This window comes from Micromonospora musae (assembly GCF_003626635.1).
In the GTDB taxonomy this organism is placed as follows: Bacteria; Actinomycetota; Actinomycetes; order Mycobacteriales; family Micromonosporaceae; genus Micromonospora; species Micromonospora musae.
The window spans coordinates 339,132-396,802 of sequence record NZ_RAZT01000008.1 but is presented as its reverse complement, the minus strand read 5'-3'; the positions used below and the strand labels follow the sequence as shown (position 1 = coordinate 396,802).

The 57,671-nt window shown below is 70.7% G+C and carries 42 protein-coding genes and 1 pseudogene (2 of these 43 cut by a window edge); 21 read left to right on the top strand and 22 right to left on the bottom strand.

Annotation, left to right across the window (positions count from 1 at the left end; all coding sequences use genetic code 11):
• Positions 1 to 1,800, top strand: the 3' portion of a protein-coding gene (locus D7044_RS18360; protein WP_233565026.1) for a M28 family peptidase. The gene continues 615 nt to the left of window position 1, outside the view; only the last 1,800 of its 2,415 coding nucleotides appear in the window; the start codon falls outside the window, past its left edge; the stop codon is at positions 1,798 to 1,800.
• Positions 1,801 to 2,094: 294 nt separating this feature from the next.
• Here D7044_RS18360 and D7044_RS18350 read toward each other — a convergent pair whose 3' ends face one another.
• The 3 genes from D7044_RS18350 to D7044_RS18340 all read right to left on the bottom strand — a co-directional run bounded on the left by D7044_RS18350 (position 2,095) and on the right by D7044_RS18340 (position 7,499).
• Entirely contained in the window at positions 2,095 to 3,471 is a 1,377-nt protein-coding gene (locus D7044_RS18350; protein WP_120689626.1) for a PIN-like domain-containing protein, read from the bottom strand.
• A 228-nt stretch (positions 3,472 to 3,699) separates the two neighbouring features.
• Complete coding sequence (locus D7044_RS18345) at positions 3,700 to 5,070, bottom strand: restriction endonuclease subunit S (protein ID WP_147434685.1); 1,371 nt, start codon at positions 5,068 to 5,070, stop codon at positions 3,700 to 3,702.
• Positions 5,067 to 7,499, bottom strand: coding sequence for an N-6 DNA methylase (locus tag D7044_RS18340; RefSeq protein WP_120689624.1), 2,433 nt, complete (start codon positions 7,497 to 7,499; stop codon positions 5,067 to 5,069). The genes D7044_RS18345 and D7044_RS18340 overlap by 4 nt, the downstream gene beginning before the upstream one ends.
• Before the next feature lie 379 nt (positions 7,500 to 7,878).
• On the opposite strand from D7044_RS18340, the gene D7044_RS18335 reads away from it, so the two are divergent.
• Positions 7,879 to 9,951, top strand: coding sequence for an AIPR family protein (locus tag D7044_RS18335; RefSeq protein WP_199716669.1), 2,073 nt, complete (start codon positions 7,879 to 7,881; stop codon positions 9,949 to 9,951).
• 391 nt (positions 9,952 to 10,342) lie between these two features.
• Here the strand turns inward: D7044_RS18335 and D7044_RS18330 are convergent, their stop codons facing one another.
• The 5 genes from D7044_RS18330 to D7044_RS18310 form a co-directional block, all read right to left on the bottom strand.
• Complete coding sequence (locus D7044_RS18330; protein WP_147434684.1) at positions 10,343 to 12,097, bottom strand: ATP-binding protein; 1,755 nt, start codon at positions 12,095 to 12,097, stop codon at positions 10,343 to 10,345.
• A 677-nt stretch (positions 12,098 to 12,774) separates the two neighbouring features.
• Positions 12,775 to 13,266 (bottom strand): DUF4429 domain-containing protein, encoded by a 492-nt coding sequence (locus D7044_RS18325; RefSeq protein WP_199716668.1) that lies wholly within the window; start codon positions 13,264 to 13,266, stop codon positions 12,775 to 12,777.
• A 244-nt stretch (positions 13,267 to 13,510) separates the two neighbouring features.
• Positions 13,511 to 13,765 carry a Smr/MutS family protein gene (locus tag D7044_RS18320; protein ID WP_120680521.1) on the bottom strand — a complete coding sequence of 85 codons (255 nt, stop codon included), beginning with the start codon at positions 13,763 to 13,765 and terminating at the stop codon, positions 13,511 to 13,513.
• An 88-nt stretch (positions 13,766 to 13,853) separates the two neighbouring features.
• Positions 13,854 to 14,219, bottom strand: a complete 366-nt coding sequence (locus D7044_RS18315; protein WP_120689620.1) for a tetratricopeptide repeat protein — start codon at positions 14,217 to 14,219, stop codon at positions 13,854 to 13,856.
• A 109-nt stretch (positions 14,220 to 14,328) separates the two neighbouring features.
• Entirely contained in the window at positions 14,329 to 15,099 is a 771-nt protein-coding gene (locus D7044_RS18310) for an ROK family protein (RefSeq protein WP_120689619.1), read from the bottom strand.
• Positions 15,100 to 15,161: 62 nt separating this feature from the next.
• On the opposite strand from D7044_RS18310, the gene D7044_RS18305 reads away from it, so the two are divergent.
• The 3 genes and pseudogenes from D7044_RS18305 to D7044_RS18295 all read left to right on the top strand — a co-directional run bounded on the left by D7044_RS18305 (position 15,162) and on the right by D7044_RS18295 (position 18,159).
• Positions 15,162 to 16,799, top strand: coding sequence for an ABC-F family ATP-binding cassette domain-containing protein (locus tag D7044_RS18305; RefSeq protein WP_120689618.1), 1,638 nt, complete (start codon positions 15,162 to 15,164; stop codon positions 16,797 to 16,799).
• A gap of 39 nt (positions 16,800 to 16,838) precedes the next feature.
• Positions 16,839 to 17,084: pseudogene (locus tag D7044_RS18300) on the top strand (hypothetical protein); the annotation flags it as partial.
• 349 nt (positions 17,085 to 17,433) lie between these two features.
• Positions 17,434 to 18,159 (top strand): methyltransferase domain-containing protein, encoded by a 726-nt coding sequence (locus D7044_RS18295; RefSeq protein WP_120689655.1) that lies wholly within the window; start codon positions 17,434 to 17,436, stop codon positions 18,157 to 18,159.
• A gap of 167 nt (positions 18,160 to 18,326) precedes the next feature.
• On the opposite strand, the gene D7044_RS18290 is transcribed toward D7044_RS18295, so the two are convergent.
• Positions 18,327 to 19,334 carry a LacI family DNA-binding transcriptional regulator gene (locus D7044_RS18290; RefSeq protein ID WP_120680511.1) on the bottom strand — a complete coding sequence of 336 codons (1,008 nt, stop codon included), beginning with the start codon at positions 19,332 to 19,334 and terminating at the stop codon, positions 18,327 to 18,329.
• A 144-nt stretch (positions 19,335 to 19,478) separates the two neighbouring features.
• On the opposite strand from D7044_RS18290, the gene arfA reads away from it, so the two are divergent.
• Genes arfA through D7044_RS18265 form a run of 5 tightly spaced genes read left to right on the top strand, consistent with a single transcriptional unit; the run spans position 19,479 to position 25,220 of the window.
• Positions 19,479 to 20,990 (top strand): arabinosylfuranosidase ArfA, encoded by a 1,512-nt coding sequence (gene arfA, locus D7044_RS18285; RefSeq protein ID WP_120680509.1) that lies wholly within the window; start codon positions 19,479 to 19,481, stop codon positions 20,988 to 20,990.
• Positions 20,991 to 21,032: 42 nt separating this feature from the next.
• A complete protein-coding gene (locus D7044_RS18280) occupies positions 21,033 to 22,361 on the top strand; it encodes an ABC transporter substrate-binding protein (RefSeq protein ID WP_120689616.1) in 1,329 nt (442 codons plus the stop codon).
• Between the two features lie 6 nt (positions 22,362 to 22,367).
• Positions 22,368 to 23,336 (top strand): carbohydrate ABC transporter permease, encoded by a 969-nt coding sequence (locus D7044_RS18275; protein WP_120689615.1) that lies wholly within the window; start codon positions 22,368 to 22,370, stop codon positions 23,334 to 23,336.
• Between the two features lie 10 nt (positions 23,337 to 23,346).
• Positions 23,347 to 24,198 carry a carbohydrate ABC transporter permease gene (locus tag D7044_RS18270; RefSeq protein ID WP_120689614.1) on the top strand — a complete coding sequence of 284 codons (852 nt, stop codon included), beginning with the start codon at positions 23,347 to 23,349 and terminating at the stop codon, positions 24,196 to 24,198.
• Positions 24,195 to 25,220, top strand: coding sequence for a glycoside hydrolase family 43 protein (locus tag D7044_RS18265; RefSeq protein WP_120689613.1), 1,026 nt, complete (start codon positions 24,195 to 24,197; stop codon positions 25,218 to 25,220). Before D7044_RS18270 ends, D7044_RS18265 begins: the two co-directional genes overlap by 4 nt.
• Positions 25,221 to 25,498: 278 nt before the next feature.
• On the opposite strand, the gene D7044_RS18260 is transcribed toward D7044_RS18265, so the two are convergent.
• Positions 25,499 to 27,004, bottom strand: a complete 1,506-nt coding sequence (locus tag D7044_RS18260) for an amino acid permease (protein WP_233565025.1) — start codon at positions 27,002 to 27,004, stop codon at positions 25,499 to 25,501.
• Between the two features lie 317 nt (positions 27,005 to 27,321).
• Between D7044_RS18260 and D7044_RS18255 the strand changes: the two genes are divergently transcribed.
• Both D7044_RS18255 and D7044_RS18250 read left to right on the top strand, forming a co-directional pair.
• Positions 27,322 to 28,980 carry a glycoside hydrolase family 10 protein gene (locus tag D7044_RS18255; RefSeq protein WP_120689612.1) on the top strand — a complete coding sequence of 553 codons (1,659 nt, stop codon included), beginning with the start codon at positions 27,322 to 27,324 and terminating at the stop codon, positions 28,978 to 28,980.
• Positions 28,981 to 29,157: 177 nt separating this feature from the next.
• The gene (locus tag D7044_RS18250) at positions 29,158 to 29,700 is read left to right on the top strand and encodes a phospholipase (RefSeq protein ID WP_120680497.1); all 543 of its coding nucleotides are present in this window, start codon (positions 29,158 to 29,160) and stop codon (positions 29,698 to 29,700) included.
• Positions 29,701 to 30,208: 508 nt separating this feature from the next.
• On the opposite strand, the gene D7044_RS18245 is transcribed toward D7044_RS18250, so the two are convergent.
• Both D7044_RS18245 and D7044_RS18240 read right to left on the bottom strand, forming a co-directional pair.
• Complete coding sequence (locus D7044_RS18245) at positions 30,209 to 33,055, bottom strand: ATP-binding protein (protein WP_120689611.1); 2,847 nt, start codon at positions 33,053 to 33,055, stop codon at positions 30,209 to 30,211.
• Between the two features lie 253 nt (positions 33,056 to 33,308).
• Positions 33,309 to 37,742: a S8 family serine peptidase gene (locus tag D7044_RS18240; RefSeq protein WP_120689610.1), complete on the bottom strand. Its 4,434-nt coding sequence runs from the start codon at positions 37,740 to 37,742 to the stop codon at positions 33,309 to 33,311.
• Positions 37,743 to 38,078: 336 nt separating this feature from the next.
• On the opposite strand from D7044_RS18240, the gene D7044_RS18235 reads away from it, so the two are divergent.
• Both D7044_RS18235 and D7044_RS18230 read left to right on the top strand, forming a co-directional pair.
• Positions 38,079 to 39,074, top strand: a complete 996-nt coding sequence (locus tag D7044_RS18235; RefSeq protein WP_147434683.1) for a helix-turn-helix domain-containing protein — start codon at positions 38,079 to 38,081, stop codon at positions 39,072 to 39,074.
• A complete protein-coding gene (locus D7044_RS18230) occupies positions 39,071 to 40,066 on the top strand; it encodes a helix-turn-helix transcriptional regulator (protein ID WP_158610016.1) in 996 nt (331 codons plus the stop codon). The genes D7044_RS18235 and D7044_RS18230 overlap by 4 nt, the downstream gene beginning before the upstream one ends.
• 17 nt (positions 40,067 to 40,083) lie before the next feature.
• Here D7044_RS18230 and D7044_RS18225 read toward each other — a convergent pair whose 3' ends face one another.
• On the bottom strand, positions 40,084 to 40,299 hold the full coding sequence (locus D7044_RS18225; RefSeq protein WP_120680487.1) for an FmdB family zinc ribbon protein: 216 nt from the start codon (positions 40,297 to 40,299) through the stop codon (positions 40,084 to 40,086).
• Positions 40,300 to 40,355: 56 nt separating this feature from the next.
• Between D7044_RS18225 and D7044_RS18220 the strand changes: the two genes are divergently transcribed.
• Together D7044_RS18220 and D7044_RS18215 are read left to right on the top strand one after the other, a co-directional pair.
• The gene (locus D7044_RS18220; RefSeq protein WP_233565024.1) at positions 40,356 to 41,918 is read left to right on the top strand and encodes a lytic transglycosylase domain-containing protein; all 1,563 of its coding nucleotides are present in this window, start codon (positions 40,356 to 40,358) and stop codon (positions 41,916 to 41,918) included.
• A gap of 73 nt (positions 41,919 to 41,991) precedes the next feature.
• Complete coding sequence (locus D7044_RS18215) at positions 41,992 to 43,008, top strand: GNAT family N-acetyltransferase (RefSeq protein WP_120680483.1); 1,017 nt, start codon at positions 41,992 to 41,994, stop codon at positions 43,006 to 43,008.
• Positions 43,009 to 43,024: 16 nt separating this feature from the next.
• On the opposite strand, the gene D7044_RS18210 is transcribed toward D7044_RS18215, so the two are convergent.
• From D7044_RS18210 to D7044_RS18185, 6 genes are all read right to left on the bottom strand, one after another.
• A complete protein-coding gene (locus D7044_RS18210; protein ID WP_120689606.1) occupies positions 43,025 to 43,531 on the bottom strand; it encodes a helix-turn-helix transcriptional regulator in 507 nt (168 codons plus the stop codon).
• A 511-nt stretch (positions 43,532 to 44,042) separates the two neighbouring features.
• Positions 44,043 to 45,026, bottom strand: a complete 984-nt coding sequence (gene hemB / locus D7044_RS18205) for a porphobilinogen synthase (RefSeq protein WP_120689653.1) — start codon at positions 45,024 to 45,026, stop codon at positions 44,043 to 44,045.
• Positions 45,027 to 45,042: 16 nt separating this feature from the next.
• Entirely contained in the window at positions 45,043 to 46,623 is a 1,581-nt protein-coding gene (locus D7044_RS18200; protein ID WP_120689605.1) for a bifunctional uroporphyrinogen-III C-methyltransferase/uroporphyrinogen-III synthase, read from the bottom strand.
• Positions 46,620 to 47,588 carry a hydroxymethylbilane synthase gene (gene hemC / locus D7044_RS18195; protein ID WP_120680477.1) on the bottom strand — a complete coding sequence of 323 codons (969 nt, stop codon included), beginning with the start codon at positions 47,586 to 47,588 and terminating at the stop codon, positions 46,620 to 46,622. The genes D7044_RS18200 and hemC overlap by 4 nt, the downstream gene beginning before the upstream one ends.
• Positions 47,585 to 48,928, bottom strand: coding sequence for a glutamyl-tRNA reductase (locus D7044_RS18190; protein ID WP_120680475.1), 1,344 nt, complete (start codon positions 48,926 to 48,928; stop codon positions 47,585 to 47,587). Before D7044_RS18190 ends, hemC begins: the two co-directional genes overlap by 4 nt.
• On the bottom strand, positions 48,925 to 49,695 hold the full coding sequence (locus D7044_RS18185) for a redox-sensing transcriptional repressor Rex (protein WP_120680473.1): 771 nt from the start codon (positions 49,693 to 49,695) through the stop codon (positions 48,925 to 48,927). Before D7044_RS18185 ends, D7044_RS18190 begins: the two co-directional genes overlap by 4 nt.
• 427 nt (positions 49,696 to 50,122) lie before the next feature.
• Between D7044_RS18185 and D7044_RS18180 the strand changes: the two genes are divergently transcribed.
• Positions 50,123 to 51,421: a sensor histidine kinase gene (locus D7044_RS18180; protein WP_120680471.1), complete on the top strand. Its 1,299-nt coding sequence runs from the start codon at positions 50,123 to 50,125 to the stop codon at positions 51,419 to 51,421.
• 26 nt (positions 51,422 to 51,447) lie between these two features.
• Positions 51,448 to 52,104 (top strand): response regulator transcription factor, encoded by a 657-nt coding sequence (locus D7044_RS18175; protein WP_120680674.1) that lies wholly within the window; start codon positions 51,448 to 51,450, stop codon positions 52,102 to 52,104.
• 3 nt (positions 52,105 to 52,107) lie between these two features.
• On the opposite strand, the gene D7044_RS18170 is transcribed toward D7044_RS18175, so the two are convergent.
• From D7044_RS18170 to D7044_RS18160, 3 genes are read right to left on the bottom strand one after another with little or no spacing between them, the layout of a single operon-like run.
• Positions 52,108 to 52,758, bottom strand: a complete 651-nt coding sequence (locus D7044_RS18170; RefSeq protein ID WP_120689604.1) for an HAD family hydrolase — start codon at positions 52,756 to 52,758, stop codon at positions 52,108 to 52,110.
• A 25-nt stretch (positions 52,759 to 52,783) separates the two neighbouring features.
• A complete protein-coding gene (locus D7044_RS18165; RefSeq protein ID WP_120680467.1) occupies positions 52,784 to 53,038 on the bottom strand; it encodes a glutaredoxin family protein in 255 nt (84 codons plus the stop codon).
• Positions 53,028 to 54,761, bottom strand: coding sequence for an AMP-binding protein (locus D7044_RS18160; protein WP_120689603.1), 1,734 nt, complete (start codon positions 54,759 to 54,761; stop codon positions 53,028 to 53,030). The genes D7044_RS18165 and D7044_RS18160 overlap by 11 nt, the downstream gene beginning before the upstream one ends.
• 519 nt (positions 54,762 to 55,280) lie before the next feature.
• Here D7044_RS18160 and D7044_RS18155 point away from each other — a divergent pair.
• From D7044_RS18155 to D7044_RS18145, 3 genes are all read left to right on the top strand, one after another.
• Positions 55,281 to 56,240 carry an ECF subfamily RNA polymerase sigma factor, BldN family gene (locus tag D7044_RS18155; RefSeq protein WP_120689602.1) on the top strand — a complete coding sequence of 320 codons (960 nt, stop codon included), beginning with the start codon at positions 55,281 to 55,283 and terminating at the stop codon, positions 56,238 to 56,240.
• A 277-nt stretch (positions 56,241 to 56,517) separates the two neighbouring features.
• Complete coding sequence (locus D7044_RS18150) at positions 56,518 to 57,408, top strand: DUF5667 domain-containing protein (RefSeq protein ID WP_411710988.1); 891 nt, start codon at positions 56,518 to 56,520, stop codon at positions 57,406 to 57,408.
• Between the two features lie 85 nt (positions 57,409 to 57,493).
• Positions 57,494 to 57,671: the start of an HAD family hydrolase gene (locus D7044_RS18145; RefSeq protein WP_120689600.1), read on the top strand. The gene runs 695 nt beyond the window's last position; only the first 178 of its 873 coding nucleotides appear in the window; it begins with the start codon at positions 57,494 to 57,496; the stop codon falls past the right edge of the window.

Here is a 57,671-nt window from a genome sequence, read left to right as displayed (position 1 = left end):
CTCTGCGGGGCGTCCGGATTCGCCTCCGGCCACCCGCTCGCCGCCGACGGCGGGGTGGTGCTCAACCTGGAGGCGCGCGGCTCCACCGGCCCGGTGATCATGTTCGAGACCTCACGACGGAACGCGAAACTGGTGGAGGTCTTCGGCCGGGCCGCGCCGCACCCGGTCGGCACCTCGTTCGCCGTGGAGATTTACCGGGCGCTACCCAACGACACCGACTTCACCGCGTTCCTCGCGGAGAACTTCGTCGGCCTGAACTCGGCGTACATCGACGGCGCGGCGATCTACCACACCCCGCTGGACACCGCCGCCGCGCTGGACCGGGCCAGCCTCCAGCAGCACGGTGAGAACGCGCTCGGCATGGCCCGGGAGTTCGGCCGGATCGACCTGACCGAGCTGACCGCCGCCGGCGACGACACCTACTTCCCGGTGCCGGGCGGGCTCGCCCGCTACCCGGGCCAGCTGACTCTCCCGCTCGCGCTGCTCGCGCTGGTCGCGGTCGTCGCGCTGGGCTGGCTGACCCGGCGGCGCGGTCGCGCGAGCGGAGGCCGGTTGGCGGCCGGCTTCGGTCTGGCGCTCGTCCCGATCGTGGCCGCCCCGCTCGCCGCGCAGGGGCTCTGGGCGCTGATCACCGCGATCCGGCCGGGCTACGCCGCACTGCTCGACCCGTACCGGCCGATCTGGTACCGGCTCGCCGTGCTCGCGCTCGCCGCGACGGTCGTCCTCGCCTGGTACGCGCTGACCCGCCGCCGGATCGGCCCCGCCGCGCTGGCCGTCGGCGGGCTGGGCTGGCTGGCGGTGCTCGGGGTGGTGCTCGCGCTGCTGGTGCCGGGTGGGGCGTACCTCGCCTCCCTGCCGGCGCTGGCGGGCGCGCTCGCCGGCCTGGCCGCGCTCGGCACCCGGATCGACGGGCCCTGGCCGGTGGTCGCGGTCACCGTGGGCGCCGCGGTGGGCGTCGTCGTCCTGCTGCCCACGGTGGTGCTCCTCTTCCCGGCGCTCGGCATGGCGATGGGCGGGGTGGCCGCCCTGGTCACGGTGCTGCTCGGGTTGGCCGTACTGCCGGTGCTGGACCTGCTGCACCCGCGGGCCGGCGGGCAGCGCGGCCTGGTGGCGCTCCGGGCCCGGCGGCTCGGCGCGGTGCCGGCGCTCGCCGCCGCGGTGGCGGCGGTGGTCTGCGCCGGGGTCGGGCTCCGCGTCGACCGGTTCGACGCCGCGCATCCCGCGCCGACCCACCTGATGTACGCGCTGGACGCGGGCACCGGCTCGGCCCGATGGCTCACCGACGAGACCGATCCCCAGCCGTGGACCAGCCGGTACGTCAAGGGTCCGGCGTCCCTGGACGACTTCCCCGCGCTGGGCGACCAGACCCTGCGCGGCGGCCCGGCGGAGCCGACGAACCTGCCCGCCCCGAAGCTCGAGGTGCTGGCCGACAGCACCACCGGCGGCGAGCGCACCGTGCGACTGCGGCTCACCCCGCAGCGTCCGGCGCGCCTGGCCAGCCTGCACGTCGACACGACCACGGCCACCGTGCTGCGGGCCGAGGTCGCCGGCCGGCCGGTACCCGTCGAGCCCCGGTCCGGCCGCTGGGGCTTCGGGGTGGTCTTCCACGCCCCGCCGGCGGAGGGCTTCGAGGTGACGCTCACCGTCACGCCGAAGGCCGACTGGCTGGGTCTGCGGGCGATGGACGCCAGCGACGGCCTCGACGGTCTGCCCGGCTTCCAGCCCCGCCCGCCGGACGTCGGGATCGTCGGCTCGCACAGCTCGGAGATGCTCGCGGTGGCCCGCACCTACCCGGTCTGACCGCCGACCTTGCCCTGCACCCGTCGGCCGGACGTGCGGCCGGCGGGTTCAGTTCGGGCGGGTGGCCAGGTCGCCGGGGTCGGTGTTGCCACCGCAGACGATGATCGCCACCCGCTCGCCCTGGCGCGGCACGTACGCCCCGCCGATCAGCGCGGCCAGCGCCGCGGCCCCACCCAGCTCGGCGGCGACCCGCAGCTCCGACCAGAGCAGCCGGCGGGATGGCGCAACAGCCGGGTTGCGTCTGGTGGAGAAGGCATCAGGATGCGGGTTGGATCGAGCGGTGGCAAATGCGCACTACTCGTCTTCGTTAAGGCCGACGTACTTCTCTAACAAGAGAGCGAGTTGCTCGCCATTGATTAGAGTTATCCCGCCGATCTCTTGCGACCTTTCGATCGCCGTCCGAGTGAATCGCCCAGTTGTTACAATGATGGCTTTAGGTGAATCCGTCTGCACCATCAAGCTGTGAACCTGAAAGATCACCGCGGCGGGAACGTCCATCAGCTTCTTCACCTCGACGACAGACTCTTCCCCGTGTCGCTCGACCAGAAGGTCGACCTCCGGCAGCGGGGGAAGCGACTTGAGAACGTAGCCCATTGCCTCCAGCACCTGGGCTACGATCCCGGCCAATTCATTGTGACTGGCTCTGTTGAGTCTTACCTGGAACGGCGAGACGTGAAGGAAATCTAGGCCGTCTGCATCTTGTTCCTCCGAAAGCACCTCTCGCGCCTCCTCGAGCGTCGAAGGGGATACATCCTTTTGCAGGTAGCTTCTCGATCCTTCAAGAAATCCGTCAAGGGTGAGAAGCAGGAGTCGGGCGCCCGCCTGGTCGTACATCTCTTGCACTAACTCAGGTCGGGCCTTCTCGGGCCTGCTTTTTGCATCAATTTGCCACCAGTCAGCCTTGGCGTCGGCCGTGACCAGGATTACGAGCTTGCGGTCACCCCGGTTTGATTGCAGCATTTCGAGGAGTTGGGCCCACAGGATGTAGTCACCCGCCGCTCTTGCCGGTAGCTTACTTTTCAGGTCAAGATATCCTGGAGGGATTTCGTTCGGGTATCGATATTCTAGGGCCTCTTGAACCAGTTGCCTGTACTTGTCGCTGTCGTAGGCTACGCCCACACGCCCTGAAAGGATTTCCTGCAACACTCGGAGGACTGGGTCCTGGTCGCCATTCACGTCCGAGTGTGTTAGATCCTGGTCTGCCTTTACTCGCTCGAACTCTTCCACAGCGGGCTGGAGTAAGGCTACGAGCAATTTCCTGATCTCCTCAAAGGCGAGACCGTGGTCGGATTCATTCCAATCTTCCGACGACACAACAGACGCTCTAAGGTCCTTCAGATCATCAATCGCTGCGGCGATGTCGGCCGCCGCCTTATCTGATGCTGTTTGGAGCGCCCGACGAACAGTTGTGAAGCGAGCGTTCCTATCTGCTATGACCTTCTCTCTGCTTCGCATGAACTCAAGGGCCACCTGGTGAGGCACCCATAGCCGATCCGTGACGTCTTTGAGGACGGCGAGAAGCTGACCTCTCGCCTGTGGTGTAATCCGGTAAAGAGCGAGGAGAACGTTTGCATCGGGGACGATAGTGGCGCCATCGAAGAATTCCTTCTCCTCTGGATGCGGCAGCCAGCCTGGGAAGTCGCGAAGGCCGTCCTGACTGTCATCGTGCATAGTGAGGTTCCATCCATCATCCGAGGGCCGGCACCTGCGACGCTAGGTGGCGAGTTGCGAGGAACTCTTCGCATCTTCCTCTGCCCGAATCGCAAGCGCCACCCTGGTTGACGATGGGTTGAGCTGCCGGCTAGTTAGTCAGGCACCTTCCAAACCGACCGTGCTACGGCGCCACGTACGTCAGCGCCACGCCGGCGGTAGGCCGGAGGTATCGTCGCTCCGGCCTCGTCACAGGGACGAGGTCAGTGCCGAAATGAGGTCGGTCTCGGCCTGCTCCCGCAGTCGTCCCGCTTCAACCAGGACCGAACGAGCCTCAGCGAGGCCCTCCTGCAGTCCCGCGATGAGTCGAGTTTGGTCCTCGACAGGCGGAACGGGGACGGGTGCGGTCGCGAGGACACTAACGGGAATCGTGTAGAGCGTCCCGCTGGTCGTGCGAGCACGGCCGCGGACGTGAGATCCGCCTGGTGGGGAGTTGAACCAAGCTTCCACGAACTCAGGCAACAGGTCAGCTGTGCCCAGACGAGCCCGGATCACGTGGTTCTGGTGAATGCACAAGGGAATCTGTCCGTCCCAGCGTGCGCAACGCCCGACTTCCTCGAGCGAGTTGGCTTCGAGGAACAGCAAGTCGTGGCGCTTCAGCGCGAGTCGGGCGACGGTGTCGGAACTGACGTTCATCGTCTTCACGTCGGTAAGGTCGAGATAGCCGCGCTGGACGTTGGCGACCCGGAGGTAGGGCACCTCCTGCCCTCCGGTGTTCGATCGCTGCAGCTGGACGCCAAGCCGTACGTCGGCGACCGCGTCGAGGCGAACCAGTGGGTACCGACTGGTAGTCCCGATGGGAGTGACGTCAGTATCCCAGCGATCGAGCGCGGAGAACCTGGTCACGGTCACCATGCCCGCAACTGCGACCGTTTCCGGTGCGTCGATCAGTTGAGAGCCGAAGCGGCCCCAAGCGGCATTGGTAAGGACGGCGGACCTGCGCTTGGCTTCCTCAGCGCGCTGCAGCGTCTCCCGGTAGGTAGCAACGATCTGCCGCTGGACGTCGATCGGCGGAACGGGGATCGGAGCGCCTACGAGCTTGCCGGCGCCGATGTGGTAGAGCCCGCTCGTTGTGGTGGCCTGCTCACGAATGTAGGCGTTGCCCGCACGCGAATTGAACCAGGTGATGACGTACTCGGGGTCGAGGCGACCGTCATGCAGGCGGGCGCGGACCACGCTGTTCTGGTAGACCGCTTCGGGAATGCTGCCATCCCATAGCGCGGCGCGTCCGACCTCGGTCACCGATCCGGAACCCTCGACGAAGAGCAGGTCGCCGGACTGGAGTGTCAACTCGATGGCCTGGGCCTCGGCCAGGTGCATGGTCTTGACGTCTGTCAAATTAAAATCGGCTCGGCGAACGTTCATTGCCCTTAGGTAGGGCCGAGCCACTCCATTGAACTTCGATCCCTTCCGCGGCACTTGTACGCCAAGCCGGACCCGAGCCACTTCACCGAGTGTCGCCATCGGCCATGCGTACGATGCTGCAGCGCCAGAGATCTGCGGAAGGTCCCAGCGATCGAGCGCGGCGAAGCGCACGACGCTTGTCATCGTGACAGTCACCAGACGCCCTCAGGGAGGTTCTCCACCTTGAACTCCTGCCAGGCAGCGAGGACGGCTGGAAGGTCGTTGGGCACCTTCTCCCCTGTATCTCCTGTGGCGGTGATCCCGACCGCCTTCGGCGTCGCCATGAATACCGGGTAGTCGAACGCCTCGCGGACGTGCTTCCACATGGCGGCAGTCTGCTGCTCGTCGATGTCCTTCAGCGCAGCCTTGACGGACGCGAGTGCCTGCTTCAGGCCGGGGACCTTCGCAGCACGCTCGGTGTACATCCTTTTCAGGTCTCGTGCGGCGGCTGCGGTTGCACTGCCCTGCCAGGTGAAGCCCCGCAGTGTGGTGGTGGGAGCTCCTCGCACGAGGCCATCCTTCCGCACCCGTGTGGGCGTCGAAAGAACTCGGGTGACGCCGAGCGCGGCGAGCCGATCGAGCAGGTCGCGAAGCTCGGTGTCGTCGCTCTGCAGCAGTGCGTCACTAGCGCTGTTAAGCAGAGCGTCGCGTCGCGGCCCGAACTCCAGCTCGGTGGCCTCCAAAGCGTCACCCCAGCACTGTTCCCACCGCTGCGCGTCATCCTCGGTGAATTTCTGCATGAACAAGACCGACGCCGTGACAGAGGCACCCGAGAACCTGAACGTCTCCGGCGGCAACGCGACGACGGCCCGGAGAAGCGCCTTTCCTTCGGCCCAGCGGCGCAGCCACGCTTGCGAAGAGGCGTTCAGGTTGCCATTGGGCAGGACGATGCCCAGCCGCCCTCCCGGCTCGAGCAGGCGAAGGCATCGTTCGAGGAACATCTGCTCCGTCTTGCGGGACGAAGCGACCTTGCCGATCTCGAAATGGTCGAGGATCTTTTGTCCGCGCGCGTTGAGCACACGATTGTGCGCGTCTAGCCAATCCTTTCCGTATAGCTGTTGCTGGCGCCGGCGGTAGTCATAGCCGTTCGGCACATCCGCTTCGGGGCTAGAGCCTATGCGCTGTGACGAGGTGACGGTGGCACCGAAGGGCGGGTTGGTGACAACGACGCGGAACCGGCCCTCGAAGATGCCGTTGATGTCGACGAGGCCGTCGTGCCAGTGGATCCCGCCATGCCCGTCGCCATGCATGATCATGTTCATCTTGGCGGTGCGAGCGGCACGCGGTTCCTTGTCGGTGCCGTAGATACATCGCCAGGCCAGTCGTCCGACGCGGGTATTCGTCGGGGTGCCGTCCGAGGCGCTCGGAGCGAGCTGCTTGTTCAGCTCCTCGACGGCGGATTCGATTCGCTTGTCACGTTCGTCGAGAGCCGCGTCAGCGGCATCGTCGGGGTACTCGGCGATGATCGTGTCGATGAGCTGCTGTCGTTTGGCGGCGATGTCCGCGGCGATTTGATCACGTACGTGGTCGAACACGCGGATGAGGAACCCGCCCGAACCAGCGGCGGGGTCGCAGACGACCTCATCCTCCTTAGGATTGAGGACATTGACGATGAAGTCCACGACGGGACGGGGTGTGAAGAACTGGCCGAGCTCGCCACGGAATGTGCGTCCGAGGAACTTCTCGAACGCGATACCTTTGATATCCTCGCCGGTTTTGGACAAATTGAACCGCTCGAGCTTGCCAACCAGCTCTCGGAAGGTGTCCGCCGAGATGTCTAGGCGATCGTCCTCCGCGAAGAGGTCGTCGGCTGAATAGGCAGCCTTCGTCTGGTCGAACATCTGCTCGTGTAGAGCGAGCTTGGGATTGTTCAGGAACCGGGCAGCGTCGTCCAGGTACTTCGTCGTGAACGTCTCGTGCGTTCGGGTCCGTTCGACGTGAAGCTTAATGAACAGCACCTTTGAGATCGTGTCAAAGGCGCGGTCTGGTGTCATCGCGTGGTTGTCCCGCAGCAGGCTGTGGCACTCGAACAGCACCCGCTGAAACTGCTCGCGGTCGAACACCTCGAGCCGGTTTACTAGTGCCTCGAGACGCTTTTCGTCTCCGATGTCGGCGGCCTTCGGCCAATCGTTGATCTGACGAGCACGCCCGGGTATGCCCCTGGTCAGCTCGAAGACGATTTGATTGCTGGCATTAGCGAGCACAAGGAAACGTGCTCCGGCCGACCGTGCGTACGACTCGCCCTGCCAGAAGTCCACGGGCCGGACGACCCCCTCGTCGGCCTTGGTCTCCACCACCAACACTGGCTCGCGCCCAGCCTGCTTATCGGCCGCGTTTCGCCACACGACGATGTCGGCACGCGGAGAGCGCCGGCCGGAGTGCGTGCGACGCTCCTGATCCATCTGCTCCAGCGAGAATCCGCCGTCGAGGTGGAGGCGCCGAACCCAGTGCTGCCGTACGACTTCCTCTGGCTTGTGTGTCACATCCACCCAACCGCGCAAAGGGGCCCACGCCAAACTTCCGTGTCGATGAAGCCCTTCGACGGGGAACGGCGTGGACGGAGTGCTGGGGAGGGGGCCTGCCATGCCAAGAAGGCTAACGGCCAGTCAATGCTGCATTGCTGCACCCCTCACCGGGCGAAGCGCTCAAGCTCCTCATGCAAGACGGCTGGCAGTGTAAGCCCCTCGCTGGCCGCTAGGGTGCTCTGCATGACAGCGGCCCCGGCCTGGCAGCCACTGACGGTTCGAACGGGGCGTCAGGCAGCGGCGACGCAGCAAGTCTACGGCGCGAACCTCGAGCCGAGTCGATGTTCGGCTCCGTCCCCATGAGACAATCCCATACGCCGCTGGCTGTGCCGCAATCCGCGATGGTCCTAGGGGGTAACAGTTGAGGCCAACGAGCCCACGAGCCGCTCACGACGACGCGGCCCTCCAGGTACGTCAGGTAGAAGCGGTCCTTCGAGCGGTGTACGTGGACGGCGGATTGCTGGACCTTAGTGACCTTGACGGCAAACCAGACGAAGAGCGCGAGCCCCGGGTGTTGTCGAGGGCCCTGGCCGCCCAAGCGGTCCGGATCGTCACCGGATGGACTCCGCAGGAGGCCTCGTTAGTCGTCATCGATGGGGTGGCGGACCAGGGCATAGACGCGATCGCGGTCGTGGATGGGGCGGACCCGCATGTCTACCTAGTGCAAGCAAAGTGGAGCAAGACAGGAAGGGCTAACTGCGATCGTGCAGCGATAATGGAACTCCTCACCGGATTGCGCCTTATCGACGACGAGGACTTTGCGCCATTCAATCCCCGGGGCCAGCAACTGGCTGAGCGGGCTAAGAGTGTCATGGCTCGAGGACCAGTGCCGGTCACACAAGTCATTGCACTGATGCGCGCCGAGGAGGTCACCCCTGGCTTCCGTCTAGCGATTGAGAACGGCGAGAACGAGTTCAACCGCCACGGCGACGTGCTGGGCCACCGGATCATAGTGGCTTCCGAGGTGTGGACTTCGGTTCGGGAGGATATAGCGCCGAAGCCAGTTAAGCTCGCGGCTGACTTGTTTCCGTGGTTTTCAATCAGCACCCCATACGAGTCGTACCAAGGTGTTGTTGAGGCAGAGCAGGTGTTGGAGTGGGTCGGTCATGGCTCAAACCTGTTCAGCCTCAATATTCGCAATCCCTTGGGCAGGACACCGATCAACAATGAGATCATCGATACCCTCAGTCGGGAGCCGGCCCACTTCTGGTACTTCAATAATGGGGTGACGATCCTTTGTGAATCAGTTGAACGGGTTCAGCAGTCCATGCGCTTCCCGCAATCACGTCCGCTAAGCTTGACGTTGCACAATGCCAGCGTAGTGAACGGGGCTCAAACGGTTCGTTCGGTCGCTGAAGCCGTTGCTACTGATGAGGTTGCTGCCTCGGCCAAAGTCGGCGTGCGCATCATCGTTACGGGTAAGGCGGTCGACTTCGCCAAGCAGGCTACCCAGGCCACCAATCGCCAGAACCGCGTCGAGGCAAGGGACTTCATCGCGCTCGATCCGATTCAAGCCGCCATTCTCGAGGAAATGCGAGCCGAGTTGGGACTCGAGTACAGCGTGCGCCGCAGCGAACTGGAGCCGCAACCGGATACTGGCTGCTCCGTAGTTGAGGCTGCATGCGCACTGGCTTGCGCTCATCCCGACAGCCAGTACGCTGCCCGCATCGCGACCACTCTTGACGTGCTGTGGGAACGGGGTTCGCAAGGCATCTACGACGCCCTGTTCCGGCCGCAGCCAGGTGCCTATCTGCTTTGGAATGCGGTGCAGGTCCTGAGGCAGGTTCGGCGGACTCTCCACGAGCTGCGCCCACGCTATGCAGGGCGCGGTGCTGCCTTGACCGAGCACGGCGTATATCTCCTAGCGCACCTCGTATTCGGTCGTCTCGATACAGATGCGATTGACGAACCCGATACGAAGCTCGAATGGGCCGAGCATGCTGTCGAAGAAACCAAACAGTTGGTCCAGGAACTGTTGCCCATGGTTGCCGGTGTAATCGATGAGCTCTACACGGAGCGTTCGCAGATCCGGTCGGTCTGCTCGGACATATCCCGCTGCCGGGAGATAGCAGAGCGATTGCTCGGCGGCGCGGGCACTGAACGCATCCCGGACCCAAACAAGTACCGTCGCGTGCCAGCTCAACGGAAGCGCCGCCCGAATGCGGTTTCCGTTCTCATAGATCAAGCCGTTCTTGCCGAGGGGGAAGCGCTAGTGCTCTCGCCCGGCAACCGAGTTGAAGCCGAGGCATTGAACGATTGGGTCGCCGAGGACCGGACGCGGGCACGGGCTACTTGGATCCCACATCGCACCAAACCGATCCTTTGGGCAGCGGATGGCCTGCAATACTCACCGTCCGGCCTGATCTCTCATATATGGGAGCTGGCTCGATGGGAAGACCGGCCTGTGGCTAACCAAGGAACCGCCCGATGGGCTATCAAGACGGGTGAGACTCTTGCGGACCTGGCATGGCGTGCCCTTGGCGAGCTTGAGTTGTCCGAGGAGAGTGCCTGACTGCGGCACGCCGAGCATCTCGTGCCGATCTAAGCGACGAGCGGTCGCCGCGGCAGTCGGATTTTGGACGGGTGCGGGGACCCGAACGCGCGAGAGAGCGACCCTGGCTGGCACCTGGTCGAGACGGACGCGGAGTGCAACTGGACGGGCCGCGCACACAGCTTGTAAACGAGATGTCGTGGAGAACGGCCCGGTCAGGTCGTTTGCAGTCGACGCGCGATGTCGAGCAGAGCGGTGAAGGTGTCTCGGTCTGCATCGGTTGGCACTGGAAGCGGGGTGGCGGCGTGACGGACATGGTCCGCTGCAGCGCCGAAAGTTCCTAAGGCAAGTATCCGGCTGAGCCGGCCAAGTCGGTAGCCCCGAGCATAACGGGCGCTGTCCCCAGATTGACTCATCTTCGCGGTGAATACATTGCCGCGAGTTTCCTGAAGCGTTCAGTGAAAGTTCTATTGCGGTCGAGGAGTTCGAGCGCTTGAAGTGCCTGAGGCAAGGATGCCCCCGCTCGTCCGTACAAATTATTCGGCGAAATCTTGCTTCTGACTTGCGTCATATCGATCGGAGCCAACGGTCGACCATTGGCTGTAAGGGAGTCGAGCGCTCTGACCAAGTCGACTAGGTCTCTTTCGCAGTCAATAGGACGGCGAATTGCGAACCGCGGGACACTTCTAACTGGTACCTTAGTGCGCCTCGCCCTGGCAGACGCTGTCGCTTTCGGAACCTGCGTCAGCACTAGCCCCTTCAGCTGAAGGTTCGAGAGCAATGCGCGGTACTGCTCAGTGTCAACCAATCCGAGCGCATCGAAGACCTGCTGGGTGCTAAACAATGCACCATCCCGCCCGAGGAGCAAGACCTTCATCTCGTCGACGGGCAGGTTGAATCCATCAAAGGCTGCGAGCCAGCGCTGGTCCGTCTCGGAGAAAACCGATTCGTGATGGAGTGTGATGGCAAAGTTGTCATTTTCAGCCCGAAGCTCCGGGTCCACCAAATCATTAGCTTTCATAAGCGCAAAGATTCGTCGCATTCCTTCGCCAACCTCGCGCATGAAGCGCGCCTCGCGCAAAGTTCGGGCAACAAACGGGTTTCGCGACTCATGGGCCCCGGAGAGCCGAAGCAGGTCTTGCACGGATACCGTCGACAGCAGGGAGCCTGGGCTCCTTACTTCCATCCGATCGTCGTAAACGAACACCTCGACGCCGCGCCCTTCGTCGCTATAGTCGCGGTGCGCAACAGCGTTAATCAGGGCTTCCCGGCAGGCATCCTCTGGATACATTACCCGCTCCTCGAACAGGCCACTACGCTCGAGCCTCACCTGCACAAGATGGTTCCGGATGGCGTCCCAAGCGCGCACCAGGAGAGTAAGGATATTGCCGCGAACGATCTCGTCGCTCGAAACATTGTATTCTTTGCCCGATCGCATTTCGGTGCCCACAACTCTGAGGATTCGAACTTGGCACCGAGGATGCCACCGCTGAACGTCGTTGGCGAAAAGGAGCAGCGCTGCTCGGCGAAGCCGCACATGGAAGCCGTCGTAGTCTGCTAGGTCAAGAAGCTGAAGAACCTTTTCTTCCGACATTCCGGGGGCGACTTGCTCGCCGAGGCTGCGTATGAGTGGAATATCCAAGGAGTCCAAGTCAGCGCCGTCAACGTACTGTCGATCGTAGGAGCGAGAACGCTGCTCTTGACGCTCAAAATGTACGATCTCGGTCGCGATTGGGATAGATTCCCGGTCGCTCCTCTGGAGACATCTTCCATCGCTCGTTTGATGGATGGCCACGGTACTCTTAGTGACCGCAAATAGCAGGACCAGCTTGCCGTCATGATATATTCGTGACTTCAGCGGCGACGGCAGTGGTGTTTGCGCTAGGACGTTTGTTTGCGGGGCGGCAAGAAGGCCTTCGATGGCATTTGCCGAGTGCGGTACACCAGTTACCGTCCCGTCGTCCTCGACGCCTACGAATAGCTGCCCCCCCTCGCTATTCGCGAATGCCACTAAGGTTTCAGCAATATCTCGTTTAATATCCCGAACATCTCGCAGCCTTTTCTGTCCCGGAGGACCCTCTAGCGCCGTCTTAAATTCGCGGAACTGGCTCTCTCCCTTACGTATTGCGCTTTCCAGGCGCTCCTTCGGAAGTAGTTCCTCATTCATCTCCACCTCCGCGGCGTCCTCTGGTCCGGCATCGACCCAGCCTAGTACCGCTGTCCAGCTAGGACGAGACCTAGAGAGCCGCCTGTAGAGCCCTTCGCGCCTGAAGGACCTGCTGCTGCCTGGTTGTAGTTGCCACGCGGGACGTACTGCCCGCCCCTAGACGTGTGCAGGAAAGGCCGGGGCCTTGCAGATTCGCCGAGCAGCCAACCGAGCAGCCAAGCCGGCGAGCAAGGGCGGACGATCGCGGACTGAGGCACCGGAGGGAGTAGAAGGACCAGGCGGCGGACCAGCGCCCGGGGACCGACTCGTGATGCGCAGATCACGGGTGCGAGTAGCCGTGGCGGCCCGCCAGCAGGGCCGAGCTGCACCTCTGCGAACCGACTGAGCAACGGCCGACGCGCGTTAGGCGAGTCAGGCCCTGCAACATCGTGGCCGGGGTCGCCCTCGTCCCAGCGGAAATGTTCGTCGTGTACGGCGGTCGTCGACCGGCTGATGTCCCGGCGAAGGCAGCAGCGGTGGGCCACTGCCGCGGCCGAACTCGCGCAAGCCATCGGCAAGAAGTGGTCCGATCTCCGTGACCTGCTTCTGTACATGCAGTGCTTCGACTATTACCCCGACGGCGTCATGGTCCTCCGTTGATTCGTCGCCCCGCTGGTGTCCTGACCGCAACATCACTTTCAACCGAGGAGGCGGGCCTTCTGCTGCTCGAACTCCTGTGGAGACAGCAGTCCGTGATCCCGCAGCGCGGCGAGCTTAGCCAGCTCGTCGGCGACGGACACTGGCGCGCGGACTTGTGTCGGCGCGTTGTGACGGAGAGCGGTTGCCTGGCCGATCACCCATCGCACCCGCTCGAACTCGGGCATCTGCCTCGCCGTGGAAACCACAGAGTTCTCGTCCCGCGCCGCATCGCTCGTCTGCCTGCCAAACGCCGAGCGGGTCCCGCCCTGCCCAGGGATCTCGAACTGAATGAATCCGTTGACGAGGCCGGCAGGTTTCCACTGCACGCTGGCGACCGAGCCGAGTGGGATGCGCTTCTCGCCCTTGCCTACGAAGTGGCGCGCCATGAAGCCCTTGCGAGTGATGGTGATGTACGTGCCGTCGAAATGAACCTGCCCGGTGTAGCCGTTGGCAGACACCACGGCTGGCGTCGCATGTGGCCCGTATGCCACGGTTAGGATTCTCGCTCCAAATGTCCCAGCTGTCCGGGACACCGGAGGATTACGTGGGGCTGACCGAAACTCCTAAGGCCAACGAGGCGCGACCGCCATGGCGAGTCAGCAAACCGCTCGCCGGCACAGATCCGGCACAACCGAGTGCGAGTGACGACGGAAGACGCCGGAAACCAACGGAAGGCGTTCTAGCAGGTCAGACGCTGTCCAGAGGGTTGCGTGTGAAGTCGGAAGACCGAGACTCTTACTTCCAGCGGAAGTGCACGAAGAGCCGGCCGAAGTTCTTGGAGTCCTTCTCCACCCGGTGGTAGAGCTGCTTGACGTCCTTCTGGTCGAGGAAGCGCAGCACCTTCTTCTTGAGCTGGCCGGAGCCCTTACCCGGAATGATCTCCACGAGGGTGGCCTTCTTCGCGACCGCCTCGTCCATGATCCCTCGGAGCGCGCGGTCGATGTCGTGGCCCTTGTTGTAGATGTCGTGGAGATCGAGCTTGAGCTTCACCAGTTCATCCTAGGTCCGGCGGGACGGGGTCCGGGAACGGCGAAGGGCAGCCACCCGGGCTGCCCTTCGCGTTCTGTCTGCTCCGACGTCAGCGACCGCTGACCCGGGTCTCGACCCGGCGCAGCGCGGTGCGGTAGTCGTCGTTGCCGCTGTGCATGGCGGCGGCGATCCGCAGGTGCCGCAGCGCGTCCGGGTACCGGTTCAGCCGCTCGAGCGTACGGCCCAGCACGTGGTGCGCGTAGTGGTCGCTCGGGTCCCGGTCGACCAGCTCCCGCAGGTGCTCCTCGGCCCGGTTGAGCTGGGCGGACTGAAAGTACGCCCGGGCGAGCAGCTGCCGCACCGAGGCGTTGTTCGGCTCGGCCTCGACGATCGGCTCGAGCAGTCGGACGGCCTCGGTCGGGTCACCGATCTCGAAGAACATGGTCGCCCGCCGGTAGTCGGCCAGAAGATCCATTGCCCACTCCCTCGTCTCGCGCCGGTCACACTCCTGACGCTGGCACAACGCCGCGCCGGCGTCGACTGTTCCCGGGGTGATCGGGACGCAGCTGCCCTGCCCGCGCCCCTCAGGCGGGTCGGGCGGGTCGGGCGGCGGCCAGGTCCCAGGCCCGGACACCACCGACGATTCCGGCCGTGTTCGGGACAACCACCACGTCGTCGCCCATCCGGGCCAACTGCTCCGGCCGGATCAACCGGGAGTTCCCGCCACCCAGGTAGAGCCGGTCCCAGCGGAACACCGGCCGGAGCCCGTCGACCACCCCTCGGACCCGGCGTGACCAGAACGCGTCGCCCAGCCGTCGCCGTTCCGGCTCGCCGATGTACGTGTCGTACGTCATGCCCCAGCGCACCGGCGCGTGCGAGAGCTCCAGGTGCGGCGCGAGCACACCCCCGTCGAAGAGGGCGCTGCCCAGCCCGGTACCGAGGGTGAGCACCAGCTCCAGCCCGGTGCCCGCCACCACCCCGGCGCCGTGCACCTCGGCGTCGTTGAGCACGAGCGCCGGCGTTCCGAACGCGTCGGAGAGCGCCGAGCGGGCATCCCAGCCGGACCACTCGGCGAGCAGGTCGGGATCGACCCTGGTGCGCGGCCCGGCCCGGGTGACGTAGTGCGGAGTGGCCACCACCACGCCGTGCCGCAGCATGCCGGGCATCCCGACGGTCACCCGGTCCGCCGGGGGCAGCTGAGCCCCCAGGTCGAGCAGCGTCTTGACGAAGAGCGAGGTCGACAGCGGGTACGGCGTGGGCACGCGCAGCGGGCGGGTCCGCATCGTGCCGGCCTCGTCGAGGACGGAGGCCTTGATGCCCCCGCCTCCGCAGTCGATCGCCAGTGTGGTCACCACTCCGCCGAGTCTGCACCTTCCGGGCGGGTCGCGTGCACTCAGCCGGATAGGCTCGCCTCCTCATGAGCGCCACGTTGATCGTCAAGAACCTCTCCGCCGGGCACGGCGACACTCCGCTCTTCACCGGCCTGGACCTGGTCGTCGCGCCGGGCGACGTCGTCGGATTGGTCGGGCCTAACGGGGCCGGGAAGTCGACGCTGCTGCGTACGCTCGCCGGTCTGCTGCCGGTGGAGGCCGGCAGCGTCACGCTCAACCCGCCCACGGCGAGCGTCGGGCACCTGCCGCAGGAGCCGGAGCGGCGGCCGGGCGAGACGGTCCGCGCCTTCCTGGCCCGCCGCACCGGGGTGACCGCGGCGCAGCTCGCCCTGGACGCCGCCACCGAGGGGCTCACCGCCGGCCGGGCCGGCGCCGACGACGCGTACGCCGAGGCGCTGGAGCGGTGGTTGGCGCTCGGCGGCGCGGACCTGGACGAACGGGCCGAGCAGGTCGCCGCCGAGCTGGGCCTCGCGGTGGACCTGGAGCAGTTGATGACGGGGCTCTCCGGCGGCCAGGCGGCCCGCGCGGGGCTGGCCTCGCTGCTGCTGAGCCGGTACGACGTCTTCCTGCTCGACGAGCCCACCAACGACCTGGACCTGGCCGGGCTGGAGCGGCTGGAGGAGTTCGTGACGGGGCTGCGCGCCGGCACGGTGCTGGTCAGCCACGACCGGGAGTTCCTGACCCGGACGGTGACCCGGGTGCTGGAGCTGGACCTGCCGCAGCAGCAGGTCAACCACTACGGCGGCGGCTACGCGGCCTACCTGGAGGAGCGCGAGGTGGCGCGCCGGCACGCCCGGGCCGACTACGAGGAGTACGCCGACACCCGCGCGACGCTGGAGAACCGGGCGCGGGCCCAGCGCGCGTGGATGGAGAAGGGCGTCAAGAACGCCCGGCGCAAGGCCACCGACAACGACAAGATCGGCCGGAAGTTCCGCACCGAGGCGACGGAGAAGCAGGCCGCGAAGGCTCGCCAGACCGACCGGCTGATCGAGCGGCTGGAGGTGGTCGAGGAGCCGCGCAAGGAGTGGGAGCTGCGGATGGAGATCGCCGCCGCGCCCCGCGCCGGGGCCGTGGTGGCCTCGCTCCGCGACGCCGTGGTACGCCGGGGCGGCTTCACCCTCGGGCCGGTGAACCTCCAGGTCGACTGGGCCGACCGGGTGGCGGTGACCGGCGCGAACGGGGCCGGCAAGTCCACCCTCCTCGCCGCCCTGCTCGGGCGGCTCCCACTCGACACCGGTCACGCCGCGCTCGGCCCGGGAGTGGTGGTCGGCGAGGTGGACCAGGCCCGAGGGTTCTTCCTCGGCGACGCCCCGCTCATCGACGCGTTCCGCGCCGCCGTACCGGAGATGTCGCCGGCGGACGCGCGGACGCTGCTCGCCAAGTTCGGCCTGCGCGCCGGGCACGTGCTGCGCCCGGCCGCGACGCTCTCCCCCGGCGAGCGGACGCGGGCCGCGTTGGCGCTGCTGCAGGGGCGCGGGGTGAACCTGCTGGTGCTCGACGAGCCCACGAACCATCTGGACCTGCCCGCGATCGAACAGCTCGAAGCGGCGCTGGCCAACTACCCGGGAACGCTGCTGCTGGTCACCCACGACCGGCGGATGCTCGCCGCGGTGGCGACGAACCGGCGGCTGCGGGTGGACGCGGGGCGGATCGCCGAGGATTGATGCCGTGCCGACGGCGTCACCCGGGGTGAGAATGACCCCATGCTCAAGTGGGAGTACGCGCTGCTGGTCCGCCGGCGCCAGGCGGCCACGAACGACCTCGGCTGGGAGGTCACCTTCGTCTGGTACGGCCCGGACGGCTCGATGGTCGACGTCACCCCGTACGGGGACACCGCGCTGGCCCATCTGAACCGGGCCGGCGACCAGGGGTGGGAGTTGGTCGCGATGAGCGAGGACCCCTCCCTGCCCGGCAACAGCGAACTGCACCGCTACCACCTCAAACGGCCGAAGTCGGCTGCTCCGCCGCCCCGGCAGCGGATGCGGATCGGCAGCCGCCCCCGCCGCAGCACGACCGGCTGACCGTTTCGGTCGCCGCGTCGGCGGCCGTGCGCGGCGGCCCGGTCCGCCGTGATCCTCCTCGGCCGCCGGGCCGGATCCGGGCGGCGCTGGCCGCAGGGCCGGATGCGCGGCGCGCAGCGGTGCCGGTCGGGGGCCGGATGCGCGCGAGCGGCGGCGGCCGGTCGGAGGGGCGTGGCAACGCCCGGCCGCGGCGGTCGCCGGAGGGCGAATCCACGCGGCGACGGTGGCGGCAGGCATACCGGACGGCGATGAGGGTAACGGGCGGCCGGAGGTGGACATGGTCGCGTTGGCACAGACCCCGCCGTCGGGCGATCGGCTGCGGGCGATCGACGGCTTCCTCGCGGAGGCGTGGACCGATCAGAAGGCGCACGACGACCGGCTGCGCGATCTCACCGTGGAGGTGCGCTTCGACCGGGGGGTCGCCCACGTGACCGGCGAGGTCGCCGATCCGGGGCAGCTACGGCTGGCCCGGGACCGGATCGGGCGGCTCGCCGGGGTGCTCGGCGTCTGGTGCCGGGTACGGGTGGCCGGGCACGATCCGGTGGTGGTGGACCTCGGCTGCGGGCCGAACAAGCAGTGGCCGGGCAACCTGGGGCTGGACATCTTCCCGGCCAGCGGGGTGGACGCGGTGGCGGACCTGTCGGGCTCCCTGCCGCTGGCCGACGACTCGGTCGACGTCTTCTTCACCGTGCACATCCTGGAGCACCTGATCGATTTCCTGCCGCTGCTCGACGAGTGTCACCGGGTGCTCCGACCGGGAGGCGTACTGCACGTGATGAGCCCGTGGTGGGGGCACGTGAACGCGGTGGCCGACCCGACCCACGTACGGCTGCTCGACGTGCAGACCTTCAAGGGGATCTGCCTTCAGCGTCCGCCGGGCACCCCGCGCTGGTACCCGCTGCACGCGGGCTGTGACGGTGCCTCGATCTTCGCCGACCTCACTCCCGTACCGCCCGACGCCGACCCGCCCAGCAAGTCCCACCTGGCCCGCTTCTTCGACTGACCCGCCCCCACCCCCAGCCCGCCGGTGGGCGCCGGTGGCCGGCGCGGCCCGATGATCATGAAGTTATTGCCCCGACACGCCGCCGCGTTGGGCAATAACTTCATGATCACTGGGGCCAGGCCCCCGGGCGGCCGGGAAGCGGCGGGGGGACCCGGGGTCGGGGGGGGTTAGCGGCCTTGGGTGGATTCGCGGGATTCCAGGCGGTAGGGGGCGGCGAGTTCGCGGGGTTCGGCGGTGCGGTCGCCGTCGATCCGGTTGGCCAGCAGTTCGACCGCGAGCCGCGCGATCCGTTCCTTGTCCGGGGCGATGGTGGTCAGCGTCGGCACGGAGAAGCGTCCGTCCTCGATGCCGTCGAAGCCGGCCACCGCGACGTCCTCGGGTACGCGTAGCCCCGCCTCGTGCAGGGCCCGCAGCGCACCGAGGGCGAGGGTGTCGTTGAAGCAGAAGACGGCGTCGGGGCGTACGCCCGAGGAGAGCAGGTTGCGCATGGCGGCCGCACCGTCCGCGCGGTGCCAGACCGGCGCGGGCGCGACCAGGGCCTCGTCGTAGCCGAGGCCGGCCTCCTCCAGCGCGCTCCGGTAGCCGTCGAGGCGGAGCCGGGCGCTGGCGCCTTCGGGGGTGCGCTGGGAGCCGATGGCGGCGATCCGGCGGCGGCCGAGACCGACCAGATGGTTGGTGATCTCCCGGGCGGCGGCCACGTTGTCGATCACGACGTGGTCGGCCGGGCCGTGTGCGACGCGTTCGCCGAGCAGCACCATCGGGGTGCCGTCCAGGTTGATCAGGTCGTCGGCGGTGAGCGCGAGCGGGCTGAAGATCAGCCCGTCGATGAGGTGGTCGGTGATGCCGGAGGCGACGACCCGTTCCTGCTCGCGGCCGCCACCGGTCTGGTCGATCAGCACCGTCCAGCCGAGATCGGCGGCGGCGGTCACCACGTGCCGGGCGAGTTCGGCGAAGTACGGGATGTCGAGTTCGGGTACGGCGAGCGCGATCACGCCCGTGCGCCCCTTGCGGAGGTTGCGGGCGGAGAGGTTCGGCCGGTAGTTGAGTACGGCGATGGCCTCCTCGACCCGGGCCCGGGTGTCGGGTCGGACGTGCGCGTAGCCGTTCACCACGTTGGAGACGGTCTTCACCGACACCCCGGCCCGTTCGGCGACGTCCTTGAGCCTGTGCCGCATTCGCCCCCCTCCCGACGTAACAACCGGCACTTTACCTCGTAGTCAGCTCTTTACAACGTTGCCTACAACGTTGTAGAAACCAGGGACACCGGGTGGGCGGTGACTGCGGTCACCCGGCATCAGAAATGACGAAAGGTGACATTCGTGCGGACCGCGAAGCTCACGATCGACCCCGCGTTCGCGATCGGCCCGGCCGACCGACGACTCTTCGGCTCCTTCGTCGAGCACATGGGGCGCTGCGTCTACGGCGGGATCTACGAGCCCGGCCACCCCGACGCGGACGAGCGCGGGCTGCGACGTGACGTGCTGGAACTGACCCGGGAGCTGGGCGTCTCGGTGGTCCGCTACCCCGGCGGCAACTTCGTCTCCGGCTACCGCTGGGAGGACGGCGTCGGCCCGGTCGGCGACCGGCCGCGCCGCCTCGACCTGGCCTGGAAGACCATCGAGACCAACGCCTTCGGCCTGCACGAGTTCATGACCTGGGCCGACGAAGCCGGGGTCGAGCCGATGATGGCGGTCAACCTCGGCACCCGGGGCGTGCAAGAGGCGCTGGACCTGCTGGAGTACACGAACCACCCGGGTGGCACGCGCCTCTCCGACCAGCGGCGCAAGAACGGCGCCGAGGAGCCGTTCGGCGTACGCCTCTGGTGCCTCGGCAACGAGCTGGACGGCCCCTGGCAGGTCGGGCACAAGACCGCCGACGAGTACGGCCGGCTCGCCGCCGAGGCCGCCCGCGCCATGAAGATGGTCGACCCGTCGATCAGCCTCGTCGCGTGCGGCAGCTCCAACCGGCGGATGCCCACCTTCGCCTCCTGGGAGGCGACGGTGCTCGAGCACACCTACGAGCACGTCGACTACATCTCCGCGCACACCTACTACGACCCCTCCGACGGGGACCGCGCCAGCATCCTGGCCTCCGCCGTCGACATGGACAACTTCATCTCCGAGGTCGTCGCCACCGCCGACCACGTGGCCGCCAAGCAGCGCCAGAAGCGGAAGCTGAAGATCTCCTTCGACGAGTGGAACGTCTGGTACGAGTCCCGCCTCCAGGCCGACCTGGACCGGCGGGGCTGGGTCGAGGCGCCGGCGCTGATCGAGGACGACTTCACGGCGGTCGACGCGGTGGTGGTCGGCGATCTGCTGATCACCCTGCTCCGGCACGCGGACCGGGTCGGCGTGGCCGCCCAGGCGCAGCTGGCGAACGTGATCGCCCCGATCCGCACCCGCAACGGCGGGCCGGCCTGGCGGCAGAGCATCTTCCACCCGTTCGCCCTGACCGCCCGGTACGCGCGCGGCACCGTGCTGCGCACCGAGCCGGTCTCGCCGACGTACGAGACGAAGAAGCACGGCGAGGTTCCGGTGCTGGACACCGTCGCCGTGCACGACGAGGAGACCGGCGAGGTGACCGTCTTCGCCGTCAACCGGGGCGAGGCCGACCTCGAGCTGCAGCTCGACCTGCGCGGCGTGCCCGGGCTGTCCGCCACGTCACACCTGACCCTCGCCGCCGGCGACGACCCGGAGGCGACGAACACCGAGGCCGAACCGGAGAAGGTGACGCCCCGGGAGTTGACCACCCCCACCATCGACGGCGGCCGGTGCTCGGTGCGCCTGCCCGCCGTCTCCTGGAACGTGCTGCGCTTCGGTAACCCGCGCTGACCAGGGCACACTTCATACCGTCCCCCCAAGGAGAGATACGGCATGATCCACAACGAAATGAGCCGGCGGCGGCTCCTCGGGCTCGGCGTCGGGCTCGGCGCCGCGGCCACGCTCACGCTGGCGGGCTGCGGCGGCGGCGACTCGTCCGGGCCGGCCGCCGGCGGAGACGGTGGGAAGGACTACACCGGGCCGAAGGTGGACCTGAAGCTGTGGAACGGTTTCACCGGCGGCGACGGTGAGATCTTCAAGACGCTGGTGAACCAGTTCAACTCCGAGCACCAGAACATCGCGGTCTCGGTCGCCACGTACCAGTGGGAGGACTACTACAACAAGCTCCCCAGCGCGGCCTCCAGCGGGAACGGACCCGACATCGCGGTCATGCACATGGACCAGCTCGCCACCTTCGCCGCCCGCGGCGTCATCAGCGAGCTGGACGACGTGGCCAAGACGCTGGAGCTGACCGAGGCGGACTTCGCGCCGACGGTCTGGCAGGGCGGGCTCTACAACAACAAGCGGTACGGCATCCCGCTGGACATGCACCCGCTCGGCTTCTACTACAACAAGTCGGTCATGGAGAAGGCCGGGCTGGACCCGAACAAGCCGCCGACCACCCGCGACGACTTCACCGCCGCCCTCACCGAGCTGAAGAAGTCGGGCGTCCAGGGCTTCTGGATCAGCCCGTTCCAGTTCACCGGCGGGATGTCCTTCTACTCGCTGATCTACCAGTTCGGCGGCAGCCTCTTCGACGCCGAGGTCAAGAAGGCCACCTTCAACGCCGACCCGGCGGTCGAGGCGTGCACCTGGATGGTCGACATGATCAAGCAGGGGCACTCACCGGCGAACGTCGGCCAGGACGCCGAGTACCTGGCCCTGAAGAGCGGCAAGAACGCCTTCACCTTCAACGGCATCTGGCAGATCAACGATCTGAAGAAGAGCCCCGACGTCCAGTGGGGCGTGGCGCCCCTGCCGCAGATCGGCAGCAAGCCGGCCGCCTGGGCCAACTCGCACAACTTCACCATCGTCAAGCAGCGCGCCAACAACGCCAACAAGGTCCAGGCGTCGAAGGTCTTCATCAACTGGCTCAGCCAGCACTCCCTCGACTGGGCGAAGGGCGGCCAGGTGCCGGCCCGCAAGAGCGTCCGGGAGAGCGCCGAGTTCAAGGCGCTGGCCGAGGTGAGCGCGCTCGCCCCCGAGCTGGACTACGCGGCCTTCCCGCCGGCCACCCCGGGCCTCGGCGAGGTCATCACCACCTTCTACAACTCGTTCAACGAGGCGGCGCTGGGCAAGAAGTCGCCCAAGCAGGCGCTCGACGACGGGGTGGCGAAGGCGAACCGGCAGCTCGAGGACAACCGCAAGAAGTACGGGAGCTGATTCTCCGTGGCGGACGTGATCGAGGTCGGGGCGGCGCGCGGTGACGCGCCGCCCCCGGCGGCCAGTGCTGCCCGCCGGGGCGCCAAGTCGGCGAACCGGGTCGGTCGGGCGACGCCGTATCTGTTCCTCGCGCCGTATCTGGTCCTGTTCACGGTCTTCGGCCTGCTGCCGATCGTGCTCGGGCTCTATCTCAGCGTGCACCAGTGGGACTTCCAGCTGCCCAACCGGCCGTTCGTCGGGTTGGACAACTACAAGGAGCTCTTCTCCAGCGACTCAGCGGTCTTCGGGGACTGGTGGCAGAGCGTCCGGGCGACCGCGATCTTCACGGTCGTCTCGGTGCCGCTGCTGGTGGTCGTCCCGCTCGGGCTGGCGCTGCTGCTGAACCGCTCGTTCCCCGGCCGCACCTTCTTCCGGGCGGTCTACTTCGCGCCGTACGTGCTCGGCGTGGCGGTCATCGGCCTGCTCTGGCGCTTCCTGCTCGACGCGAACCTGGGCCTGGTCAACCGGGTGCTCGGCGCCGTCGGCCTGCCGTCGGACACCCCCTGGGTGACCGACGTGCCGTGGGCGTGGATCTCGCTGGTCGGTGTGACCGTCTGGTGGACCTCGGGCTTCAACGCGGTGATCTACCTGGCCGGGCTGCAGGACATCGCGCCCGAGCTGTACGAGGCGGCGAAGGTGGACGGCGCGAGCACCTGGGAACGGTTCCGCCACGTCACGCTCCCCGGGCTGCGCCCGGTGCTGCTCTTCGTCATGACCACCACCGTGCTCGCCTCGGCGAACGTCTTCGGTCAGTCGTTCCTGATCACCCAGGGCGCGCCGGGCACGGAGACCCGCACCGTGGTCTGGTACATCGTCGAGCAGGGGCTCCGCAACAACGACGCCGGCCGCGCCGCCGCGATGAGCATCGTCTTCGCGCTGATGCTGGCCGTGGTGAGCCTCGCCAACTTCCGCCTCTTCCGCTACCGGGAAGACTGAGGGAACCGCCATGACGACGCCCACGCGCACCGCACCCGCGCACACGCTGCGCCGGGTCGGGCTCTACGCCATCCTCGTAGCGCTGGCCCTGGTCTTCCTGATCCCGCTGGCGTGGATGGTCATCACCTCGCTGAAGACCTACGACGGCGCCCAGCGAATCCCGCCGGACTGGCTGCCCGACCCGCTCTCCGGGTACGGCTACCAGCAGATCCTCACCAACTCCGCCAATCCGGTGCTGCGTTGGTTCCTCAACAGCATGCTGGCGGCCACGCTGCACTCGCTGCTGGTGCTGGCGACCGCCTCGATGGCCGCGTACGCCCTGGCCCGGATGCGGTTCCGTGGTCGCGGGGTCTCCTTCGCGCTGATCGTCGGGACGCTCTTCATCCCGCCGACCTCGCTGATCATCCCGAATTTCCTGATCGTCGACTCGCTGAACTGGATCGACACCCTCGCCGTGGTGATCGTGCCGGGCGCGGCGAGCGCGTTCGGCGTCTTCTTCCTGCGGCAGTTCTTCCTCTCCCTGCCGAAGGAGTTGGAGGAGGCGGCCGTGCTCGACGGCGCGAACCAGTGGCAGATCTTCTACCGGGTGGTGCTGCCGCTGTCGAAGCCCGCCCTGGCCACCCTGGCGGTGCTCTCCTTCCTGACCAACTGGAACGACTTCCTCTGGCCGATCTTCGTGCTCTTCAGCCCGGAGAAGCTGACCCTGCCGCCCGGCCTGGGCCTGCTCCAGGGCTCGTACGTGACCGACTATCCGGTGATCATGGCGGGTGCGGTGCTGGCCAGCGTGCCGGTGCTGATCCTCTTCGTGCTCGCCCAGCGGCACATCATCCAGGGCGTGTCGCGCAGCGGCCTGAAGGGATGACGGCCGGAAGGCTCCGGCGACGCGGTGCGGCGGCGGTTCTCGCCGCCGCACTGCTCGTCTCCGGCTGCGGCGACGACACCGACCGACCCACACCCACGAGTACGGGGAGTGACCCGAGCATGTTCACCAACCCGGTCATCCGGACCGACGCCCCCGATCCGCAGGCCATCCGGGTCGGCGACACCTGGTACCTGTTCCACACCAACGCCGACGGCCGGAACGTGCCGGTGCACACCTCCGCGAACCTGACCGACTGGACGCCGGTAGGGGATGCCCTGCCGGAGCTGCCGGCGTGGGCGGACGCGGGGAAGACCTGGGCCCCGGAGGCGATCCAGCTCGGGCCGGAGTCGTTCGTGCTCTACTACACCGTGGCCGGCAGGGAGGCGGGACGGCAGTGCGTGGGGCGGGCGGTGGCGACCTCGCCGCAGGGTCCGTACCGGGACGACTCCGCCGGCCCGCTGATCTGCCAGCCCGAGCTGGGCGGGTCGATCGACGCGAGCCCGTTCCGGGACACCGACGGCAGCCTGTGGCTGCTGTGGAAGAACGACGGCAACGCCATCGGAGTGGACACCTGGATCTTCTCCCAGCGCCTCTCCGACGACGGTCTGAGCCTCGTCGGTGAGCCGACGAAGCTGCTGAAGCAGACCGAGCCGTGGGAGGGAACCCTGATCGAGGGGCCGTTCCTGCACCGCCAGGAGGGCCGGCTCTACCTCTTCTTCGCGGCGAACGCGTACGACCGGGCCGAGTACGCCGAGGGGTACGCGATCTGCGAGTCGCCGAGCGGCCCGTGCGTGAAGGCTCCGGAGAACCCGATCCTGAGGAGCAACGAGGTGGCGTCCGGGCCGGGGCACGCGTCGATGGTCGTCAAGGACGGGCGTACCTGGCTGCTCTACCACGCCTGGCCGCCCGGCCAGGAGGGCAGCGTCGACCCGGGGCGGCAGACCTGGCTGGACGAGGTCGTCTGGGAAGACGGCAAACCCGTCGTGAAGGGCCCCACCAAAACCCCCCAACCCCGCCCCTAACCCCCGCCACCCGCACCGCGCACGCCCCCACCGTCCCGAACCCCCGCACCCGCGTACCCGCGTACCCGCGCACCCGCGCACCCGCGCACCCGCGCACCCGCGCACCCGCAGCGTCCCGCACTTTCACGGAAAGAGTGGCCATCCAGCGTCGGATGGCCACTCTTTCCGTGAACGAGGCCGCGCCGCGGGCGGGGCGGCGCGGGCGCGGGGCGGCGCGGGGTTGGCGCGGGGCGGGGCGGGCGCGGAGCGGGGCGGGTGGGGGCTGGTGGGTGGTGGGGTCAGGGGGTGGAGGAACGGGGTGCGGGGACGGGGCTCGCCTCGCGGCGGGCCAGGCGGTTCTTCCGGTAGCCGTAGCCGAAGTAGATCAGCGCGCCGAGGAGCATCCAGGCCAGGAAGCGCAGCCAGGTCTCGACCGAGAGGTTGAGCATCAGGTAGACGCAGGCGAGCGCGGAGACGATCGGGAGCACCGGCGAGAAGGGCACCCGGAACGGCCGCTCCAGCTCCGGGCGGGTCCGCCGCAGGATGGGCACCGCCAGCGACACCAGCACGAACGCGCAGAGCGCGCCGATGCTCACCAGGTCGGCCAGCGCGGAGAGCGGCAGGAAGCCGGCCAGCACAGCCACCCCGACCGTCATGATCGCCGAGATCCGGTACGGGGTGCCCCAGCGCGGGTGCACCTTGGCGATCGACGGCGGGATCAGCCCGTCCCGGGAGATGGCGAAGCCGATCCGGCCCATGGCCACCAGGTCGACCAGGATCACGCTGGTCAGGCCGGCGACCGCGGCGATCGAGACGAGGATCGCCGCCCAGCCGGCCCCGACCGACTCGAAGGCCGAGGCGATCGGGGCGCCCCGGTCGATCTCGGTGTACGGCACCATGCCGACGACCACCAGCGAGACGCCGATGTAGAGCACGGTCGAGATCAGCAGCGTGCCGAGCAGCCCCAGCGGCAGGTCCCGGCGCGGCTTGCGGGTCTCCTCGCCGAGGTTCGCCACCGCCTCGAAGCCGGTGTAGGCGAAGAAGACCACCGCTGCCGCGCTGAGCACCCCGACGAAGCCGAAGACCGACGGCTCCAGGCCGAAGATGGCCTGGGTGACGGGCTGCTTCAGGCCGCCCTCCCCGTCGGCGGCCGGTTCGGCCGGCGGAATGAACGGGGTCAGGTTCGCGGCCTTGACGAAGAAGAGGCCGGCGACGGCCACGAAGACGCAGATCGCCACCTTGACGACGACCAGCAGGTTGGTCACCCGGGCGGACTCCCGGATGCCGACGATGCCGATCACGCCGAGGACCAGCACGACGGCGAGGGCGCCGATGTTGACGACGCTCCCCTCCTCACCGAACCAGGTGGTGGGGAGGTCGAAGAGCTCGGCGAGGTAGCCGGACCAGCCGCGGGCCACCACTGCCGCGCCGAGGGCGAACTCCAGCAGCAGGTCCCAGCCGATGATCCAGGCGACGATCTCGCCCATGGTCGCGTACGCGTAGGTGTAGGCGCTGCCGGCGGTCGGGACGCTGGAGGCGAGCTCGGCGTAGCAGAAGGCGGCGAGCAGGGCGACCACGCCGGCGATGCCGAAGGAGACCACCACGCCGGGACCGGCGCTGTCCCGTGCCTCGATGCCGGTGAGCGTGAAGATGCCGGTGCCGATCACGATGCCGATGCCGAAGCCGGTGAGGTCGAGCGCGCCGAGGCGTCGCTTCAGCCCGGGTCGGCCGTCGGTGCCGTCGGCGTCGCCCTGCGCGAGCACGTCCTTGATCGGTTTCGTACGCAGCACGGACACCGCGCTCACCCCTCCCACCGTCCGACCACCCGCGTGGCGGTCGGTGACCGCCGTTGCTACCCAGCACGCATCACCGTCAATCACCGCGCTTCGGACGCCGCCCACCTCCCGGACCGGCGTGCGCGCCTCCCGGGCCGGCGGCACGCGGGAACGTGGCGATCACCGCAGAGACGGCGGATCGGACGTACGGGCAGATCCAGGGCAGGCCCTTGCGCGGACGTACGTCGATATGAAAATTTCCTACCAGCGGCATATAGCCGACGGCGGATGTTGCCGAGGTCGCCGCGACGAATCCGGCACGGGAGCCCCAACGAAGGGACACACCCATGAAGGCAACTCGGCTCGGCGTCGCCGGGCTGGCCGCGGTCCTGCTCGGCGCGCTGGTCGCCGGCACCCCCGCGGCCGCCGCGCCCGACGCGGCGAGCACCACCACCGTCAGCTGCGACACCGATCCGGCGACGCCCAAGCGGCAGTTCCGGGCCCTGTGGATCGCCTCCGTCACCAACATCGACTGGCCGAGCAAGGCCTCCCAGACCGCGCCGGAGCAGGTCGCTCGGCAGCAGGCCGAGTACCTGGAGTGGCTCGACCTGGCCGAGCGGCTCCACCACAACGCCGTCGTCGTCCAGGTCCGGCCCACCGCGGACGCGTTCTGGCCGTCGCCGTACGAGCCCTGGTCGGAGTACCTGACCGGGGTCCGGGGGCAGGACCCGGGCTGGGACCCGCTCGCCTTCCTGGTCAGCGAGTCGCACAAGCGCAACCTCGAGTTCCACGCCTGGTTCAACCCGTACCGGGTCTCCATGCCGGCTCCCGGCGGCGCCGGTGCCGACCTCGACCAGCTCGCCCCCGGTCATCCCGCGCGCCAGCACCCGGACTGGACGTTCGCCTACCCGCCCGCCGGGGTGGCCGGCAGCCGGCTCTACTACGACCCGGGCGTCCCCGAGGTCCGCGAGTTCGTCCAGACCGCCATGATGGACGCCGTCAAGCGGTACGACATCGACGGCGTGCACTTCGACGACTACTTCTACCCGTACCCGAGCGGCACCCACCAGGTGCCCGACGACGACACGTTCGCGGCGTACAACCGGGGCTTCACCGACAAGGCGGACTGGCGGCGGGACAACATCAACCTGCTGATCCAGGAGATGAACGCCAAGATCAAGGCGGTCAAGCCCTGGGTCAAGTTCGGGGTCAGCCCGTTCGGCATCTGGCGCAACGCCTCCGCCGACCCGCTCGGCTCGGACACCACCGGCAGCCAGTCGTACGACATCATCTCCGCCGACACCCGTAAGTGGGTCAAGCAGGAGTGGATCGATTACGTCGTGCCGCAGCTCTACTGGTACATCGGCCAGTACCCGGCCGCCGACTACGCGCGACTGGTGCCGTGGTGGGCGGAGACCGTCCGGGGCACCCGGGTGCAGCTCTACATCGGGCAGGCCGACTACAAGAGCGGCGACCCGGCGTACGGGGCGTTCTGGATGAACCCCCGCGAACTCTCGGACCACCTGACGCTCAACCGGTCGTACCCGGAGGTGCAGGGCAACGTGCACTTCTCGGCCGTGCAGGTGCGGGCGAACCGGCTCGGCGCCACCGACATCTACGCGTCCGAGCACTACTCCCGCCCGGCGTTGATCCCGACCATGTCGCACCTGCCGTCGAAGCCGTTGCTGATGCCGGTGGTGACCCGGTCGGCCCGACAGGACGACGGGGTCCGGCTGACGTGGCGGCAGCCCGCCGACGGGGTCGGCCCGTTCGGTACGGCGACCTCGTACGCGATCTACCGGTTCGATGGAGTCAAGGTGGCGGGTGCCTGCGACCGCGCCGACGCCGCGCATCTGGTGCAGACCGTCCGGGCCACCGGCGGCGGAACGCAGTCCTGGGTGGACAGCACCGCCCAGCCCGGCAAGCGGTACACCTACTACCTGACCGCCCTCGACCGGCTGGCGAACGAGAGCCCGGCCAGCCCTCCGGCCTTCGTCCTGCGCTGACCGGAAGTCGACCGCCCCGGGCGCCCCGCGCGCCCGGGGTATTGGTCTGTTTCAACGGATGTCACCAATAGTCGGGGGCGATGCAATATCCGCGCCCATCTATTGATCGAGACTGATCGGCACCCGGTAACTCGCCGGTAACATCCGTCGCACCCGCACACCCCCGCGGAGGTACCAGTGCCCAGACGACTCACCACCCTCCTCGCCTCGGGCGCGCTCGCGCTGCTCGTCGCGCTGGGAGTCGCCGCCCCCGCCAGCGCCGCCGTCACCCCGGCGCAGAAGCTCTCCGTCCTCTCCAGCTGGACGCAGACCAGCGCCGGCAGCTACAGCTCGTGGAACTCGGCCCGGCTGAACAAGGCCCCCTGGGCCGAGTACGCCTTCGACTGGTCCACCGACTACTGCTCGTCCAGCCCGGACAACCCGCTCGGGTTCAGCTTCGAGCTCTCCTGCTACCGGCACGACTTCGGTTATCGCAACTACAAGGCGATGGGCCAGTTCCCGGCGAACAAGTCCCGCCTGGACAACGCCTTCTACTCCGACCTGAAGCGGGTGTGCGCCACCTACAACGCGGTCGTCCGCCCGGCCTGCCTCAGCCTGGCCTGGACCTACTACCAGGCGGTCAGCATCTTCGGCTCCCCCGCCGCCGTGAACCCGGCCGACATCGACCGGGCCGCCAAGATGAAGGCCGACGCCGAGCGCCGCGCCGGGCTGCGCGCCTGACCCGATCCGATCCGCCGGGATCACCGGTGCCGCAGGCCAGGGTCCGTGCCACCGGAAGACCGGCGGCACGGGCCCGCCCCGGCACGCCCCGGCACGCCCCGGAACCACCGCCGGCGCGCCGCGTGCGGAACGCCGCGCAACCGCCGCGCGGGACGCCGCGCAACCCCCGTGCGGGACGCCGCGCAACCCCCGTGCGGGACGCCGCGATTTCCCCGAAACTGCTGCCTCCGGAACGGCCGAGGCCGCAGCTTCCCCGAAGTTGCCGCCTCGGCGTGAGCCACCGGACGCCGGATGGCCGGGCATGCCCGGCACGCGCGGAGCTCCGATGGTCGCCACCTCAGCGCGCGGCCTCAGCGCGCGCCCCTCAGCGCGCGCCCCTCAGCGCGCGCCCCTCAGCGCGCCCCCTCAGCGCGCGAACGTCGGCAGGCCACCTCAGTGCGCGCCCTTCAGTGCGCTCCTCGGCGCAACACCTCAGTGCGCGGCCCGACGGGCGGTCAGGCCCGTTCGTTCAGGCCCGTTCGCTCTGGCCGGCCGGGCGGCGGTCCGGCTCCGGGGCGGCCGCCTGGCGCGGCGCGGGACGTACCGGCGTCGCGCTGAACCGGGTCGAGTCGGCCGCCAGGTCGGGGTGCTCCACGTCGAGCGCGAGCGCCGCCGCCTCCTCCAGGCTCAGCTCGGCCCCCTCGCCGTAGGCGTCGTCGAAGGCCGCGTCGCCCAACCGCTCACGCAGCGCGGCCTGCTGCTCCGCCCAGTAGCCGGCGTAGATGCCGGACGCGCAGCGCAGGTCGGCCCCGGTCGCCTGGGCGGCGCCGAAGAGCCGCGCGGCGACGACCAGGTCACCGCCGGCCGCGCAGCGCACCGCCACCGCGTTCAACGTGTCGCAGGCCCGGCCGTGGAAGCCGTGGCTCATCCGCGACCGGAGCGCGACCAGCAGGTGCTCGTGCGCCGCGATGAGGTCGCCGCGCGCCAGCGCGACCATGCCGAGCAGCATGTCCACCGACCGCCGGCCACGCTCCAGCGGGCGGGCCGCCTCCACCGGTCGGGCCGCGCCGAGCAGCTCCGCCGCCTCGTCGAGGGCACCGCGCCGCCAGAGCAGCTCGGCCAGGCTGTAGACCGCGAGCAGCGCGTCACCGAGCACCTCCTGGCTCTGCGCCCAGTCGATGACCTCCCGGCAGACCCGCTCCGCCTCGGCGAGCTGTCCCATGTCGACGAGCGGGGCGGCTCGACCGGCCAGCACCCGGGCCAGCAGCCCGGCGTCGCCGGCCTGCCGGGCCGCCGCTTCGGCCCGCTGGGAGTAACGCAGCTCCTCGGCGAACTCACCGTCCGCGCCCGCGTGCAGCGAATGCATGTGGTACGCGGCGGCCAGCTCGGCCTCGGCGATCCGCTCACCGGTCTCGGCGATCCGCCCGTAGAGCCGGAACAGCCAGAGCCGCCCCTCCCGGGCCAGCCCCCGCTCTCGCCACCACTGGTCGAGGCCCCCCGCGAGCCGCAGCCCGGCCGCCGCGCTGCCGCCCGTGGCGCACCAGCGCAGCGCGGCCCGCAGCTCACCGGCGAGCGGGTCGAGCGCGTACAGGGAGAGGGTGACCGGGCGGGTGTCCGGGCCCAGGTGCGCCTGCTCCAGCGCGTGCGCCGACCAGGCCACGTGCCGGTCCCGGGCGGCCTGCTCCTCACCGGCCTCGGCGAGCCGACGTGCCGCGTACGCCCGGATCGGGTCGAGCATCCGGTAGGTGCACCCGGAGGCGTGCGGCTCGGCCAGCACCATCGACTTGTCCACCAGCACGGAGAGCGGGTCGAGTGGATCGTCGCCGAGCAGCCACTCCACGGTCGCCAGGTCCACCGGGCCGGTGAAGACGGCCAACCACCGCAGCAGCCGGGCGGCGCGCGGGCCGAGCGTCCGGTACGACCACGTGACGGTGGCCTGCATGGTGAGGTGCCGCTCGGTCGCCGAGCGCTGCACGGCCCGCGTCGCCGGAGTCGGCGGGGAGGCCCCGGCCGCGGCGGCCACCAGGTCGACGGTGTCCTGCTGGTTCCCCATCCAACTGCGGTCCACCGGTGGCGGCTCCGGGTTCTCCCGGCCGGCGTCCAGGGTGCCGAGCACGTCGTCGAGGCGTTCGGCGAGCTGGCCGACCGAGAGCACCCGCAGCCGGGCGGCGGCGAGTTCGATGGCGAGCGGCAACCCGTCCAGCCGCTGCACCACCCGGCGCAGGTCGGCCGACTCCGCCTGCTCCGGCGACCGGCCGCCGCGCGCCGCGGCCGTCCGGTCCAGCAGCAGAGCCACGGCGTCGCTCTCCGCCCCGTCCGTGCGGGGCTCCACCGAGAGCGGCGGGATCCGCCACACCACCTCGCCGGGCAGGCCGAACGACTCGCGGCTGGTGGCCAGCACCCGCACTCCACGCCCACCGGCGAGCAGCCGCGAGATCACCTCGGCGGAGGCGGCGGGCTGCGCGTCGCAGGTGTCCAGCAGCACCAGCATCCGCCGGGCGGCGGCGTACTCCACCAGGGTGTCCACCATCGGGCGGCCCGGCTCCGGGCGCAGCCCGAGCACGGCGGCGATCTCGAACGCCACCAGCCCCGGATCGGTCACCGCGGCGATGTCGACGAACCAGACGCCGTCCGGGTACGCCTCGACGACACCGGCGGCCAGCTCGACCGCGAGCCGGGTCTTCCCGGCACCCCCCGCGCCGAGCACGGTGACGAGGCGGTGCCCCTGCACCAGCCCGCGAAGCTCGGCCCGCTCCGTCTCGCGGCCCACGAACGAGGTGACCTGGGTCGGCAGGTTGTGCGCCACCGCGTCGGCGGTCCGCGGGCGCGGGAACTGCCGCTCCAGACCCGGGGCGACCAGCTGGAAGAGGCGTTCCCGGTCGTCGAAGCCGCGTAGCCGGTGCAGGCCGAGGTCGAGCAGGGAGGCGCCGGCGGGCAGCGGGTCGGCCCGGCGGGCGGTTGAAGCCGAGCAGAGCACCTGTCCGCCGTGCGCGGCAGCGGCGATCCGGGCCGCCCGGTGCACCTCGGGACTGGCGTACTCGCCGTCGCGTGGCTCGGCGTAGCCGGTGTGCAGGCCCATCCGCACGCGCGGCGCGGCCTCCGGAGTGGGCCAGTCGTGGCTGGTCAGGGCGCGCTGGGCGGTGAGGCAGGCGGTCAACGCGGCGGTCGCGTCCGCGAACGCCAGGAAGAACGAGTCACCCTCGGTCAGCAGCTCCGCGCCGCCGGTCCCGGCCAGGGTCCGGCGCAGTAGCCGCCGGTGTTCGCGCAACACCGGGCGGTACTCCGGGCCGAGCAGCTGGGCGAGCCGGGTCGAGCCCTCGATGTCGGTGAACACGAAGGTCACCCACCCGGTCGGGAGCTGGATCCGTTCCGCCATGCGTCGAACCTCCGCCCGTGACGTCGGCTTCATGCTGCCCGAAGCCGAGCGATCACGCATCGTGAGAACGGCCCGGCCGGGCTCGGACTCAAGGTGCCACTCGGCCTCGCCCAGGGCAAGGCCGCCCTCCGCTCGGCGCAGCTCCGATGGAGTTCCGGTCGCGGGGGGACGGCCCACGAACGGGCCGGGCCAGCCCCGCCGGAGACCGGGTCACCGGTTCCGACGAAGCTGGCCCGGGAAAGGGCGGCGGTCCTCAGCCGGTACGCAGGGCGACGTTCACGGTGTTCTTCGCCCCCCGGATCGTCGTCACCGTCGTCGCCGGCTGGTATCCCGGGGCGACCACGGTGACCTGGACCTGCTGGTTCTTCGCCAGCCGCAGCTCGTAGCGGCCGTCGGCGTCGGTCACGGCCGTGTAGCTGACCGGCCCGCAGCCCGGCTGCCCGGGACGGTCCGCCGGAGCGGCCCGGTGCTCGCCGCAGACCGTCACCGTCGCACCGGCCACCGGGTGACCGGTGCCGGCGTCGGTCACCGTGCCCCGCAGCGTCGCCCAGTTCGGCGGCGCCTCGAAGTGCCCGGTGACCGCGACGTCGCCCGCCGGGTACGGCGAGTCGGTGAGCACGACCAGCCGCGCGGCCTGCTTCCCCGGCTGGGTGACCTCGTCGCCGTCGACCCGGACGGTCACCCGGACCGACCGGCCCGGCGCCACGTCGAACTCCCGCCTGTCCACCGAGAGCCACGGCACGTCCGCCGTACCGCCGCAGTAGTCGTACCCGGGCAGCATCTCGGCGCTGAGCTGCGGGTTCCACAGGCCCACCGAGCCACCGACCCGGTAGACGCCGCAGGCCGTGGCGGCGTCGGAGGTCGGAAGGTTCACGTTGGGCAGGTGACCCCAGCTGTCCGAGACCGGGTCGTACTCGATCGCCTCGTTGGTCAACGTGGACCCGTCCTGCAGGCCGCTGAAGAGCTGCAACTTGTCGTACGCGCCGCTGGCGCCCATGGTGAAGACGGCGTAGGGCGCGTCCGCGCCCCGCTTCCAGGCCCCGGTGGCCGGGTCGAAGAGGAAGGTGGACGCGACCACGTTGTCACCGTCGTACCCGCCGGCGCAGACGACCCGGCCGGCGACCCCGGCGCAGCCGGGAGCGTTCACCCCGATCGGGTAGTCGGCGAGACGGGTCCACGAGTCCCGGCTCGGGTCGTAGCGGTAGACCGTCGCGGCGTGCGCCGGGCAGGACTCACCGCAGCCCCCGACGACGTAGAGCCGCCCGTCGAGCGTCGCGATCGCGGCGTCGCTGACGGGTTGCGGCAGGTCCGCCGCCCGTCCCCAGGAGTCGTCGGCGGGATCGTAGACGTAGACCGTCTTGAGCACCGTGCCCTGCATGCTGGTGCCCCCGACGAGGTACATCCGGTCGTCGAGGAAGACGCCGGCGCCGTTCGCGACCGCTTCCGGGGAGTCGGCGATCGGGCTCCAGGTGAGGGCCACCGGGTCGTAGACGTACCCGGCGCGGGTCATCCCCTCCAGGAACGCGGTGGTGCTGCCACCAACGGAGTAGAGCTTGCCCGCGTGGTAGCCCGCGGCGTTGTAGAGGATCCGGGTCGGGTAGTTGGCGATCCGGGTCCACGGCCCGACGGCCGGCGTCGCCTCCTCCGGGGTGGCCGGCTCGGCCGGCTGGACCGGCTGGCCGGCCGGCGTCTTCGGCAGCGGACCGGTCCTCGGCGGATCCACCTTCACCCGCCGCAGCGGCGCGCCGGGCTGCTCGGCGACCCGTTGACCGGCCGGGCCGGTGGGGGTGACGACCTGCTCGCCCAGCTTGACGTGCACCGGAGTGGTGCCGTCGTTGGTGAGGGTGAGGGTACGGGTGGCCGACTTCCCGAGCCGCGTGGTGACGTCGAGCTTCGTCCCACCGACCTTCAGGTGTCCGGCGCGCAGGCGCCAGTCCTTCGTGGTGACCCGATCCGGCGACACGGCGACGCGCGCCTCGCCGGTGGCGTACCGGGGGTAGCTGACCGTGAAGGTCGGCTTCGGCTGCGAGGCGAAGAGCCAGTAGAAGCCGTCCGGCAGGTTCGGGTCGAGCGGCGTCGCGGCGCTGGCCGCGAGTTCGCTCCGGCTCGCCTTGTCGACCAGCTTCGCACCGTTCACCGGGGCACCGGTGTTGTCGTCGCGCACCACCCCGGTGACTAGGCCGCCGGAGGTCGGGACGCAGGTGCCGACGCTGACGTCGTCCACCTGCCAGAGGGCGATGCCGCTACCGGCGTAGTGGAACCGCAGCCGGGTCCGTGCCTGGCCGGCGGCCTGCGGCAGCGGGACGCTCAACAGCCCAGCGGCGTTCTCGATGCCCTTCTCCCAGACGCTGGTCCAGGTCGAGCCGCCGTCGACGCTCAGCTCGATGCCCACCCGCGCGGTCCCGGCCTCACCCAGGTAGAGCGTCTTGAACGCGAGTTGCGGCGCGCTCTGCTCCGAGAGGTCGACCACCGGCGAGACGAGGTAGGTGTCCTCCGCCGCGAGGTCGTTGTGCCAGGAGTTGGCGGAGGCGAAGCCAGCGGTGCCGCCGGTGACGTTGTCCAGACCACCGGGGGTGTCGAACTGCCAGGCGGGCCCGGAGCCGAGGTTGTTCTCGACCGTCCAGCCCGCCCGCTTCGCCGGGTCGGTCCAGCCCTCGAACTCCGCCCGCAGTGGGTACGCGTAGCCGGGTGCCAGACACGCCGTCTCGTCGATCTCCGCCCGGACGTCCTGGACCACGGCACCCTCGCCGACCGGCACGTCGATCGCGCTGGTCCGGTAGCCCGGATAGAGCGGCGTCACGCTCAGGTGGTACGTCGAGTCGGCCGGCAGGGTCAGGTCGTAACGGCCGGTCCTCGGGTTCGTGAACCACGGTCCGACCGGCAGGCCGGGCGCGCTGATCCGGGCGTACAGCGGCCAGCCGTGCCCTGAGTCGTCGGTGACCGTTCCGCTGACCTTGACCTCGGCGCTGCGCTGGAGCCGGACGTCCCGGGTGGCGGTGGCGTCGGCGGAGACGGTCACCGACGCGGTGCCGTCGCCGTAGCCGTACGCGCCGGCGGTGACGTCGTACTCGCCGGCCGAGAGCGTCGCGGCGTAGCCGCCGTCGGCGCCGGTGGTGACCGTACGGTGGATCGAGCCGCTGATCCGGACCTCGGCGCCGCTGATCGGCTCGCCGGTCTCCGCGTCGGTGACCGTGCCGGTCAACCGGCCCGTCTCGCCGCGCGGGGCCTCCGCGATCGCGGCGTACGCGTCCAGCTTGCCCTGGCCCCAGACGTTGTTGTTGCTCGGTGTGCCGCCGCAGGTGGTGTCGTTGACGTCGACGGCGACCTGGTCGAACACGGTCGTGGTCTCGTCGATGTCACCGATGAGGTTCGGCGCGGCCGACCAGAGCAGGGCGATCGCGCCGGCCACGTGCGGGCTCGCCATCGACGTGCCGCTGAGCACGCCGTAGCCGCCGCCCGGAACGCTGGAGCGGACGTCGACCCCGGGGGCGGCGATGTTCGGCTTGGTGATGCCGTTCGCGCCCGGTCCCCGGCTGGAGAAGTAGCCGATCTTGCCGTTGACGTCGAACGCGCCGGCGCTGTACGTGGACGCGTAGTCCCCGGGGGTGCCCGAGGTGTCGCAGCCGTTCTCGCCCGCGTTGCCGTTGGAGAACATCGGGAAGATGCCGGCGGCCCGCCAGTCGGCGACGACGTCGGCGAACCACGGGTCGCTCGCGGCGCCGTTGTCGGTGCCCCACGAGTTGTTCACGATGTGCGGCCGCAGGTCCGCCCGCGGGTTCTGGCCGGTCAGGTCCGTCGGCGCCAGCATCCACTCCGCCGAGGCGAGCAGCGCGAAGTCGGAGCAGCTCCGCTCCTCGCAGCCCTTCGCCGCGATCCACCGGGCGCCGGGCGCGACCCCGATGTGGTTGCCGGGCCCGCCGTCGCCGACCATCGTGCCCATCGTGTGCGTGCCGTGGTCGTTGTTGTCGCACGGCGCGAGCGACGGCGACCCGCAGACCTGGGCCGGGTCGTACCAGTTGTGGTCGTGCGAGAAGCCCGCCTCGCCCAGGTTGCCCCGGTACGACTTCACCAGGGCGGGGTGGTCGAACTGCACGCCACTGTCGATGCTGCCCACGACGATGCCCTCGCCGCGCGTGCCGTCCGCCCACACCCGGTCGGCGCCGATCGCGTGCACGCCCCACTCCACCGAGTCGACGTCGGCGACCTGCTGGGCCTGCAACGGCTCCGGCAGCTCGTACGTGCGGTGCACCTGGATCGCGCTGACCTCGGTCTCCTCGGCGAGGGCCTCGGCCAGGTCCAGGGTTCCCTGGGCGACGTAGACGGTGTTCGAGGCGTAGAAGGTGTGGTATTCCACGCCCTCCGCCTTCAGCCGGCGGACGACGTCCGCCTGGCTCTTCTCGGCGGTCTTCCGCAGCGCGTCGACGACCGCCGTACCGCGCTCGTTCCAGTCCTTCACCGCCGACGCCGCGGAGAGGTCGGCGCGGGCGTCCAGGCGTACCCAGAAGGGCTGCGCCGGCAGCGTCTTCATGCTGGCCCGCAGCTCCGGCTGGATCTTCTCCGGCGCCGCCACGGCGGGCCGGCCCGCACCGTCGGCCACGGTCATCACGCCGGCCACCAGGCCGAGCGCCGCGACTAGGCCGACGAGCTGGGACCATCGCGCCCGCCGGGCGGCCCGCGCGGCGCTCATCGGGCACCGCCCGGCCGCAGCCCGGCGGTCACCGGGCCGGCGCACGGAGGCACCGGTTCGGGCGGCAACGCGCGCCGCCTCGTGAGGTTCAGGGGTGTTGCTTCGGGTGGCACGCTCCGCACTCTCCTCCGGTGAGTCGACTCACGACCGCGCCCGCCGGCTGAGCCGATCGACCATGGTCGCGAGCGCGTCCGGCACCGGCACAGATTTCCTGGCGAGCGCGCCTGCCGACGATGCCACCACTGCCGATGCGACAGAAGGTCGTTGCGCCGTCCGGTTCACGCCACCGGCGGGAACAGGATGGACATCAACCCGGGGTTGCCGCACGATGAACGGGTGCTGCGGATCTTGGGGGTCACGGCGGCCGAGCAGGCGCTCTACGAGTGGTTGCTCGAACGCCCCGCCGTCCCCCTCGACGCACTCGACCGGTTCGCCGCGGACCAGCCGTGGCGAGGGCAGGCGAGGTCGCTGCTCGCCCGGCTCGAGGAGCTGGGGCTGGCGCTGCGACTGCCCGGCGCCCCGGCGCGGTTCCAGGCGGTCGCGCCGGACGAGCTGGCCGACCCGCTGGCGCTCGCGGGCGAGCGCGCCCTCACCCGCGCCCGGGCCCGCCGCGCCCGGCTGGCGGCCGTGTTCCGCGCCGGCCGGCGCCCGCAGGACGCGGGGAACCTCGCCGAACTCCTGCACGGCAAGCAGGCGATCAAGCAGGCGTTCGCCGACGTCCAGCTCAGCGCCCGGCACGAGGTGTGCGTCTTCGACGCACCGCCCTACGTGGACGGCCCACCGCTGACCGACCCCGTCGAGCCGGGGCTGCTCCGCCAGGGCATCCGCTACCGCGTGATCTACGACCGGCGGGGCCTCGACGACCCCGACCGGCTCGCCGACTTCGCGCGCGGGCTCTCCGTGGGCGAGGAGATCCGCGTCTCCACCGTGCCGACCAAACTGGTGCTCAGTGACCATCCGCTGGCGCTGCTCCCGGTCCGGACCGGGAACGTCGAGTCGGCCATGCTCGTCCGTGACCCGGCGCTCACCGAGGTGCTCGGCGCGCTCTTCGAGCTGGCCTGGGACCAGGGCGTCCCGCTGCGGGTACGCGACGGTCACCCCCAGCTCGTGGAGGTCGGGGACGCGCCGTCGCCGGCCGAGGGGGAGCTGCTTCCGCTGCTCGCCGCCGGGCTGACCGACGCCGCGATCGCCGCCGCGCAGGGCTGCACCGAACGCACCGTGCGCCGCCGGATCAGCGCGATGCTGCGGCGGCTCGGGGCGGCCAGCCGGTTCCAGGCCGGCTACCAGGCGATCCGTCGCGAATGGATCACCACCTCGGTCGACCTGACGTGACGGTGCCGGCGCTTCCGGAGGGCGACCTCGCCGCGGCCGGCCTGAACGCTGTCGAGTCGGCGGCGTACGAGCTGGTCGTCGCGGAGCCCGGCGCCACGGCGGCCGAGCTCGACCGGTCCTGGATCCGCCGCGAGCCGCTGCGCGACGCGCTCGAGGCACTCACCGCCGCCGGGCTCGTCCGGGCCACGGAGAGCGATCCGCCGACCTACACCGCCGTCGACCCCGAGGTCGCCCTCGACGCGCCGATCCGGGCGTACGAGGCGCGGTTGCGGGCCGCCCGCAAGCACCTGCACGGGCTGGCCGCGGTCCACCGCGCGCACTCCGACCTGACCGACTCGACCGCCGTGCTCGAAGTGGTGAGCGGGCGCGAGGCGGTGCTGGAGCGCCTCGTCCGCCTCCGGCGTACCGCCGAAACGGAGATCCTCTGCCTGGACAAGCCCCCGTACCTCGACGGGTCCGGCACGACGAGCGGCGGGGTCGAGCTGCTCCGCCGGGGGGTACGCTCCCGCACCATCTACGAGCGCTCGTCGCTCGAGCAGCCGGGCGCCCTGCGCGGGCTCGAACAACTCATCACCGCCGGCCAGCAGGCCCGGGTGTTGCCGACCCTGCCGGTCAAGCTCTACCTGGCCGACGGCCGGTACGGCCTGCTCATCCGCCGCCCGCTCGACGAGCGGGAGAGCGCCGTGCTGCTGCGGCCCTGTGCGCTCCTCGACGCCCTGGTGCACCTCTTCGAGGGGCTGTGGCGCTCCGCCCTGCCCCTGCGGCCGTCTCCGGCCGCACCGCCGAGCCCCCGACGCACGGTCGAGCACCGAAGGCTCGTCGCGCTTCTGCTCTCAGGCCTCACCGACGAGGCGATCGCGCGCCAGCTCGGCGTCGGCTACCGCACCGCACAGCGACACATCGCGGCGCTGATGGCCTCACTCGGCGCCCGTACCCGGTTCCAGGCCGGGGTGCAGGCCGCCCGCCGGGAGCAGCAGGAACAGCAGCCGTAGGAGCGGGTCGTGCTCGCTCAGCAACCGCAGGCGCCACCGCAGCAGCCGCCACCGGCGGGCGCCGGGGCGCCACCGGAGGCGCCGCCACGGCCGGTGACCGCGACGGTGGAGAGCAGCTTCACAGTGTCCAGATGGCCCTGGGGGCACGCGGCCGGCTCGCTGGCCTGCACCATCGGGCGGTTGACCTCGAAGGTCGCGCCGCACGCGCGGCAGCGGAAGTCGTACCGTGGCATGCATTCAGCGTACGTGGGGGCCTGACGTGTCGCGAGGGATGGGTGATACTCGACGGGTGGACGGCGAGGACAGTTCGACCCTTCGGCCCCTGCGACCGGCCGCGCCGCTCGACGGGGCGATCGCCGAGTCCGGCGCGGCACCCGACCAGACACCCCGGCAGGTGCCTCGCCCCCGGCGTCCCTGGCTGAGATCCGACACTCCGGCCGAACCCGCGCCGACCGGCGACGCAGAATCCCAGCCGGCGGCCGCCTCCGACGCGCCCACGACGGGCAGCTCCGCCCAGCCGGCGAGCTCCGCCGCGAAGGCCGACGAGCCGGCGGCCGACGCCGACCCGAAGCCGGAGGGCACGCCGGAGACCGCCCAACCGGCACCGGACGCCCTCCCGAAGGCCGACGCCGACCCGAAGCCGGACGGCACATCGGGGACCGAGCCCGAGCCGACGGCCGCGGGCGCCCCGGCGACAGCCGACGCCGGCCCGAAGCCGGACGCCACGACGAAGACCGGGCCCGAGCTGACGGCAGCGGGCGCCCCGGCGACAACCGACGCCGAGCCGAAGCCGGACGCCACGCCGAAGACCGGCTCTGGGCCGAAGGCCGCGGGCGACGCGACGGCCGACGATCGGCCGGGTACCGAACCGAAGCCGGAGGGCGCGGCCGGGACGGTCGACGCGGCCACGAAGGTGGGGGCTCCGGTCGCCGCGCGCTCCAGCCGGCACCGGGTGCCGTTCGCGCACGCCGTACGCCTGCGTCCCCGCCGGGCCGCGACCGCCGCCGCCCGGGCGACCCGGGCCTGGTCCCGGCGGCCGAGCGGCCGGCTCACCCTGCCGGGGTTGTTCCTGCTCCTGCTGGTGGCGGTGACGGCCACCGCCGGGGCGCTGATCGTGCCGGCGACGGTACGCGCGCCGCGTCCGGTCGCGGCCGACGCCACCGCCGAGGCCGACGCCCCGATCCCCGGGATGTCGCCGTCCGGGCAGCCCGGCCTGCCCGGCAGCCCGCCGCCCACCACCGCCACTTCCGGCGCGCCGACCGCCCCGGCGGTCGGGGGACGCCCGGCGGACGCGCTGGCCGACTGGGCCAAGCAGGTCGGTCCGAAGGTCGGGATCCCGCAGGTCGCCATGGAGGCGTACGGCTACGCCGAGCTGGTGCTCGCCCAGACCAACCGCAGCTGCGCGCTGAACTGGACCACGCTGGCCGCCATCGGGTTCGTCGAGTCCTCACACGGGAAGGCCAACGGCGCCAGCCTCGGCCCGGACGGGCGGGCCATGCCGGAGATCATCGGCCTGCCGTTGGACGGGCAGGGCGACCGGATGCGCATCGTCGACACCGACCGGGGGCAGCTGGACAAGGACACCACCTACGACCATGCGATCGGGCCGATGCAGTTCATCCCGACGACCTGGAAGGACGTGGGCGTCGACGCCGACAACAACGGCGTGGTGGACCCGCACGACATCGACGACGCCGCCCTCGCCGCCGGCAACTACCTGTGCCGCGCCAGCCGCAATCTGAGCATCCCGACCGACTGGTGGAACGCGATCCTTTCGTACAACGATGTGCGCCCGTACGTACAGAAGGTCTTCGACACCGCAAATCAGTACGGACAGGCCAGCCGTACGTGAAGTGATCGTCTGCATACATTTGGAGAACTGGACACTTCCCCCGAGCTGTCGTTAGCGGCAAGCTAGACGGGTGATGGTGCGCGAGTGGGACGCCCGGACCGCGTCGTCTGCCGAGATCTCGTCGCTGCTGGACACGCTGAACGCGGTCCTCGCAGCCGACCTGCCGCAGGATCCACCGTGGCAGCGGAGTTCCCTGCGGGAGTACCTCACCGAGGTGATGCCGGGTCAGCGGCGGATCTCCTGGGTCGCGCACGCGGAGCCGAGGGGCGACGGGTCGCCCGGCGACATCCTGGGCCAGGTGCACGTGCTGCTGCTCGGCGACATCGGGGTGCTGGAGGTGCTGGTGCACCCGTCCGTGCGGCGCACCGGCCTCGGCCGGGAACTGGTCCGCGTCGCCGGACACCGGGTCTACCAGGAGGGCTTCTCCTCGATCGGTGTCGAGGTGGTCGGTGACACCCCCGCCGTCGGCTTCTACGAGTCCCTCGGCTTCGTCCGGGAGTACGTCGAGACCCGCAGCGTGCTTGACCTCTCCACGGTGGACTGGGCGGACCTGACCGGGATGGCCGGTGGGGTGGGCGCCGGTTACCACCTCGAGTTCCATCCGGACGGGCCGCCGGACGAGCTGATCGAGGCGTACGCGCGGGCGAAGGCCGAGGTGCGCGACATCGAGGACGGGGAGTTGCGTCCCAGCTCGTACGATGCGCAGCGGCTCCGCGACAGCCTGGACTGCCTGCACCGGCGGGGCATGCGGCCGTACATCGTGCTGGCCCTGCACGAGCAGACCGGCGAGGTGGCCGGCCTCACAGAGGTGGTGGTGCCGGCGCAGCATCCGACCCGCGCCGACCAGTACGACACCATCGTCGCGCAGGATCACCGGGGCTACGGGATCGACCGGGCGATCAAGGCGCGGATGCTCTTGGAGCTGCGTTCGGCCGCGCCGGAGCTGACCGAGGTGCAGACCTGGAACGCCCAGGCCAACGAGGCGATGTTGAAGGTCAACGCCGAGCTGGGCTACCGGCCCGACCGGGACTGGTGCGAATACAGCGTCGACGTGGGCGAGCTGGTGCACCGCCTCGACGCGTCGCGCTGAGCCGACGGGGCTGCCTTCACCCGTACCTGATGAGGCGTGGCGGTGGTGGAACGTTGCGGTACTTCGCCACCCGCACCTCCCACTGGCTCCGCCGCCGCATGGCGTCCCGGACGTCCCGGTCGCGGTAGAACGTCTCGGGCGGTCGCGCCAGCCCGTAGATGTCCGCCCACCACTCCCCCGGCTCCGGGTCGAGGATCGCGTCCAGGTGCGAGGGGTAGCGCCGTTCCGCCCCGTCGCGGGTGTCCGCCCAGTCCCGCATCGGCCTCAGCACCCGGCCGGACTCGTTGACGACGACGAGCCGGTGACCCGCGACGTCGATGATGCGGCAGAGCAGTTCGATGCTCGGCACGAGCCGTTCGGCCTCGATCCGCCCCACGGTCGCGTGGTGCACGCCCGCCCGGCGCGCCAGCTCGCGCTGGCTCAGGTCGGCGCGACGGCGGGCCGCCCGCACGATGCCGACCACCGGCCAGGGCGCGGCGGCGTCGCCCGTCTCCCCCGTGGGTTCCGTCGCGGCATCGCTCATCCCCCAACCGTCCCGGTCGGCGCCGTATCCCGCAATCCCGCCAGCGACGCCTGTGGACAACGCCGGGTCCTGTGGACAACTCCCCGCACTGGTGCTGTCTCCTCTCCGGGCCCGTCCCCGGTAGCGGCTCGACACGGCACGCTAACGCTGTGTAGCGAACAAGCGGGCGGGGCGAATATCACCGACAGTTACATCCCGGGTGGGCCGGCGAGTCGCGCCCAACTCCCAAACCTGAGGATTCGCCGCCTTGACCAGGGCTTTCTCGCCGAGGCCGGGGACCCGGAGGTACACCACTTCGCCGCCTTTGCTCTGCACCCCTATACGCGCCACTCACGCAGAGCAACTGGTGCATATAGGGGTGCAGAGCAAAGGATCCGCTGAAGGTACGGGGCGGAGGGCAGGGCATTACGCTCCGTTATGTCCAGGGACACGCCTGGGCCCGGCGCGTCCCGGCTCGGCAGGTGGCGCTGGAGCCACGCGCCGGCCGGAAAGCGACGCAAGCGCCCGCGCGTCAGTAACGTTCGCGGAGCAGCCGGGCGGCCTCGACGGCCCAGTAGGTGAGGATGATCTGGGCGCCGGCCCGACGGATCGACGTGAGCGTCTCCAGCATCACGCCCTCCCGGTTGATCCAGCCGTTCGCGGCGGCCGCTTCGACCATCGCGTACTCGCCGGAGACCTGGTAGGCGGCGACCGGCACGTCGACCGCCGCGCGTACCGCCGAGACGACGTCGAGGTACGGCAGCGCCGGCTTCACCATCACCATGTCGGCGCCCTCCGCGACGTCGAGCGCCACCTCGCGCAGCGACTCCCGGAGGTTCGCCGGATCCTGCTGGTAGGTACGGCGGTCGCCCTCCAGCGCCGACTCGACGGCCTCGCGGAACGGGCCGTAGAAGGCCGACGCGTACTTGGCGGCGTACGCCAGCACCGTCACCTCCTGGTGACCGGCGGCGTCGAGCGCCCGCCGGATCACCCCGACCTGGCCGTCCATCATCCCGGACGGCCCCACCACATGGACCCCGGCGTCCGCCTGGGCGAGCGCCATCTCGGCGTACGCCGCCAGCGTGGCGTCGTTGTCCACCTCGCCGTCGGGGCCGAGCAGGCCGCAGTGCCCGTGCGAGGTGAACTCGTCCAGGCAGAGGTCGCCCATCACCACGGTGGCGTCGCCGACCTCGGCGATCACGTCCCGGATCGCCACGTTGAGGATGCCGTTCGGGTCGAGACCACCGGAGCCGGACGGGTCGCGCTGCTCCGGCACCCCGAAGAGCATGATCCCGCCGACCCCGGCCTGAACCGCCTCGACCGCGGCCTTCCGCAGCGAGTCCCGGGAGTGCTGGAGCACTCCCGGAAGCGAGCTGATCTCGCGGGGGGCGGTCAGCCCCTCCTTCACGAACATCGGCAGGACCAGCTCGGCCGGGTCGACGCGGGTCTCGGCGACCAGCCGCCGCATCGCGGCGGTGCGGCGGAGGCGGCGGGGCCGGATCTCGGGGTACGACACGATCAACTCCTGACGGTTACCGGAACCTCAGCGCGGTCGGGCCCTGCACCTTCGAGCCGCGGCGCTGCTTGGCCGGCATGGCGGCGAGCTTCTCCCGCAGCTCGACGGCGTAGGCGGCGAGCGCCTCCACCAGATCGGGCACCGAGGCGTGCTGCGGCTGGACGTCGACCCGCAGGCCGAACTCCGTCGCGGTCTCCGCCGTCTTCGGGCCGATGACGGCCACCACGGTACGCGCGTGCGGCTTTCCGGCGATACCGACCAGGTTCCGCACGGTCGAGGACGAGGTGAAGAGCACCGCGTCGAAGCCGCCCGACTTGATCGCGTCGCGGATCTCGGCCGGCGGCGGCGCCGCCCGGACCGTCCGGTACGCGGTCACGTCGTCGACCTCCCAGCCGCGCTCGGTGAGCCCGGCGGCGAGCGTCTCGGTGGCGATGTCGGCGCGCGGCAGCAGCACCCGGCCGACCGGGTCGAGCACCTCGTCGTGCGGCGAGAACTCGGCCAGCAGGCCCTCGGAGGACTGCTCCTCGGAGGGAATCAGCTCCGGCTGGATACCGAACGCGCGCACGGCCTCCGCGGTCGCCTCGCCGATACAGGCGATCTTCACGCCGCCGAAGTGGCGGGCGTCGAGGCCGTGCTCGGCGAACTTCTCCCAGACCGCGCGGACGGCGTTCACCGAAGTGAAGATCACCCAGGCGTACCGGCCGTCGACCAGGCCCTTGACCGCCCGCTCCATCTGCGCCGGGGTACGCGGAGGCTCGACCGCGATGGTCGGCACCTCGCACGGGATGGCCCCGTACGCGCGCAGCCGGGCGCTCATCACACCGGCCTGCTCCTTGGTACGCGGCACGAGCACCTTCCAGCCGTACAGCGGCCGGTTCTCCCACCAGCTGAGCTTGTCCCGCTCGCCGACGCCCTCACCGAGGGTGAGCACCACCCGGCCGGTGAAGCCGAGCGCGGCGGCGACGAAGCTGTCCACCGTCGAGGTGGTCGTGTACTGCGTCTCGCCGGTGCCGTCCCCGGTCACGCCGACCGCCGTGGTGCCGTCCACCCCCACGGAGAGCAGACCGTCCCGGACGGCGGAGAGGTCGCCCGCGTCCACGGCGAGCGCGAGCGAGCCGCGGGTCACCGCGGCGGCCAGCGCCTCGAAGTCCAGCGCGCTGACGTCCTCGACGTCGGCCGCCGTGCGTACGCCCGGCAGCGGCACGCCCGCGTAGGTGGCGACGCCCTCGGCCTGCCCCACACCGGGCACCACCTCGAAGTGGGCGGCGGTACGGGCGACGGCCTGCACCTCCTTGACCACCGAGTCGTGCCCGAACGGGTCACCGGCGACCAGGTGGACCGCGTTCTGCCCGGCGCGGGCCGCGGAGATGAGTACCTTCGCCACGTCTCCCGGCGCGCCTTCCGCCGGGGTGAACTCCGCGTCCGCCCGCGCCTCGGCGCGTACGGAGGCGAGCAGCGACTCGGGTACTCCCCGGTCGTACACCACCTGGTCGGCGTCGACCAGGGCATCGTGCGCCCGGCGGGTCAGCAGGCCCGGGTCGCCGGGGCCGGCCCCGACGAACGCGATGCGGCCCACGGGCTTACGGGTGCGGGTCATTCTGTGCTCCCAATTTGCTGGGTCCCCGGGCCGGTGTGTCCTTCTTGGCCGAGGATCGTGTCGGCGCCGAGGTCGAGGAGTTCGGCAGCGAGCGCTTTGCCGATCTCCGCCGCATCGGCGGGCGTTCCGGTGCGGGACAGCCGGATCTCGCGGGTGCCGTCCGGGCTGATCACCGCCCCGCGCAGGTAGATCTCCTCACCGACGTCGCCCTCGGCGAGTTCGGCGTAGGCGGCGACGGGTGCGCTGCACCCGGCCTCCAGGGTGGCCAGCAGCGCCCGCTCCGCGGTGATCGCGGCGCGGGACGGCGCGTGGTCCAGTACGGCGAGCAGCTCGATCAGGTCGAGGTCGTCGGCCCGGCACTCCACCGCCAGCGCGCCCTGGGCGGGCGCGGGCAGCATCAGCATCGGGTCGAGCGACTCGGTGATCTCGCCGGCCCGTCCGATCCGGCTGAGCCCGGCCCGGGCCAGGACGACCGCGTCGAGGTCGGCGTCCGGGCCGAGTACGCGTCCCAGTCGGGTGTCGACGTTGCCCCGGATCGGGGTGACGTCCAGCTGCATCCCCAGCGCGTGCAGCTGGGCGATGCGACGCAGCGCACCGGTGCCGACCGTGGCTCCCGGCGGCAGCTCGGCGAGCGTGCGGCCGTCCCGGGCGACCAGCGCGTCGCGCGGGTCCTCCCGGGGCGGCACCGCCGCGATGTGCAGCCCGGGGGCGGGCGCGGTGGGCAGGTCCTTGTACGAGTGCACCGCGAAGTCGATGGTGCGCGCGACGAGCGCGTCCCGCAGCGCGGAGACGAAGACGCCGACACCGAGTCGGTGCACCGGCGCCTGCGAGCGGTCGCCGGCGGTGACCACCTCGACCAGCTCGACCGGACGGCCGGTGGCCGCGGTGATCGCCTCGGCGACGTGGCCGGACTGGGCCATCGCCAGGGCGCTGCCCCGGGTGCCGAGGCGCAGGGGGGTGCTCATCCTTCACCTCCGGAGGACGGGGCGGGGTCGGTCTCCATGACCTCGGGAACGGTGTCGACCGGAGAGGTCTGCGGCACCTCGAGGTCGAACAGCTCACGGAGCAGGGCGGCGTACTGGTCGCCACCGGGCTCCGCGGCCAGCTGGCGGACGCGCACGGTCGGCTGGTGCAGCAGCCGCTGCACCACCCGGTGCACCGTCCGGGCCACCTCGGCGCGCTGGTCGTCGGTGAAGTCCGGTCGCCGCTGGGCCAGCCGGCGCAGCTCCGCGCCGACCACGTCGTCGGCCCGCCCGCGCAGGGCGGCGACGGTGGGCGCGACGTCCGCGCCGCGCAGCCAGTTGAGGAAGCTCTCGACCTCGGTGGTGACGATCTGCTCCACGGCGGCGGCGTCACCGGCCGCCGGCCCCTCGGCGAGCAGGGCGGCCATCCGCTCGATGTCGATCACCTCGACGCCGGGGAGTTCGGCCACCCCGGCCGCCACGTCGCGCGGCACAGCCAGGTCGAGCAGGACCAGCGGCCCTCGGGCGGGGTCCCGGTCGGCCAGCGCCCGGGCCACCACCGACCGGGTGAGGACCGGTTCGATGGCCGCGGTGGCGGCCACTACGATATCCACTGTGGAGAGTGCGGCGGTCAGCTCGGCCATCGGGACGGCCGTCGCGCCGTACGACTCGGCCAGCCGGACGGCGCGGTCGGCCCCCCGGTTGGTGACGCTCAGCGGCCCGGCGCCGAGCCGGGCGAGGGTCGCCACCCCCAGCGAGCCCATCGCGCCGGCCCCGACCACCAGGGCGGGACGGCCGGCGAGGTCGCCGTCGAGATGAGTGGCGGCCAGCTCCAGCGCGGCGGTCACCACGCTCTGCCCGGCGCGGTCGATCCCGGTCTCGGCGTGCGCGCGCTTGCCCACCCGCAGCGCCTGCTGCATCAGCTCGTGCAGGAGGCGGCCGGCCGAGTCGGCGTCGGTGCCCCAGTGGTACGCGTCCCGGAGCTGACCCAGGATCTGCGCCTCGCCGACGACCATCGAGTCCAGCCCGGTGGCGACCCGGAAGACGTGGTTCACGGCGGCGGCGTCGTAGTGCACGTAGAGGTGGTTGGCGAGCGCCGTCGGCGAGCAGTCGGCCTGCTCGGCGAGGACAGCGCAGATGTCACCGAGACCGCCGTGGAAACCGGACACGGCGGCGTAGACCTCCACCCGGTTACAGGTGGAGACCAGCACCGCCTCGCTCACGTACGGCTGGGCGACCAGCCGGTCCAGGATGCGGGTGAACTCGGCGGGCGGCACGGCGAGCCGCTCCAGGGTGGCGACCGGGGCGGTCCGGTAGGACGCGCCGACGACGAGGAGTTTCACGTACCGATCGCCTCCTGGGAGTCGTTGGCCGCGAGCCCACCCGGCAGAGCGGTGAGGGCGGACCCACCGGTGGCGGGCAGCGCGGTCAACGACGCCTTGCGGTGCTCGTGGAACGACAGGATCTGCAGCTCGATGGCGAGGTCGACCTTGCGTACGTCGACGCCCTCCGGAACCGAGAGTACGCAGGGCGCGAAGTTGAGAATGCTGGTCACGCCGACCGCGACCAGTTGGTCGGCCACCGGCTGGGCGGCGGCGGCCGGTGTGGCGATCACGCCTATCGCTATGGACTCCTCGGCGGCGACCCGGGGCAGCTCGTCGACATGCTGCACTACCAGGCCGTTTATCTCCTCGCCCACTCGTGCCGGGTCCGCGTCGAAGAGCGCGGCGATCCGGAAGCCACGGCTGGCGAACCCGTCGTAGCCCGCCAGGGCGTGACCGAGATTACCCACGCCGACGAGGGCGACCGCCCGACGTTGGGTGAGCCCGAGCACGGACTCGATCTGCTCGATGAGCAGCGCCACGTCGTAGCCCACCCCGCGGGTGCCGTACGAGCCGAGGTGGGAGAGGTCCTTGCGGAGCTTGGCGGAGTTGACGCCGGCAGCGGCGGCGAGGCCCTCGCTGGAGACGGTCTCGTGGCCGGCGTCGGCGAGGTTGTGCAGGGCGCGGAGGTACTCCGGGAGCCGCGCGACGGTCGCCTCGGGCAGGTCGGGGAGCGCCGGTACGGCACCGGCGCTACCGGGCGCGCCAGGGTGACGGTGCTGACTCATGAGACTCCGTGCGGTGCGATCCTCGGCCAACTCCGGCGGTCGGCCGCTTCGGGACTCCCGCTGGCGACCGAGGGTGCCGGCTGTGCTAGCGGGGCGCGTCGAAATCACAGAGTAGGCGCTTGTGAAGAGGTGCACAAATCGCGATCTTGTCAGCTCGCGACGCGGCTCCACCTGGCCCTCCATTCCGCAAGATCGATCCGGCGGTATCCGCCGGCACCGCACGGAGATTATTGCTCAATCCCGACTTCTCTGACCAATCCCGCGCCGTGGGCGGCCTCCAATCGCCTTTTCGATCGGTGCGATCCGCTATTTTCCGGCCGAAAGCGCGACCACAACCGGTGGAGAAACCGGAGGTAGGGCCAGCCCTACGGCGCAGAGGACGGGCTGCGGGATGGGCCCCGGACCCCGGACTGCCTAGCCTTTTGACATGACCACCGTCACTGTCACCGCCAACCAGTCGAAGCTGGCGCCGACCGTCACCCGCCAACTGCTGCACGACTCCGGCTACGTGCTGCTCGGCTTCCCGTTGGCGCTGGCCAGCTTCGTCGTGCTGCTGGCCGGCACGGCGCTCGGCATCGGCCTGATGGTGACGGTGATCGGCCTGCCCGTCCTGGCGGGAACCCTCTACGCCGCCCGGGGCCTGGCCGACATCGAACGGCTCCGGTTGCCGTCCGTGCTGCACCAGCCCCGGATACGCCCCCACTACCGGGCGGCCGAGCCGGGCGCGAGCGCCTGGCGACGGATCTTCGTGCCGATCGCCGACGCCCAGTCCTGGCTCGACCTGTCGCACGGCATCTTCAAGCTGATCGTCGCGGTGGGCACCTTCGTGGTGACCGTGGTCTGGTGGGCCGGGGCCGTCGGGGGAACGCTCTACTGGGCGTACGACTGGGCGCTGCCCCACCCGCCGGACGAGACCGACCTGGCCGACCTGCTCGGGCTGGGCGGCACCACCGCCACCCGGGTCGGCCTCTACACCGCGATCGGCGTCTTCTTCCTGATCACCCTGCCGATCGTGGTCCGTGGCTGCGCCCTGCTGCAGGCCAGCTTCTCCCGGGCGATGCTCACCGGGGTGGCCGAGATGCGGGACCGGATCATCGTGCTGGAGGAGCAGAAGCGGGCCGCGGCCTCCGCCGAGGCGACCGCCCTGCGCCGGCTCGAGCGGGACATCCACGACGGCCCTCAGCAGCGGCTGGTCCGGTTGGCGATGGACCTCAGCCGGGCCCGGCAGCAGCTCGCCTCCGACCCGGAGGCGGCCGGGCGGACCCTGGACGAGGCCGTCGCGCAGACCCGGGACACGCTGGCCGAGCTGCGTGCCCTCTCCCGGGGCATCGCGCCGCCGATCCTGGTCGACCGCGGCCTGCCGAGCGCGCTGGCCGCGCTCGCCGGGCGCGGGCTGATCCCCATCGAGCTGCGGGTCGACCCGGAGCTCGGCACCCAGGGCGGCCGGCTCGACCCGGCGCTGGAGAACACGGCGTACTTCGTGGTGGCCGAGGCGCTCACCAACGTGGCGAAGCACAGCCGGGCGACCGAGTGCCAGGTGAGCGTCGAGCGGGCGGACCGCCGGCTCACGGTGAGCGTGGGCGACGACGGCCAGGGCGGGGCGCACGCGGCGAAGGGGCACGGGTTGGCCGGCATCGCCGACCGGGTCCGGGCCGCGGGCGGCGAACTGACCGTGATCAGCCCGTCCGGCGGCCCCACCGAGATCCGCGCCGAACTGCCGCTGTGAGCGCCGACGTGATAGACAACACCACCATGCGCGTGGTGATCGCCGACGATGCCGTACTGCTCCGCGAGGGGCTGGTGCGGCTGCTGACCGAGAGCGGGCACGAGGTGGTGGCCGTCGTCGGTGACGGCGACGCCCTGGTCGAGGCGGTGGTGGCGCACCGGCCGGACGTGTCGATCGTCGACGTGCGGATGCCGCCGACGCACACCGACGAGGGGCTGCGGGCGGCGGTGCAGGCCCGCCAACTGGTGCCGCGCAGCCCCGTCCTGGTCCTCTCCCAGTACGTCGAGGTGTCGTACGCCGACGATCTGCTCGCCACCACCGGCGGTGCCGGCGGCGGCGGGATCGGCTACCTGCTGAAGGACCGGGTCGCCGCGATCGACGAGTTCCTGGACGGGCTGCGGCGGGTCGCCGCCGGCGGCACGGTGCTCGACCCGGAGGTCGTCGGTCAGCTCTTCGCCCGGCGCCGCCGCGACGACCCGCTGAGCGAGCTGACCCCGCGTGAGCGGGAGGTGCTCGCGCTGATGGCCGAGGGGCGTTCCAACACGGCGATCGCGCGCGCCCTGGTGGTGAGCGACGGAGCGGTGGAGAAGCACGTGCGCAACATCTTCACCAAGCTCAACCTCCCACCCGACACCGAGCAGCACCGCCGCGTCCTGGCGGTGCTGGCCTACCTGCGCAACTGACCGTCAGAACAGGGACCGGGCGAGCCGCACGGCCTCGGTCAGCGTGTCGGCCACCGGGTGGCCGGAGGCGCGCAGCCGGGCCGGGTCGGTGAAACCGCCGGTGTAGAGCACGGCGCGACCGCGCACCGCCGAGGCGGCGTCCGCGTCGTCGATCGAGTCACCGATCAGCACCGCCGAGGGCCCGTCGACGCCCAGCTCGGCGAGGTGCTTCTGGAGCGACTCCGCCTTCCGGTCGCCGCCGGTCCCGCCGCGCAGCCCGTCCACCCGCAGGAAGTTCCCGGTCAGCCCGAAGCGGTGCACCGTCGGCACCAGCTCCTCGTGGAACCACATGGAGAGCAGCGACTGGCCGCCGGGCCACGCCTGCATCGCGGTCCGCGCGTCGGCGGCCAGCTCGCAGGTGGTGAGGCCGCTGCGGTACGCCTCGTGGAAGATCCGGTCCAGCCGGCCGAACTCCTCCTCGTCGACGGCCTGGCCGAGCACGTCGGCGTAGTACTCGGCGACCGGCCGGCGGAACCGCACCCGGTGCTGGTCGGTGGTCACGGACGGGCCTCCGACGCTGGCGAACACGACGTTGGTGGCGTCGATCACGAGGCTGAGGTCGTTGAGGAGGGTGCCGTTCCAGTCCCAGACCAGGTGGGGACGTGCAGGGGTCATGTCGCCGAAGGCTACCCGGCGGCGGTCAGAGCTGGGGGGTGGTGAGATCCCGGAGCAGCCGCTCCTCCTCCACCCGCCAGTAGCCGTGCTCCTTGCCGTCGAGCAGCACCACCGGCAGCCGGTCGCCGTAGTCGCGCTCCAGCTCCACGTCGGTCGTCACGTCCCACTCGATCCACCGGTCCCCGGTGACCGCGACCACCCGCCCCAGCGCGGCGCGCGCCTCCTCGCAGAGGTGGCAGTCGGGCCGGGTGATCAGGGTGAGCCGGGCGTCACTGGACATCGGGCACCTCCGTGCGCGGGTCGGCCGGAACCGACAGGTCGTCGGCCGGCGCCGCCGGGGACGGCACCGGGGCGGGCGTGGTGGCCGCCGAGCGAAGCTGCGTCTTACGGACCTTACCGATCACCGAGTGCGGCAGGGCGTCGACGAACTCGATGCCGGTCGGGCACTTGAACCGGGCCAGGTTCCGGGCGCAGTGGCCCTGCAGCTCCACCGCGGTCACCGGGTCACCGGGTGCCCGCACCACGTACGCCCGGACAGTCTCGCCCGTCCGCGGGTGCGGCACACCCAGTACCGCCGACTCGGCCACCCCCGGGTGCCCGTCGAGCACCGACTCCACCTCGTGCGGGTAGACGTTGAAGCCGTTCACCAGGATCAGCTCGCCGAGCCGGTCGACCAGGAAGAGGTCACCGTCCTCGTCGGCGTACGCGATGTCGCCGGTGGGCCACCAGCCCGCCGTATCCGGGCCGCCCCGCCCGTCCGGCCAGTAGCCGGAGAAGAGGTTCGGGCCCCGGACGACGATCTGGCCGGGGTCGGTGCCCGGTGCCGCGTCGGAGAGGTCCGGCCCGTCGGGGTCGTCGTCCGGCGCGGCCGTCCCGTCGTGCCACAGATCGGTGCCGTCGGCGCCGACCAGGCGCAGCTCGACGCCGGGCAGCGGCCGGCCGATCGAGCGGGCCTTGGGGTCCCGACCGACCAGGGTGGAGGTGAGCACCGGGGCGGTCTCGGTGAGGCCGTACCCGACGTGCACCGGGCGGCCGGCGACGGCGGTGAACCGGGCCGCCACGGCCGGCTCCAGCGGCGCCGCGCCGCAGACCACCAGCCGGACCGAGGCCATCGCCGCGGTGAGCGCGTCGCTGTCCGCCATGGACCAGGCCAGCACCATCGACGGTACGCCGACCAGCACGGTGACCCGGTGCCGGGCGACCGCGGCGAGCGCCATGTCGGAGCCGAGGTCGTCGACGAGCACACCTGTCGCGCCGTGCCGGATCACCGCGCCGAGCCCCGAGTTGAGCCCGTACGCGTGGAAGAGCGGCAGCGCCAGCAGCACGGTGTCCTCCGGCCCGACCACCGGTGGCTCGATGCGGCTCACCTGTTCGAGGTTGGCCGCGAGCGCGCCGTGCGACAGCATCGCGCCCTTGGGGCGTCCCTCGGTGCCGGAGGTGTAGAGCAGTACGGCGAGATCGTCTGCGCCGCGGACCGGAAGGTCGACGGTCTGCTCGCCGCTGTCGGCCGGCGGGCGGGTGTGCACCGCGGTGAGCGCCGGCAGCTCCGCGGCGTACGGGGCGACGAGGTCACGGACCCGCTCGGTGGCGATGAGCACCGCTGCGCCGGAGTCGGCGAGCACGTGCCGCAGCTCCCGCGCGGTGAAGTCGGCGTTGACGGGTACCGCGACGAGCCCGGCGCGCAGGACGCCCAGGTAGCTGGTCGCGAAGTCCGGCGTGTTGGGCAGGGCGACGGCGACCCGCGCCGGCCGCCCGTCCGGGTCCGGTGTGGTCGTGGTGGCGAGCGCGCGGGCCACCGCGGTCACCGAGGCGTCCAGTTCGGACCAGCTGAGCGTCCGGTCCCGCCAGTGCAACGCGGGCCGGTCGCCGTGGGTGAGGGCCGCCCGGCGTACCCGGTCGGCGAGGTTCGGGGCCGTTCCGATTCCTGCGTCCTGCACGGTGGCTGAGTCTCGCACAGCGGCCGACGGGCGGCCATGCCCCGCACGCGCGCGCCCGGATTCCATCGTCGGCAGTGCCGGTCCCGTTCACGGGACAGATTGTTGTGCCGAGGGTGATCCAATCGTGTCTCATCGATGGGACAGTGCGACATGGCGCCACGATTCCGTCCGCGGCCTGTCAGCCAGCCGGCCGACACGCCCGACCGACGCCCGGCACGACCCCGCTGACCAGGGCATCCACTCCGGACCACCGGGACCGGCCAAAGTCAACCGCACACGACGGACAACCGGTCCGCCATCGGTGCGACACGGCGGGAAATACTTCGGCCCTGTGTAACGGACTTGCCACGCGCGGGTGACGTTGGCCCCTATCATCACTCGGGTCGGCTCACCCCATTTGCCGTGAGTCGACACCCCTCAGCCCGAGGAGGCCCCCGTGCCCGTCAGCGCATTGGACCAGCACCTCAAGGGGAACTGCCGCCCGCCGGCACACCCCGGAACCGCCGTGCCCTCCGGTGGCTTGACCACCGGTGGCCGAGCGGTGCGACCGGCACGGCCGCTGGCCGGCGGGACGGGGGCCGGGCGATGAGCACCTTCGGCTACACGGAACGCCCGGTCGGCCTGACCGGCCCGACCCCCCGGAGCGCCGTCAACGAGCGCACCGCCGCGAGAACGGGCGGCCACGACGACGGCGCCGCACTCGCCGTCCAGGGCGAGGGCACCGCCAAACGGCTGCGTAACCGGCCGCACAACGAGCCGCCGGCCCGCCCGACCGTGCCCGGCGGGAACGCCAAGCAGCCCGGCGGCCGGGTCGTGGCGCCACCCCAGCGCGCCATGCCGAGCCGCCGCGTCGAGGACGCCCCCGCGGTGGCCGACCCGTCTGCGGGCGAGACGGCCGTGCTGCCCGCCGTGCCGGCCGCGGCCGCGCCCTCCGGCACCGGCAGCACCACCGGCTTTCCGAGCCGCCCCGACCCGTCCGATCCGGCGACCGAGGTGTGGGGGCTGGTCGAGCGGGCGCAGGCCGGCGAGTCCGAGGCGTTCGGCCTGATCTACGACAGGTACGTCGACACGGTCTTCCGCTTCGTCTACTTCCGGGTCGGCAACCGGCAGCTCGCCGAGGACCTGACCTCCGACACCTTCCTGCGCGCCCTCAAGCGGATCGGCAGCTTCACCTGGCAGGGCCGCGACCTGGGCGCCTGGCTCGTCACCATCGCGCGCAACCTGGTCGCCGACCACTTCAAGTCCGGCCGTTACCGGCTGGAGGTCACCACCGGCGACGTGCTCGACGCCGACCGCGAGGACCGCGGCCCGGAGGGCAGCCCGGAGGCGGCGGTGGTGGAACACATCACGAACGTCGCCCTGCTCAGCGCGGTCAAGCAGCTCAACCCGGAGCAGCAGGAGTGCATCGTGCTCCGCTTCCTCCAGGGCTTCTCGGTGGCGGAGACGGCTCGCGCGATGGGCAAGAACGAGGGTGCGATCAAGGCGTTGCAGTACCGCGCCGTACGCGCCCTGGCCCGCCTGCTGCCCGACGGCTTCCAGCCGTAGTCGTTACCGGGGCATTGCTGCACGATCTTCGATCGTGCAGCTCAGAGGCTTTTTCACGAGGTGATCCCCATCACTTTCCGTGATTTCCGCCCCGCCGGGCCCGTAACCCGTGCCCGGCGCGCTCCGTTTCTCCGGGTGCGACCGGTGGTTGCCCCGGTATCCCCCCGGGCCCCGGAGGTCGGCGGGCACATCCTGCCCACGACCTCATCTCGCGGTGTCACGTCGCCGCCGGTCGTCGGCCATACGGCGGCCGACCGGCCGTGACCAGCGAGAGGAGGTGCCCGCGGTGGACAACATCCTCTTCTCCCGCCGGCGCGCCGAGCGCTTCGCCCAGCTTCTCGACGAGGCGAACGGCGCCCGCAGGCATCATGTCCGGTCCCGGGTCGACGACGAGCTCGCCCCACTCGTGGCGGTCGGGCAGCGCATCGTCGCCGAGCGGCCCAAGGTCGAGGTGGATCCGGAGTTCCGTACCGGCCTGCGCGCCATGCTGCTGGCCACCGCCGAGCGCGAGGGGCTCGGCACACCGGCCGCCGCAAAGGCCCAGCCGGGCAGCGAGCGCGCCACGGTCGGCACCCGGAACTCCTTGCTGCCGGCGGTCACGGCCCGCCGGGCGCGCGCCCGCGGCGCCATCCTGATCGGCGTGGCGGCCGGCGCGATCGCCGTCTCCGGCATCTCGGCCGCCAGCGAGAACGCGATGCCGGGCGACGCGCTGTACGGCATGAAGCGCGGGACCGAGCGGGCCCAGCTCGCCCTGGCCAGCTCCGACATCAGCCGGGGTCAGCTCTTCCTCGACTTCGCCCGCACCCGGCTCGGCGAGTCCGCCGAGCTGCGCGGCGACCACGTCGGCTTCAGCAGCGTGCTCGACGACATGGACGCCGACACCCGCCAGGGCGTACGCCTGCTGACCGCCGCCGCCGTGCAGCGCGCCGACACGGCGAGCCTGGACGCGGTCAACACGTTCGTGACCGGGCAGCGGCGCGCGGTCGGCGACCTGCTCGACGGCGCCGGCCGGACCGACCGGGAGCGCACCCGCGAGTCGCTGGAGCTGCTCGACACGGTTCGGGAACGCTCCGACGCACTGCGTGCGGCGCTCGGCTGCGGCCTGCCCGCACCGGTGGCCAGCGACAGCCTCGGCCCGGCGCCCGACACCTGCCCCGCCGACCGCTGAGCGGCGGGCAACGCCAGAACTCCACCCGCCGTCCCCGGTCCGGCTACGCTCGCTGGAGGCTCACCGGTCCAGGGAGGGAGGTCGTGTGGCGCGCACCCGCAGGGTGACGGTCAGCACCGACGTCCACGGTCACACCGCCGGCTGGGCGGAGGCCGAGCCGGCCCCGCCGCCGTCCGCACCGGATCCGGCCGCAGCGGCCTTCTTCGACGTCGACAACACGATGATGCAGGGCGCCTCGATCTACTGGTTCGCCCGTGGGCTCG

What these genes read in the sequence shown, in the direction of transcription:
- D7044_RS18240 (WP_120689610.1), bottom strand. Translation starts at nt 37,742, where the DNA reads ATGAGCGCCGCGCGGGCCGCCCGGCGGGCGCGATGGTCCCAGCTCGTC.
- D7044_RS18210 (WP_120689606.1), bottom strand. Translation starts at nt 43,531, where the DNA reads ATGAGCGATGCCGCGACGGAACCCACGGGGGAGACGGGCGACGCCGCC.
- D7044_RS18330 (WP_147434684.1), bottom strand. Translation starts at nt 12,097, where the DNA reads ATGAATGAGGAACTACTTCCGAAGGAGCGCCTGGAAAGCGCAATACGT.
- D7044_RS18180 (WP_120680471.1), top strand. Translation starts at nt 50,123, where the DNA reads ATGACCACCGTCACTGTCACCGCCAACCAGTCGAAGCTGGCGCCGACC.
- D7044_RS18155 (WP_120689602.1), top strand. Translation starts at nt 55,281, where the DNA reads ATGAGCACCTTCGGCTACACGGAACGCCCGGTCGGCCTGACCGGCCCG.
- hemC (WP_120680477.1), bottom strand. Translation starts at nt 47,588, where the DNA reads ATGAGCACCCCCCTGCGCCTCGGCACCCGGGGCAGCGCCCTGGCGATG.
- D7044_RS18160 (WP_120689603.1), bottom strand. Translation starts at nt 54,761, where the DNA reads ATGGAATCCGGGCGCGCGCGTGCGGGGCATGGCCGCCCGTCGGCCGCT.
- D7044_RS18265 (WP_120689613.1), top strand. Translation starts at nt 24,195, where the DNA reads ATGACGGCCGGAAGGCTCCGGCGACGCGGTGCGGCGGCGGTTCTCGCC.
- D7044_RS18215 (WP_120680483.1), top strand. Translation starts at nt 41,992, where the DNA reads ATGGTGCGCGAGTGGGACGCCCGGACCGCGTCGTCTGCCGAGATCTCG.
- D7044_RS18225 (WP_120680487.1), bottom strand. Translation starts at nt 40,299, where the DNA reads ATGCCACGGTACGACTTCCGCTGCCGCGCGTGCGGCGCGACCTTCGAG.
- D7044_RS18200 (WP_120689605.1), bottom strand. Translation starts at nt 46,623, where the DNA reads ATGACCCGCACCCGTAAGCCCGTGGGCCGCATCGCGTTCGTCGGGGCC.
- D7044_RS18175 (WP_120680674.1), top strand. Translation starts at nt 51,448, where the DNA reads ATGCGCGTGGTGATCGCCGACGATGCCGTACTGCTCCGCGAGGGGCTG.
- D7044_RS18170 (WP_120689604.1), bottom strand. Translation starts at nt 52,758, where the DNA reads ATGACCCCTGCACGTCCCCACCTGGTCTGGGACTGGAACGGCACCCTC.
- D7044_RS18245 (WP_120689611.1), bottom strand. Translation starts at nt 33,055, where the DNA reads ATGGCGGAACGGATCCAGCTCCCGACCGGGTGGGTGACCTTCGTGTTC.
- D7044_RS18315 (WP_120689620.1), bottom strand. Translation starts at nt 14,219, where the DNA reads ATGGATCTTCTGGCCGACTACCGGCGGGCGACCATGTTCTTCGAGATC.
- D7044_RS18295 (WP_120689655.1), top strand. Translation starts at nt 17,434, where the DNA reads ATGGTCGCGTTGGCACAGACCCCGCCGTCGGGCGATCGGCTGCGGGCG.
- D7044_RS18280 (WP_120689616.1), top strand. Translation starts at nt 21,033, where the DNA reads ATGATCCACAACGAAATGAGCCGGCGGCGGCTCCTCGGGCTCGGCGTC.
- D7044_RS18185 (WP_120680473.1), bottom strand. Translation starts at nt 49,695, where the DNA reads ATGAGTCAGCACCGTCACCCTGGCGCGCCCGGTAGCGCCGGTGCCGTA.
- D7044_RS18270 (WP_120689614.1), top strand. Translation starts at nt 23,347, where the DNA reads ATGACGACGCCCACGCGCACCGCACCCGCGCACACGCTGCGCCGGGTC.
- D7044_RS18350 (WP_120689626.1), bottom strand. Translation starts at nt 3,471, where the DNA reads ATGCACGATGACAGTCAGGACGGCCTTCGCGACTTCCCAGGCTGGCTG.
- D7044_RS18165 (WP_120680467.1), bottom strand. Translation starts at nt 53,038, where the DNA reads ATGTCCAGTGACGCCCGGCTCACCCTGATCACCCGGCCCGACTGCCAC.
- D7044_RS18255 (WP_120689612.1), top strand. Translation starts at nt 27,322, where the DNA reads ATGAAGGCAACTCGGCTCGGCGTCGCCGGGCTGGCCGCGGTCCTGCTC.
- D7044_RS18305 (WP_120689618.1), top strand. Translation starts at nt 15,162, where the DNA reads ATGAGCGCCACGTTGATCGTCAAGAACCTCTCCGCCGGGCACGGCGAC.
- D7044_RS18340 (WP_120689624.1), bottom strand. Translation starts at nt 7,499, where the DNA reads ATGGCAGGCCCCCTCCCCAGCACTCCGTCCACGCCGTTCCCCGTCGAA.
- D7044_RS18290 (WP_120680511.1), bottom strand. Translation starts at nt 19,334, where the DNA reads ATGCGGCACAGGCTCAAGGACGTCGCCGAACGGGCCGGGGTGTCGGTG.